Annotated in this window: 54 protein-coding genes and 1 pseudogene (2 of these 55 only partly in view); 23 read left to right on the top strand and 32 right to left on the bottom strand. The window is 68.5% G+C overall.

The features are described from left to right. Positions 1 to 386, top strand: partial view of a LysR family transcriptional regulator gene (locus tag BSY19_RS16760; RefSeq protein WP_069055139.1) — the end only. It extends 574 nt beyond the left edge of the window; only the last 386 of its 960 coding nucleotides appear in the window; its start codon lies off the left edge, out of view; its stop codon occupies positions 384 to 386. A gap of 71 nt (positions 387 to 457) precedes the next feature. Next, complete coding sequence (locus tag BSY19_RS16755) at positions 458 to 718, top strand: hypothetical protein (RefSeq protein ID WP_069055138.1); 261 nt, start codon at positions 458 to 460, stop codon at positions 716 to 718. A 3-nt stretch (positions 719 to 721) separates the two neighbouring features. Here BSY19_RS16755 and BSY19_RS16750 read toward each other — a convergent pair whose 3' ends face one another. Next, positions 722 to 1,417, bottom strand: a complete 696-nt coding sequence (locus BSY19_RS16750) for an alpha/beta fold hydrolase (protein ID WP_069055137.1) — start codon at positions 1,415 to 1,417, stop codon at positions 722 to 724. A 162-nt stretch (positions 1,418 to 1,579) separates the two neighbouring features. Here BSY19_RS16750 and BSY19_RS16745 point away from each other — a divergent pair, with 162 nt between their 5' ends. Further along, positions 1,580 to 3,175, top strand: a complete 1,596-nt coding sequence (locus BSY19_RS16745) for a DEAD/DEAH box helicase (RefSeq protein ID WP_069055136.1) — start codon at positions 1,580 to 1,582, stop codon at positions 3,173 to 3,175. A 185-nt stretch (positions 3,176 to 3,360) separates the two neighbouring features. Continuing rightward, positions 3,361 to 4,419, top strand: a complete 1,059-nt coding sequence (locus BSY19_RS16740; RefSeq protein WP_069055135.1) for a GGDEF domain-containing protein — start codon at positions 3,361 to 3,363, stop codon at positions 4,417 to 4,419. 24 nt (positions 4,420 to 4,443) lie between these two features. On the opposite strand, the gene BSY19_RS16735 is transcribed toward BSY19_RS16740, so the two are convergent. Further along, positions 4,444 to 4,824 carry a HesB/IscA family protein gene (locus BSY19_RS16735; protein WP_069055134.1) on the bottom strand — a complete coding sequence of 127 codons (381 nt, stop codon included), beginning with the start codon at positions 4,822 to 4,824 and terminating at the stop codon, positions 4,444 to 4,446. 188 nt (positions 4,825 to 5,012) lie between these two features. Here BSY19_RS16735 and BSY19_RS16730 point away from each other — a divergent pair, with 188 nt between their 5' ends. Then, complete coding sequence (locus tag BSY19_RS16730; RefSeq protein WP_069055133.1) at positions 5,013 to 6,089, top strand: malate/lactate/ureidoglycolate dehydrogenase; 1,077 nt, start codon at positions 5,013 to 5,015, stop codon at positions 6,087 to 6,089. Positions 6,090 to 6,107: 18 nt separating this feature from the next. Beyond that, positions 6,108 to 6,470 (top strand): MmcQ/YjbR family DNA-binding protein, encoded by a 363-nt coding sequence (locus BSY19_RS16725; protein ID WP_069055132.1) that lies wholly within the window; start codon positions 6,108 to 6,110, stop codon positions 6,468 to 6,470. Positions 6,471 to 6,574: 104 nt separating this feature from the next. On the opposite strand, the gene BSY19_RS16720 is transcribed toward BSY19_RS16725, so the two are convergent. Beyond that, positions 6,575 to 7,462, bottom strand: coding sequence for a PhzF family phenazine biosynthesis protein (locus BSY19_RS16720; protein WP_069055131.1), 888 nt, complete (start codon positions 7,460 to 7,462; stop codon positions 6,575 to 6,577). A gap of 171 nt (positions 7,463 to 7,633) precedes the next feature. On the opposite strand from BSY19_RS16720, the gene BSY19_RS16715 reads away from it, so the two are divergent. After that, positions 7,634 to 7,978, top strand: coding sequence for a hypothetical protein (locus tag BSY19_RS16715; RefSeq protein ID WP_069055130.1), 345 nt, complete (start codon positions 7,634 to 7,636; stop codon positions 7,976 to 7,978). 12 nt (positions 7,979 to 7,990) lie between these two features. Here the strand turns inward: BSY19_RS16715 and BSY19_RS16710 are convergent, their stop codons facing one another. The 7 genes from BSY19_RS16710 to BSY19_RS16680 form a co-directional block, all read right to left on the bottom strand. Next, complete coding sequence (locus BSY19_RS16710; RefSeq protein ID WP_236840580.1) at positions 7,991 to 8,329, bottom strand: SUF system Fe-S cluster assembly protein; 339 nt, start codon at positions 8,327 to 8,329, stop codon at positions 7,991 to 7,993. Positions 8,330 to 8,388: 59 nt separating this feature from the next. After that, positions 8,389 to 9,627: an aminotransferase class V-fold PLP-dependent enzyme gene (locus BSY19_RS16705; RefSeq protein ID WP_069055129.1), complete on the bottom strand. Its 1,239-nt coding sequence runs from the start codon at positions 9,625 to 9,627 to the stop codon at positions 8,389 to 8,391. A 4-nt stretch (positions 9,628 to 9,631) separates the two neighbouring features. Continuing rightward, entirely contained in the window at positions 9,632 to 9,856 is a 225-nt protein-coding gene (locus BSY19_RS16700; protein WP_069055128.1) for a tautomerase family protein, read from the bottom strand. Continuing rightward, positions 9,856 to 11,205: a SufB/SufD family protein gene (locus BSY19_RS16695; RefSeq protein WP_069055127.1), complete on the bottom strand. Its 1,350-nt coding sequence runs from the start codon at positions 11,203 to 11,205 to the stop codon at positions 9,856 to 9,858. Before BSY19_RS16695 ends, BSY19_RS16700 begins: the two co-directional genes overlap by 1 nt. Then, positions 11,205 to 11,957 carry a Fe-S cluster assembly ATPase SufC gene (gene sufC, locus BSY19_RS16690; protein ID WP_069055126.1) on the bottom strand — a complete coding sequence of 251 codons (753 nt, stop codon included), beginning with the start codon at positions 11,955 to 11,957 and terminating at the stop codon, positions 11,205 to 11,207. The genes BSY19_RS16695 and sufC overlap by 1 nt, the downstream gene beginning before the upstream one ends. Before the next feature lie 131 nt (positions 11,958 to 12,088). Further along, positions 12,089 to 13,558 (bottom strand): Fe-S cluster assembly protein SufB, encoded by a 1,470-nt coding sequence (gene sufB / locus BSY19_RS16685; RefSeq protein ID WP_069055125.1) that lies wholly within the window; start codon positions 13,556 to 13,558, stop codon positions 12,089 to 12,091. A 60-nt stretch (positions 13,559 to 13,618) separates the two neighbouring features. After that, positions 13,619 to 14,824, bottom strand: coding sequence for a cysteine desulfurase family protein (locus BSY19_RS16680; protein WP_069055124.1), 1,206 nt, complete (start codon positions 14,822 to 14,824; stop codon positions 13,619 to 13,621). Between the two features lie 299 nt (positions 14,825 to 15,123). Between BSY19_RS16680 and BSY19_RS16675 the strand changes: the two genes are divergently transcribed. Beyond that, positions 15,124 to 15,795, top strand: coding sequence for an alpha/beta hydrolase (locus tag BSY19_RS16675; protein ID WP_069055123.1), 672 nt, complete (start codon positions 15,124 to 15,126; stop codon positions 15,793 to 15,795). 138 nt (positions 15,796 to 15,933) lie between these two features. Then, complete coding sequence (gene tyrS / locus BSY19_RS16670; protein WP_069055122.1) at positions 15,934 to 17,184, top strand: tyrosine--tRNA ligase; 1,251 nt, start codon at positions 15,934 to 15,936, stop codon at positions 17,182 to 17,184. 6 nt (positions 17,185 to 17,190) lie between these two features. Here tyrS and BSY19_RS16665 read toward each other — a convergent pair whose 3' ends face one another. Beyond that, entirely contained in the window at positions 17,191 to 20,664 is a 3,474-nt protein-coding gene (locus tag BSY19_RS16665; RefSeq protein ID WP_069055121.1) for a hypothetical protein, read from the bottom strand. Positions 20,665 to 20,874: 210 nt separating this feature from the next. Between BSY19_RS16665 and bcp the strand changes: the two genes are divergently transcribed. The 4 genes from bcp to purN all read left to right on the top strand — a co-directional run bounded on the left by bcp (position 20,875) and on the right by purN (position 24,541). After that, a complete protein-coding gene (gene bcp, locus BSY19_RS16660) occupies positions 20,875 to 21,339 on the top strand; it encodes a thioredoxin-dependent thiol peroxidase (protein ID WP_069055120.1) in 465 nt (154 codons plus the stop codon). An 86-nt stretch (positions 21,340 to 21,425) separates the two neighbouring features. After that, positions 21,426 to 22,733: a M23 family metallopeptidase gene (locus BSY19_RS16655; RefSeq protein ID WP_083247659.1), complete on the top strand. Its 1,308-nt coding sequence runs from the start codon at positions 21,426 to 21,428 to the stop codon at positions 22,731 to 22,733. A 114-nt stretch (positions 22,734 to 22,847) separates the two neighbouring features. After that, positions 22,848 to 23,921: a phosphoribosylformylglycinamidine cyclo-ligase gene (gene purM, locus BSY19_RS16650; protein ID WP_069055118.1), complete on the top strand. Its 1,074-nt coding sequence runs from the start codon at positions 22,848 to 22,850 to the stop codon at positions 23,919 to 23,921. Further along, the gene (purN, locus tag BSY19_RS16645; protein ID WP_083247658.1) at positions 23,918 to 24,541 is read left to right on the top strand and encodes a phosphoribosylglycinamide formyltransferase; all 624 of its coding nucleotides are present in this window, start codon (positions 23,918 to 23,920) and stop codon (positions 24,539 to 24,541) included. The genes purM and purN overlap by 4 nt, the downstream gene beginning before the upstream one ends. On the opposite strand, the gene BSY19_RS16640 is transcribed toward purN, so the two are convergent. Further along, positions 24,469 to 25,257, bottom strand: a complete 789-nt coding sequence (locus BSY19_RS16640) for a helix-turn-helix transcriptional regulator (protein ID WP_069055117.1) — start codon at positions 25,255 to 25,257, stop codon at positions 24,469 to 24,471. The two genes, purN and BSY19_RS16640, sit on opposite strands and share 73 nt — an antisense overlap. A 116-nt stretch (positions 25,258 to 25,373) precedes the next feature. Here BSY19_RS16640 and BSY19_RS16635 point away from each other — a divergent pair, with 116 nt between their 5' ends. Further along, positions 25,374 to 26,096, top strand: a complete 723-nt coding sequence (locus BSY19_RS16635) for a glutathione S-transferase family protein (RefSeq protein WP_069055116.1) — start codon at positions 25,374 to 25,376, stop codon at positions 26,094 to 26,096. On the opposite strand, the gene BSY19_RS16630 is transcribed toward BSY19_RS16635, so the two are convergent. Further along, on the bottom strand, positions 26,080 to 26,442 hold the full coding sequence (locus tag BSY19_RS16630; RefSeq protein WP_069055115.1) for a hypothetical protein: 363 nt from the start codon (positions 26,440 to 26,442) through the stop codon (positions 26,080 to 26,082). The genes BSY19_RS16635 and BSY19_RS16630 overlap by 17 nt on opposite strands. Before the next feature lie 100 nt (positions 26,443 to 26,542). Further along, positions 26,543 to 28,630 carry a molybdopterin-containing oxidoreductase family protein gene (locus tag BSY19_RS16625; protein WP_069055114.1) on the bottom strand — a complete coding sequence of 696 codons (2,088 nt, stop codon included), beginning with the start codon at positions 28,628 to 28,630 and terminating at the stop codon, positions 26,543 to 26,545. Positions 28,631 to 28,814: 184 nt separating this feature from the next. On the opposite strand from BSY19_RS16625, the gene BSY19_RS16620 reads away from it, so the two are divergent. Continuing rightward, positions 28,815 to 29,639, top strand: a complete 825-nt coding sequence (locus BSY19_RS16620) for a MipA/OmpV family protein (protein WP_069055113.1) — start codon at positions 28,815 to 28,817, stop codon at positions 29,637 to 29,639. Between the two features lie 110 nt (positions 29,640 to 29,749). Here the strand turns inward: BSY19_RS16620 and ndk are convergent, their stop codons facing one another. The 3 genes from ndk to BSY19_RS16605 form a co-directional block, all read right to left on the bottom strand. Next, complete coding sequence (ndk, locus tag BSY19_RS16615) at positions 29,750 to 30,172, bottom strand: nucleoside-diphosphate kinase (protein ID WP_069055112.1); 423 nt, start codon at positions 30,170 to 30,172, stop codon at positions 29,750 to 29,752. 103 nt (positions 30,173 to 30,275) lie between these two features. Then, positions 30,276 to 30,668, bottom strand: coding sequence for a hypothetical protein (locus BSY19_RS16610; RefSeq protein WP_069055111.1), 393 nt, complete (start codon positions 30,666 to 30,668; stop codon positions 30,276 to 30,278). A 66-nt stretch (positions 30,669 to 30,734) separates the two neighbouring features. Continuing rightward, positions 30,735 to 31,004 carry an SEL1-like repeat protein gene (locus BSY19_RS16605; protein WP_069055110.1) on the bottom strand — a complete coding sequence of 90 codons (270 nt, stop codon included), beginning with the start codon at positions 31,002 to 31,004 and terminating at the stop codon, positions 30,735 to 30,737. A 354-nt stretch (positions 31,005 to 31,358) separates the two neighbouring features. Here BSY19_RS16605 and BSY19_RS16600 point away from each other — a divergent pair, with 354 nt between their 5' ends. Then, positions 31,359 to 31,757, top strand: a complete 399-nt coding sequence (locus tag BSY19_RS16600) for a DUF2147 domain-containing protein (RefSeq protein WP_069055109.1) — start codon at positions 31,359 to 31,361, stop codon at positions 31,755 to 31,757. A 549-nt stretch (positions 31,758 to 32,306) separates the two neighbouring features. Here BSY19_RS16600 and BSY19_RS16595 read toward each other — a convergent pair. From BSY19_RS16595 to gatB, 5 genes are all read right to left on the bottom strand, one after another. Next, on the bottom strand, positions 32,307 to 33,014 hold the full coding sequence (locus BSY19_RS16595; protein ID WP_069055108.1) for a glutathione S-transferase N-terminal domain-containing protein: 708 nt from the start codon (positions 33,012 to 33,014) through the stop codon (positions 32,307 to 32,309). 130 nt (positions 33,015 to 33,144) lie between these two features. After that, entirely contained in the window at positions 33,145 to 33,636 is a 492-nt protein-coding gene (locus BSY19_RS16590; protein WP_069055107.1) for a GNAT family N-acetyltransferase, read from the bottom strand. A 37-nt stretch (positions 33,637 to 33,673) separates the two neighbouring features. Next, positions 33,674 to 34,828: a zinc-binding dehydrogenase gene (locus tag BSY19_RS16585; RefSeq protein ID WP_069055106.1), complete on the bottom strand. Its 1,155-nt coding sequence runs from the start codon at positions 34,826 to 34,828 to the stop codon at positions 33,674 to 33,676. Between the two features lie 108 nt (positions 34,829 to 34,936). Then, positions 34,937 to 35,443, bottom strand: coding sequence for a GNAT family N-acetyltransferase (locus BSY19_RS16580; protein ID WP_069055105.1), 507 nt, complete (start codon positions 35,441 to 35,443; stop codon positions 34,937 to 34,939). Between the two features lie 156 nt (positions 35,444 to 35,599). Further along, complete coding sequence (gene gatB, locus BSY19_RS16575) at positions 35,600 to 37,081, bottom strand: Asp-tRNA(Asn)/Glu-tRNA(Gln) amidotransferase subunit GatB (RefSeq protein WP_069057184.1); 1,482 nt, start codon at positions 37,079 to 37,081, stop codon at positions 35,600 to 35,602. 228 nt (positions 37,082 to 37,309) lie between these two features. Between gatB and BSY19_RS16570 the strand changes: the two genes are divergently transcribed. The 3 genes and pseudogenes from BSY19_RS16570 (at position 37,310) to BSY19_RS16560 (ending at position 42,490) form a co-directional block, all read left to right on the top strand. After that, positions 37,310 to 38,482 carry an efflux RND transporter periplasmic adaptor subunit gene (locus BSY19_RS16570; protein WP_069055104.1) on the top strand — a complete coding sequence of 391 codons (1,173 nt, stop codon included), beginning with the start codon at positions 37,310 to 37,312 and terminating at the stop codon, positions 38,480 to 38,482. A 68-nt stretch (positions 38,483 to 38,550) separates the two neighbouring features. Next, positions 38,551 to 41,744, top strand: a pseudogene (locus BSY19_RS16565) (efflux RND transporter permease subunit). A 41-nt stretch (positions 41,745 to 41,785) separates the two neighbouring features. Then, positions 41,786 to 42,490: a glycine-rich domain-containing protein gene (locus BSY19_RS16560; protein WP_069055103.1), complete on the top strand. Its 705-nt coding sequence runs from the start codon at positions 41,786 to 41,788 to the stop codon at positions 42,488 to 42,490. Between the two features lie 97 nt (positions 42,491 to 42,587). Here the strand turns inward: BSY19_RS16560 and BSY19_RS16555 are convergent, their stop codons facing one another. The 5 genes from BSY19_RS16555 to BSY19_RS16535 all read right to left on the bottom strand — a co-directional run bounded on the left by BSY19_RS16555 (position 42,588) and on the right by BSY19_RS16535 (position 47,401). Continuing rightward, positions 42,588 to 43,820 carry an HlyD family secretion protein gene (locus BSY19_RS16555; protein WP_069055102.1) on the bottom strand — a complete coding sequence of 411 codons (1,233 nt, stop codon included), beginning with the start codon at positions 43,818 to 43,820 and terminating at the stop codon, positions 42,588 to 42,590. Further along, positions 43,813 to 44,301, bottom strand: a complete 489-nt coding sequence (locus BSY19_RS16550; protein WP_069055101.1) for a hypothetical protein — start codon at positions 44,299 to 44,301, stop codon at positions 43,813 to 43,815. Before BSY19_RS16550 ends, BSY19_RS16555 begins: the two co-directional genes overlap by 8 nt. Before the next feature lie 154 nt (positions 44,302 to 44,455). After that, entirely contained in the window at positions 44,456 to 45,937 is a 1,482-nt protein-coding gene (gatA, locus tag BSY19_RS16545; RefSeq protein WP_069055100.1) for an Asp-tRNA(Asn)/Glu-tRNA(Gln) amidotransferase subunit GatA, read from the bottom strand. Between the two features lie 127 nt (positions 45,938 to 46,064). After that, complete coding sequence (gene gatC / locus BSY19_RS16540) at positions 46,065 to 46,352, bottom strand: Asp-tRNA(Asn)/Glu-tRNA(Gln) amidotransferase subunit GatC (protein ID WP_069055099.1); 288 nt, start codon at positions 46,350 to 46,352, stop codon at positions 46,065 to 46,067. 350 nt (positions 46,353 to 46,702) lie between these two features. Then, a complete protein-coding gene (locus BSY19_RS16535; protein ID WP_069055098.1) occupies positions 46,703 to 47,401 on the bottom strand; it encodes a metal-dependent hydrolase in 699 nt (232 codons plus the stop codon). Positions 47,402 to 47,561: 160 nt separating this feature from the next. Here BSY19_RS16535 and ade point away from each other — a divergent pair, with 160 nt between their 5' ends. From ade to BSY19_RS16520, 3 genes are read left to right on the top strand one after another with little or no spacing between them, the layout of a single operon-like run. Beyond that, positions 47,562 to 49,262 carry an adenine deaminase gene (ade, locus tag BSY19_RS16530; protein WP_069055097.1) on the top strand — a complete coding sequence of 567 codons (1,701 nt, stop codon included), beginning with the start codon at positions 47,562 to 47,564 and terminating at the stop codon, positions 49,260 to 49,262. A 57-nt stretch (positions 49,263 to 49,319) separates the two neighbouring features. Further along, positions 49,320 to 49,598, top strand: coding sequence for a ribbon-helix-helix domain-containing protein (locus tag BSY19_RS16525; RefSeq protein ID WP_069055096.1), 279 nt, complete (start codon positions 49,320 to 49,322; stop codon positions 49,596 to 49,598). Then, on the top strand, positions 49,585 to 49,914 hold the full coding sequence (locus BSY19_RS16520; RefSeq protein ID WP_069055095.1) for a type II toxin-antitoxin system RelE/ParE family toxin: 330 nt from the start codon (positions 49,585 to 49,587) through the stop codon (positions 49,912 to 49,914). The genes BSY19_RS16525 and BSY19_RS16520 overlap by 14 nt, the downstream gene beginning before the upstream one ends. Here the strand turns inward: BSY19_RS16520 and BSY19_RS16515 are convergent. The 5 genes from BSY19_RS16515 to BSY19_RS16495 all read right to left on the bottom strand — a co-directional run bounded on the left by BSY19_RS16515 (position 49,911) and on the right by BSY19_RS16495 (position 54,650). After that, positions 49,911 to 50,894 carry an Ldh family oxidoreductase gene (locus BSY19_RS16515; protein WP_069055094.1) on the bottom strand — a complete coding sequence of 328 codons (984 nt, stop codon included), beginning with the start codon at positions 50,892 to 50,894 and terminating at the stop codon, positions 49,911 to 49,913. The two genes, BSY19_RS16520 and BSY19_RS16515, sit on opposite strands and share 4 nt — an antisense overlap. Then, the gene (locus BSY19_RS16510) at positions 50,891 to 51,820 is read right to left on the bottom strand and encodes a hydroxyacid dehydrogenase (RefSeq protein ID WP_069055093.1); all 930 of its coding nucleotides are present in this window, start codon (positions 51,818 to 51,820) and stop codon (positions 50,891 to 50,893) included. Before BSY19_RS16510 ends, BSY19_RS16515 begins: the two co-directional genes overlap by 4 nt. Positions 51,821 to 51,843: 23 nt before the next feature. After that, complete coding sequence (locus tag BSY19_RS16505) at positions 51,844 to 52,908, bottom strand: YeiH family protein (protein ID WP_236840379.1); 1,065 nt, start codon at positions 52,906 to 52,908, stop codon at positions 51,844 to 51,846. 86 nt (positions 52,909 to 52,994) lie between these two features. After that, positions 52,995 to 54,275 (bottom strand): UxaA family hydrolase, encoded by a 1,281-nt coding sequence (locus BSY19_RS16500; RefSeq protein WP_083247655.1) that lies wholly within the window; start codon positions 54,273 to 54,275, stop codon positions 52,995 to 52,997. Between the two features lie 87 nt (positions 54,276 to 54,362). Continuing rightward, positions 54,363 to 54,650 carry a UxaA family hydrolase gene (locus tag BSY19_RS16495; RefSeq protein WP_069055092.1) on the bottom strand — a complete coding sequence of 96 codons (288 nt, stop codon included), beginning with the start codon at positions 54,648 to 54,650 and terminating at the stop codon, positions 54,363 to 54,365. A gap of 86 nt (positions 54,651 to 54,736) precedes the next feature. On the opposite strand from BSY19_RS16495, the gene BSY19_RS16490 reads away from it, so the two are divergent. Continuing rightward, positions 54,737 to 55,141: the 5' portion of a GntR family transcriptional regulator gene (locus tag BSY19_RS16490; RefSeq protein ID WP_069055091.1), read on the top strand. 360 nt of this gene lie beyond the right edge of the window; the window shows 405 of its 765 coding nt (coding positions 1-405); its start codon is at positions 54,737 to 54,739; its stop codon lies beyond the right edge, outside the window.

Genomic DNA, 55,141 nt, shown 5'->3' with positions numbered 1-55,141 from the left:
CGCCGATCATCTCGGTCAGCCGCGAAACCTCCTCGCGGATCGACGAGCACATCCTCGCCTTCGCGGCCGGCCGGCCGATCGCGGCGCGCGTCGGCGATTCGGCGGCGCGTTACGAGAGCGTGCGCGCCTCTGGCGCCGTCTCTATGGTGCCCTGTTTCATGGGCGATGCGGACGACACGCTGCGACGGCTGGCCCCGCCACCGGACCGGACCGCCGACGAGATCTTCCTCGTCACCCACGAGGTCTCGCGGGAGCGGCCGGCCGTCGCAGCGGTCGCTGCCGCCCTGCGCAAGCTGTTTCGCGAGCAGCGGGCCGCGCTGGCGGGCAGCCTGGCCGAGGCCGACGCGATGGCGATAATCCGACCTGTCGTACCAACGCTTCGCTAACCGTCTTTTTACGGCTGCTGGCGCAAAGTCGGCGCCGTCGGCATCGAAGCGCCGGCGCTGGGGAGGCCTGCATGCGGCTCATCAAACTGTTCTGGCGCAACGAGCGCGGAACGCTGGTCGCCGACCTCGCCAAGGCCGGCGCGGCGATCGCCTTCCTGTCGGTCATCGCCGCCAACGTCATCTCGACCCAGACCGCCCATTTCGACCGCGACCGCCTCGCCCAGGTCGCCGCGGCGGCCTCCGGCGGCCGACCGGCCGACCCGATGACGACCGGTTCGCTGCGCAAGGCGGCGGCCGAGACGAAGCTCGACCCCTGCGTCCTGCCGCGCTGAGGCTCAGCCCAACCAGGCCAGCAAGGCGCGCGTGACGGCCTCCGGCTGCTCCAGCGTCGCGAGATGCCCGCAGCCGGGGAGCGTGATCAGGCGCGCGCCGGCGCCGATGCCCGCCGCGATCTCCCGGGCTTCCGACGGCGGCGTGATCAAATCCTCCTCGCCGACGAGAACCAGCGTCGGAACGCGGATCGCCCCCAGCCCCGGCCGGGAATCCGGACGACCCATGATCGCGCGCTGCTGGCGCACGAAGCCTTCCGCTCCGACCGCCTCAGCCATGGACCGGACGTCCAGGCGCAAGGCCTCGTCCGAGAGGCGCGCGGGTGCGACCAGCCGCTGCCAGAGCAGGGTCGTGACGTTATCGAAGGCGCCCTTCTGCGCCAGCGCGATCATCTGCTCGCGCGGAGCGTTGGTTTCGGGCGTGGCCGGCTTGGCGCTGGTGTCGAGCAGCGCCAGCCGCGTCACGCGCTCCGGGGCGCGGCGCATCACCTCGAAAGCGGCATAGCCGCCCATCGACAGGCCACAGAGGGCAAAGCGCGCGGGCGCGACCGCGAGAAGCCGCTCGGCGATGTCGCCGAGGCTCTCGTCGCGATCATGCTGCGCGACCAGAATCGGGCGCCCCGGCGCCAATGCGGGCCATTGCGGCGCATAGAGGCGGGCGTCGCAACTCAGCCCCGGGATCAGCACGAGCGGTTCGATCATCGGTCATCAGCCTCCTGAGGCGCTAGATTGTTGACTTTGCCGTGCTTTTTCTGCATTGCACACGGGTCCGAAGGCGCGCTGGAACAAGAAGTCGCGCCACCGTCGCGGTCGAGTCGGTCATCCCGCCACGTGTCACCGACCCTTGAAGAAGCGCAACCATCGATGTCATTCGCCGAACTCGGCCTGAGTGAAAAGGTTCTGACTGCCGTCACGACCGCAGGCTACAACACCCCGACCCCGATCCAGGCTCAGGCCATCCCGCATGTGCTGGCCCGCCGTGACGTGCTCGGCATCGCCCAGACCGGCACCGGCAAGACCGCAGCCTTCACGCTGCCGATGCTGACGATCCTCGAGAACGGCCGCGCCCGCGCCCGGATGCCGCGCACGCTGATCCTCGAGCCGACCCGCGAACTCGCCGCCCAGGTCGAGGAAAACTTCACCCGCTACGGCGTCAACCAGAAGCTGTCGGTGGCGCTGCTGATCGGTGGCGTCTCCTTCGGCGACCAGGACGCCAAGATCACGCGCGGCGTCGACGTGCTGATCGCGACTCCGGGCCGGCTGCTCGACCATGTCGAGCGCGGCAAGCTGCTGCTCACCGGCGTCGAGCTGCTCGTCATCGACGAGGCCGACCGCATGCTCGACATGGGCTTCATTCCCGACATCGAGCGTGTCTGCAAGCTGGTGCCGTTCACCCGGCAGACGCTGTTCTTCACCGCGACGATGCCGCCCGAGATCACGCGCATCAGCGAGCAGTTCCTGCACAACCCGGTGCGCGTCGAGGTTTCGCGCCCGGCGACCGCGGCGACCACGATCACGCAGCGGCTGATCGCCTCCAACGGCCAGGATTTCGAGAAGCGCGAGACGCTGCGCAAGCTCATCAACGAAGCCAAGGACCTGCAGAACGCGATCGTCTTCTGCAACCGCAAGCGCGATGTCGCAACGCTTCACAAGTCGCTGCAGAAGCACGGCTTTCCGGCTGTCTCGCTGCATGGCGACATGGACCAGTACGCCCGCATGGCGGCGCTCGAATCCTTCCGGACCGGCGAGATGCCGATCCTGGTCGCCAGCGATGTCGCCGCGCGCGGGCTGGACATTCCCGCTGTCAGCCACGTCTTCAACTACGACGTCCCGACCCATGCGGAGGATTATGTCCACCGCATCGGCCGCACCGGCCGCGCCGGGCGCGAGGGTGCCTCCTTCACCATCGTGACGAAGCATGACGAGAAGCTCGTCGCGGCGATCGAAAAGCTGATGGGCCAGGCGATCTCCTGGGAGGAAGGCCGCGGTCTCGATGCGCTGCCGCCGGGCGCGCCGCGCGAGGATCGACCCGGCCGCGGTGGCCGGGGCGACGAGCGTCGCGGGCGCGGTGGCGAGCGTGGACGCGGCCGTCCCGAGCGCGGCCCGCGGGCAGAGCCGGAAGCGGCCCCTCGCCCGATCCGGGTCGAGCGCCCGGCCTCGGAGGATGATGTCGTGGCACCGCGCCGGCGTGGTGCCGGCGACGGCCCGACACGGACGAAGATCCGCGGCGACGGTGCCGCCGAGGCCCCTGCCCGCGGCAAGCCTCGCGGTGACGCGGCCGTCGCTGCCGCGCGCCCCGAGCGCGCGCCGGAGAGCGTCGCCGCCAAGCCGGTCAAGGCCACGGAGGGCCGGTCTGCGCGCCCCGAGCCGCGCCGCCGCGACGACGATGACGGCCCGAAGGTCAAGGGTTTGGGCGACCATGTTCCCGCGTTTCTGATGCGGCCCGTCCGCGTCGGCTGAGGCGCCCCGGGGCAACGGCATTTTAACCTGCCTCGCCTAAGGTCAACTCGTGGAGGCGGCCGAGGTCGCAATCACGGACGGGCGCATGCCGCCGTTGAGACGGACAGGATGTCCCGCTTCGATTCTCAATCGAGGCTGCCGCGGCTTCGGCCGCGAGCGGGCTCAGCGTTCGGATTGTCGATGGCATGAGCGACCACGCACTGCCCCTCTCTCCATCGGACGACCTCGCCGAACGTGTCGTCGCTGCAATGCGCGAGCATGGTTCGCCGACCTATCCGCGCGCCTTCGAAGTCTGGTACGCCCATCTCAGCGGCGAAATGCCTGCGATCAGCATGGCGATGCAGGCCATCATCACGGGCAGCGAAGGCAAGGTCGGTGTCGCCGACATCGACCAGCTCTATGACCGCTTCATCGGCACCGAGCGGCTGGCGCGCCATGCCGAGCGGACCAGCCTGCAGGTTCTGGGCGAAATCGACGGGCTGATGGCGCTCGTCGACAAGGCGCTGGATTCGAGCGAGCGCTATCATGGGCGCCTCTGCGCCATGTCCGAGGACGTGCCCGCGCCCGCCGACCGCCAGAAGCTGCGCGAATGGGTCGAGGCGCTGGTGATGTCGACCCGCGAGGAGGTCACGCGCAAGACCAAGCTCGAGGCGCAGCTGCGCGACAGCTCCAACGAGATCCGCAATCTCCGCGAGGCGCTGGAGTCGACGCGGGCGGAAGCCCTCACCGATCCGCTGACGGGCCTCGCCAACCGCCGCCATTTCGAGGAGATGCTGCAGAAGTCGATCGATCAGGCGACGCTGCGGCGCGAGCCCTTCGCGCTGGTGATGGCCGATATCGACTTCTTCAAGCAGTTCAACGATGCCCATGGCCACCTCACCGGTGACCAGGTGCTGCGTCTCGTCGCCCGCACCATGAAGGACAAGTTCAAGGACAAGGCGATCATCACCCGCTTCGGCGGCGAGGAGTTCGCCGTCATCCTGCCCGATGCCGATCTCATCGCGGGCAAGTTCGGGGCCGAGACGGTGCGCCAGGCGCTGCTGACGCGCGAACTGGTCAAGCGCTCGACCAACGAGAATCTCGGGCGCATCACGATCTCGCTGGGCGTGGCGAGCTATGCCCGCGGCGACACGGCGGCGTCCCTGACCGAGCGGGCCGACCAGGCGCTAATGGCGGCCAAGCGCACCGGCCGCAACCGCACGGTCACCGAGGACGCGGTCGACTCGGTCAGCCGCGTCGCCTGACGGCGACCGGCCCGACGCGGCCAGTCAATGGGCGGCGGCGTCCGCGCGCGGCTTGATCTCGACCGATTCGCCGCAGCCGCAGGCCGAGACCTGGTTGGGGTTGTTGAAGACGAAGGTCGACGAGAACCGGTCCGTGCGGAAATCCAGCTCGGTGCCGAGCAGGAACAGCACGGCCTTGCCGTCGACGATCACGGTCGCGCCCTTCTCGGTGACGACCTCGTCGCCCTTGGCGGCCTCGCGCGCGACCTCGAAGGTGTATTCCATCCCGGCGCAGCCGCCCTTCTTGACGCCGACGCGCAGGCCCAGCGCCGGCTCGGCACCGTCCGACTGCGCCATGATCTCGCGAATCCGCGCCGCAGCGGCATCCGTGAGCGAAACGACCTTCAGGCCGGGTATCGAAAACATCCGTCGTCCCTCCCCAATCGGGTTCAAGGCCCGATGAAGCAAGATTGCACCGACTTACATAAGGATTGCCGAAGGAAAGGTCGAGGTGTCCAGATGCAGGGCGCCGGCGCAGCCGGGATGTTGCAACCCCCGCCCCGCCATGCACTGTGACGCCTCCTCCCTCGGCATCACCCCGGCGACATCCTCCCATGGCTTACCGCACCCACAGCCCGCAATCGCTGCGCGCCCTCGTCCAGGACATGATCGTCGCCGCCGGCTGGAGCGCGGAGGCCGCGGCCGAGACCGCCGCACATCTGGTGCTGGCCAACCTGAGCGGCCATGACAGCCACGGCGTCGGCATGCTGCCGCTCTATTTCCAGTCGCTCGCGGACGGGAACCTGTCGCCGGCCTCACGGCCACAGGCGCGCCTCGACGCGGCACCCTTCCTGATCATCGACGGCGCGGTGGCGCTCGGCCAACCGACAGCCCGCAACGCCGTCGAGCAGGCGGCCGCGATGGCGAATACCGGCGGTGTCGCGATCCTGAACCTGCTCGACGCCCACCATATCGGCCGCATCGGCCATTATGCCGAGGCCGCGGCCGCGCAGGGGCTGATCTCGCTGTTCTGGGTCAATGTCGCCGGCCGCCCGCCGATCGTCGCGCCGCACGGCGCCAGGGAAGCGCGCTTCGGCACCAATCCGCATGCGATCGGCATTCCCGTCCCGGGCGGTGACCCGATCATCCTGGATTTCGCCACCAGCCGGATGGCGCATGGCAAGGCCCGCGTCGCGCTCAACAAGGGCGTCGCCGTGCCGCCCGGCTTCATCATCGATGGCGAGGGCCGCCCGACGACGGAGCCCCGCCACGTCTTCCCGCATGCGCTCGCGCAGGGCGAGGCGCTGGGCGCGCTGCTGCCCTTCGGCGACCACAAGGGCGCCGGCCTGTCGCTCATCGCCGAACTGCTCTCGGCCGGGCTGATGGGCGCGGCCCGCATCGACCAGAAGCCGGCGAAGAGCTGGATCATCAATTCGCTGTTCGGCATCCTGATCGATCCCGCGAGGCTGGAGCCCGACGAGGCGCTGCGGCGCGAGCGGATCGAGAGCTATCTCGCCTTCGTCCGTGCGGCGAAGCCGCAGGACGAGAGCCAGCCCGTCCTGACGCCGGGCGAGAGCGAGCGTGCAACCCGAATCGCCCGCGCGCGCGACGGCATCCCGCTCGACGATGAGACCTGGTCGCAGATCCGGGCGGCGGCAGCGGCCCATGGGATCGACGCCGAGCGCTACTGACGGGATGGGCCCGCCACCATGACGCTGGACGGCTACAACGCCTTCTGCGCCGGCCTGCCGGCCACCAGCAGCGTCGTGCAATGGGGCGGCGCCCATGTCTGGAAGGTCGGCGGCAAGGTCTTCGCCATCGCCCGCACCGATGACGGCGTCGCGCTCTCTGTGACCTTCAAATGCTCCTGGGCGAGCTTCGACATCCTGAAGGAGCAGCCGGGCCTGCGGCCCGCCCCCTATCTCGCCTCGCGCGGCATGAGCTGGATCCAGCGCCTGACCGACGAGACGATGCCTGACGAGGCGCTGGAGGACTATCTGCGCGAGAGCCACCGGCTGGTCGCGGCGGGGCTGACGAAGCGGGCCAGGGCGGAGCTGGGGCTGACGCCCTGACGCTGTCCGCCGTCATGGCGAGCGAAGCGAAGCCATCCAGGGGCGGCCAAGCTCGACGTCGCCTGGATGGCGTCGTCGGCCGAAGGCCTCCTCGCAACGACGGCTTACAGCAGCGCCTCGCCCCTGAACACCGGCACGCAGGAGCCGCCGACGGTGGCGCGGATGCCGTCGGCCTCGCGTCGCGCGGTGATCTGCAGCAGGCTCGGGCGGCCCATCTCGGCGCCCTGCGTCAGCGTGAAGGTCGCGCTGTCGCAGCCGTCGATCGAGAGCAGCAAGGCTGCCAGCGTCGCGCTGGCGCTGCCGGTGGCCGGGTCCTCCCAGGTGCCGCTGATCGGCGCGAACATGCGGGCGCGGATCGACTGGCCGTCGCGGACATAGAGGAACAGCGACAGGCGCCCTTCCAGACCGGGCGTGGCGTCACGCAGGGCGCGGAACTGGGTGAGGTCGGGCGTGGCGCGCGCCAGCGCCTCGGGCGCCACCTCCGCCAGGACGAAAAAGACGCCGACCGAGGCGCGGATCGGCTTGTGCCTGCTGACGAGGACGTCCTCGGGCTTCAACCCAGCGCAGGCCGCGATCGCCTCGGCCGGCAGCGCGACGCCGGTCGAAAGCGGCTGCGGCGCGGCGATGGTGGCGCCGGTGATCTCGCCGGCGGCGTCGCTGGCCACCTTGACCGTGACGAGGCCGGCGATCTCCTCGAAGCGCAGCACGCCGCCGCTGTCGCGGCCATGGCGGGCCAGCACGAACGCGGTGCCGACATTGGGATGGCCGGCGAAGGGCATCTCGTGGGTGCGGGTGAAGATGCGGACGCGCGCCGTGTTGGCCGGGTCCGCCGGCGGCAGCACGAAGGTCGTCTCGCTGTAGTTCATCTCGGCGGCGAGCGACTGCATCTCGGCGTCCGACAGCCCGCGCGCATCGGTGAAGACCGCGAGCTGGTTGCCGCCGAAGCGGGTCTCCGTGAAGACGTCGACGGTCTCGTAGGCGTAGCGGCGCATGGTCGTCTCCCCGCCGCGACAGACGCGGCCCTGGCGCGCTTGATGCCACCGATCGCGCCGCCGCGATAATCAAGCTCGCAGATGCGTTCGATCACCGCCGCTGATCGCGCCGGCGGAACAGACCCCCTCGCCCGCCGGTTGCTCTCCCGACAGTCAAGAGGGATTAGCGCCATGAGCCATCACGACCGGACCAATCACGCCAAAACCCAGCACCATCCTGGCCCCGATACGCCGCGGCGTCCGGGCCAGCCCGGCGAGCAGGACCAGCACCGTCCGGGGCCGAGCCCGGATTCGCCCCATCAGACGGGGCCGCACGCGCCCTATGACTCCGATTCCGGCGCGGTTGCCGAGCGCATCCGGCAGGATGCGGCCGGGCAGTATGGAAATGGGGATCCGGAGCCCAACGAAGACGGGCTCAGCAGCGCGAACCCGGTCGTCCTGTCCGGCGATGGCGACGCGACGAGCGGAAACGGCCATGGCCGCGAGCGGGATGGGTCCAGGACGAGGCAGGCGTGAGGGCGCCCGGCCTCACCACATGTCGAGCGCGACCCTCGCCTCGTCGGACATGCGCGACTGGTCCCAGGGCGGGTCGAAGGTCATGTTGACGCTGACGCCGGAGACGCCGTTGACGGTCGAGACCGCGTTCTCGACCCAGCCGGGCATCTCGCCGGCAACGGGGCAGCCCGGGGCGGTCAGGGTCATGTCGATGGCGACATGGCGGTCATCGGCGATGTCGACGCGGTAGATCAGCCCGAGTTCGTAGATGTCGGAGGGGATTTCGGGATCGTAGACCGTCTTGAGCGCGGCGATGATGTCGTCGGTCAGACGGTCGATCTCCTCCGGCGGCAAGGCCGTGCCGGCGCCCATGGTCGGCGCGTTCGGCTTGATGTCGTCTGCGACGGTGTCGGTCATGATCGCAATCCTACTCAGGCAAACAGGCTTTCGGCCTTTTGCAGGGCTTCGACGAGCCTGTCGACCTCGTCCATCGTGTTGTAGAGGCCAAACGAGGCCCGGCAGGTCGACGTCACCCCATATCGGGCCATCAGCGGCATGGTGCAATGGGTGCCGGCGCGCACCGCGACGCCGGCCCGGTCGATCACCGTCGCGACGTCATGGGCATGGGCGCCCTTCATCTCGAAGGCGACGATCGCGCCCTTCTGCTTCGCCTTGCCGAAGATGCGGATCGAGTTCATCTCGCCGAGACGCTGCATGGCGTAGGCGCCGAGCCTGGCCTCGTGCGCGGCGATGTTCTCGCGGCCGAGCGCCATCATGTAGTCGAGCGCGGCGCCCAGGCCCACCGCCTCGATGATGGCCGGCGTGCCGGCCTCGAAGCGGTGCGGCGGATCGTTGTAGGTGACCGTGTCTTCGGTGACGGTGACGATCATCTCGCCGCCGCCTTCATAGGGCGGCAGCTTCTCGAGCCATTCGCGCTTGCCCCACAGGATGCCGGAGCCGGTCGGCCCATAGGTCTTGTGGCCGGTGAAGCAGTAGAAGTCGCAGCCCAGCGCCTGGACGTCGACCGGAAGATGCACCGCGCTCTGGCTGCCGTCGACCACCAGCGGGATGCCGTGCGAGCGGCAGATCGCGGCGATCTCGGGAATCGGCAGGATGGTGCCGATCGCGTTCGACATATGCGTCAGGGAGACCACCTTGGTCCGGGCCGAGATCAGCTTCTCGAATTCCTCGACGAGGAAGTTGCCGTCCTCGTCGACCGGCGCCCATTTGATCACGGCACCATGGCGCTCGCGCCAGTAGTGCCAGGGCACGATGTTGGAGTGGTGCTCCAGGATCGAGAGGATGATCTCGTCGCCCTCGCCGAGCTGGAGATGGCGCCCGAGCGAGGAGGCGATGGTGTTGAGCGCGCCGGTCGAAGAGCGCGCGAACACGATCTCCTCCAGATGGGCGGCGTTGAGGAAGCGGCGCGCGCTTTCGCGAGCCGCCTCATAGGCTTCCGTCGAGGCATTGGCGAGATAGTGCAGCCCGCGATGGACGTTGGCATAGTCCTCGCGCATCAGCTTCGACATCGCCTCGATCACGACCTCCGGCTTCTGGGCGGAGGCCGCGTTGTCGAGATAGACGAGCGGTTTGCCGTAGACCTCGCGCGCCAGGATCGGGAAATCCCGGCGGATCGCTTCGATGTCGTAGGGCTTCACCGGCGCGTTCATGTTCTCAAGCCTTTCCAAGCGAGGCAGGGGCCTTGTCTAAAGCTGTCTTGTCGGCGACCAGTTCGCCGCCATGGCCCCAATCCTCGCGCTCGATCTCCTGGATCACGATATGGGTGTTCTGCGGGTTCTTTCCCAGCACGCGCACAAGCGTGTCGGTGAAGGCCTTGACGATCTCGGCCTTCTGGGCCCGCGTCGCGCCCTTGGTGATCTGCAGATTGACGTAGGGCATCAGACCGCACTCACCACGGAGGAGGCTTCGCGCGCGCCGAGCCAGGCCTCGATCTCGGTCATGACCATCTCGCGCAGCGCCTCGTCCTGCACGAACTCGACCGCCTCGCCGGCGAAGGCCTGCAGCACCAGCGCCTCGGCTTGCGGCCGCGGCAGGCCGCGCGCCATCAGGTAGAAGAGCTGCTCGCCGTCGATCTGGGCGACGGTGGCGCCGTGGCCGCAGACGACGTCATCGGCGAAGATCTCGAGTTCGGGCTTGTTGAACATGGTCGCGCCGTCGTTCAGCAGCAGCGCGTTGCTCTTCATGTTGCCGTCGGTCTTCTGGGCGTGCTGACGCACGATGACCTTGCCCTGGAAGACGCCGGTGCCCTCGCCGCCGATGATCGACTTGAACATCTCGCGGCTGGTGCCGTGGGGGACCTCATGGTCCATGACCAGCGTCACGTCGGAATGCTCGCTGCCGCCGAGCAGGTTGACGCCGCGCAGGCCGATCTCGGTGTGCTCGCCAGCATAGCGGACGAAATGCTGCTGGCGCAGCGTGCCGGCGTTGCAGACCAGGGCGAAGGATTCGAACTTCGCCTGGCCGCCGACGGTCGCCAGCAGGCTCTGGACCTGCACGGTCTCCGGCCGGTGGCGCGTGATCATGCGGACATGCTGCACGTCGCTCTCGTCGCCGGTCTCGAAGACGATGGCGCCGTTGATCTGGGAGGCGGCGCTGCCGACGCTCTCGCCGATCTCGACGATTGTCGCCTTCGCACCGGCTCCGGCCAGCACGACCGAGCGATGGAAGATCGCGCGCTCCTCCTCGCCCGAGGCGAGGGACAGAATGGTCACCGGCTGCGCCAGTTCCGTGCCGGCGGCGATCTCGATGAAGACGCCGTCGCGCATCAGCGCCGTGTTGAGCATCAGCCCGGCATCGGTGCTGGCCACGCCCGGCCCGGAGAGCACGCGGGCGAGGTCATCGCGACCCGAGACCAGCGCATCCGCCAGGCTGTGGATCGAGAGGCCTTCGGGCAGCCCTTCCAGCGTCGACAGCTCGGGGACGAAGACACCGTCGACGAGGACGAGCCTGACGCCGCCGGCGGGAAGCGCCGCGACGCGGGCACGCACCGCCACGCTGACCGTCGCGCTCTCGGCCAGCGGACGGGCCTCACGCAGCAGGCCGCGCAGATCGGTGTAGCGCCAGGTCTCGAGCCGGCGATGCGGCAGGCCGCGGACCTCGAAGCCGGCGAAGGCATCCTCGCGCAGCTTGCGAACCGGCAGGGCGCCGGGCAGCTCGGCCTTGGCGGCGGCGAACTGGGCGCTCAGCGCCTGCTCGGCCGCCGTCTTCAGCGGGGTGACGACGGACATCACGCCGCCTCCACATAGGCGGCGTAGCCCGACTTCTCGAGCTCGAGCGCCAGTTCCTTGCCGCCCGTCTTCACGATTCGGCCCTTCGACATGACGTGGACCGTGTCGGGGATGATGTGGTCGAGCAGGCGCTGGTAGTGGGTGATGACGAGGAAGCCACGGCTCTTGTCGCGCAGCGCGTTGACGCCGTCCGCGACGATGCGCAGCGCGTCGATGTCGAGGCCGGAATCGGTCTCGTCGAGGATGCACATGGAGGGCGAGAGCAGCGCCATCTGCAGGATTTCCATGCGCTTCTTCTCGCCGCCGGAGAAGCCGACATTGAGCGGCCGGCGCAGCATGTCCTTGGCGATGCCGAGCTTGTCGGCGGCGCCGTTGACGGCCTTGATGAAGTCGGGCGTCAGCAGCTCGGCCTCGCCGCGGGCGCGGCGCTGGGCGTTCATCGCCGCCTTCAGGAAGGTCATGGTGGCGACGCCGGGGATCTCCAGCGGGTACTGGAAGGCTAGGAAGATGCCGGCAGCGGCGCGGGCATCGGCCTCCATCTCCAGCACGTTCTCGCCATTGAGCAGGATCTCGCCGTCGAGGACCTCATAGTCCTCCTTGCCGGCGATGACATAGCTCAGCGTGGACTTGCCGGAGCCATTCGGCCCCATGATGGCGGCGACCTCGCCGTCATTCACGGTGAGGTTGAGGCCGTTGAGGATCTGCTTGTCTTCGTCGGCGATCTTGACGACGAGGTTGCGAATTTCGAGCATGGTTTCGTTCTTTCGTGAGCCCTCATCCTGAGGAGCGCGCAGCGCGTCTCGAAGGATGCTTTCAAGTAACGAACCCATCATCCTTCGAGACGCCGCCTCTGGCGGCTCCTCAGGATGAGGGCTGGTTCAAATCAGCCGACCGAGCCTTCCAGCGAGATCGTGATCAGCTTCTGCGCCTCGACGGCGAACTCCATCGGGAGCTGCTGCAGCACCTCCTTGACGAAGCCGTTGACGATCAGCGCCACCGCCTCCTCCTCGGAGAGGCCGCGCTGCTGGCAGTAGAACATCTGGTCCTCGCCGATCTTCGACGTGGTGGCCTCGTGCTCGAAGACGGCGGTCGCGGTCTTGGCCTCGATATAGGGGATGGTGTGGGCGCCGCACTGGTCGCCGATCAGCAGCGAGTCGCAATTGGTGAAGTTGCGCGCGCCGGTCGCCTTGCGGTGGGCCGAGACCATGCCGCGATAGGTCGAGTCGGATTTCCCGGCCGCGATGCCCTTGGCGATGATCTTCGAGGTCGTGTTCTTGCCGAGATGGATCATCTTGGTGCCGGAATCGACCTGCTGGGCGCCGTTCGACACCGCGATCGAGTAGAACTCGCCACGCGAGCCGTCGCCGCGCAGGATGCAGGACGGGTACTTCCAGGTGATCGCCGAACCGGTCTCGACCTGCGTCCAGGAGATCTTGGAGTTCTTGCCCCGGCAGTCGCCGCGCTTGGTGACGAAGTTGTAGATGCCGCCCTTGCCCTCGGCATCGCCCGGATACCAGTTCTGGACGGTCGAGTACTTGATCTCGGCATCGTCGAGCGCGATCAGCTCGACCACCGCCGCATGGAGCTGGTTCTCGTCGCGCTTGGGCGCCGTGCAGCCTTCGAGATAGCTGACATAGGAGCCCTCGTCGGCGATGATCAGCGTGCGCTCGAACTGGCCGGTGTTCTGCTCGTTGATGCGGAAATAGGTCGACAGCTCCATCGGGCAGCGCACGCCCTTGGGGATGTAGACGAAGGAGCCGTCGGTGAAGACGGCGCAGTTCAGCGTCGCGAAATAGTTGTCGGTCACCGGCACGACGGTGGCGAGGTACTTCTTCACCAGCTCGGGATGCTCGTGGATCGCGTCCGAGATCGAGCAGAAGATCACACCGGCCTGGGCCAGCTCCTTCTTGAAGGTCGTGACCACCGAGACCGAGTCGAACACGGCATCGACCGCGACGCGGTTCTCAGGCGCGACACCGGCCAGGATCTCCTGCTCGCTGAGCGGGATGCCGAGCTTCTTGTAGGTCTCCAGGATCGCCGGATCGACCTCGTCGAGCGACTGCGGCGCCGGGCCCTTGGGGGCGGCGTAGTAGTAGATGTCCTGGTAGTTGATCGGCGGGTACTGCACGCGCGACCAAGCCGGCTCGGTCATCGTCTTCCAGCGACGGAAGGCATCGAGCCGCCATTCGAGCATCCATTCCGGCTCGTTCTTGCGGCCGGAGATGTAGCGGACCGTGTCCTCGGTCAGGCCCTTGGCCGGCTTCTCGACCTCGAGCTCGGTGACGAAGCCGTATTTGTATTCGGTCACGTCGATCGACTTGACCTGATCGATGGTCTCCTGGACCGCTGCCATGTCTGCTCTCCTGTCGCGGGTTCAAGGCCCGCCGGTTTGGTCTTCGTCGTGCGCAACGCGTCAGGCGGCAGCCCGCGCGCTCCGATCAGGGATCGCGGCCAGCGCTTTCGCATAGGCCGCGAGAAAGAGGTCGATGTCGGCCTCGCAGGTGGTCCATCCGAGCGACGCCCGCAAGGCCCCTGCGCTCATGGCGGGGTCGACGCCCATGGCGGTCAGCACATGGGAGCGCCGGACCTTGCCGGAGGAACAGGCCGAGCCGGACGACAGGGCGACGCCCGCGAGGTCGAGCTTGATCAGCGTCGTCTCGGCGCTCAGCCCCGGTGTCGCGAAGGCCGAGGTGTTGGGCAGGCGCGGCGCGGCGCGGCCAAAGAGCGCGGTCTGCGGCGACAGCGCCAGCAGCCCCGCCTCCAGCCGGTCGCGCAGGGTGACAAGGCGCAGGCCTTCGGTGGCGAGCGCCTGCGCGGCGAGGCCGGCGGCGACGCCGAAGCCAACGATGCCGGGCACGTTCTCGGTGCCGGCCCGCCAGCCGCGCTCCTGGCCGCCGCCGCGCAGCAGCTTGTCGGCGAGTTCGAGCGCGCCGGTGCGGAAGACGATGGCGCCGACGCCCTTGGGGCCGCCGAGCTTGTGGGCCGAGAGGGTGAGCACGTCGACGCCGAGCGCCTCGATGTCGACCGCGATCTTGCCGGCGGCCTGGACGGCGTCGCTGTGAACGAGCGCGCCGAAGCGCTTTGCGATCGCCGCGATGGCCGCGAGCGGCTGGATCACGCCGGTCTCGTTGTTGGCGAGGTGGACGGAGACCAACGCCCGCGCGCCCGGATGCTCCGCGGTGAGGCGCTCCAGACGGGCCGTGAGCCAGGCCGTGTCAACGACGCCGTCGGCATCGACGGGAAGCGCCTCGGCCACTTGCGCCGGAAAGCGGTGACCGTCGCGGACGCAAGGATGCTCGGTGGCGCTATGGAGGAGCAGCGAAGCCGGGGTCCGCACGCAGTCGCGCCCGCCGTCGCAGTCCATCAGCGCGGGCGACAGCAGGGTCGCGTTGGCCTCGGTGCCGCCGCCGGTGAAGACAACGTTGGCGGCCTTGGCCCCGACCAGCCCGGCCACCTGCTCGCGCGCACGCTCAACCGCGCTACGCGCCGCTCTGCCCTCGGCATGGACCGAAGACGGATTGCCGGGCAGCTCCAGAGCGCGCACCATCGCCTGCACGACCTCCGGCCGGACCGGGGTCGTGGCGTTGTGATCGAGGTAGGCGCGTGCCGGGAGGGTCACGATCGCGGTTGCTCCAATTCTGCTTCACAGGCCAGCGGGCACGAAATGCTTGAATTCGCACCCCGGCGCCGTGCTATAGCCGCCCGTCCGAACCGGCTCTGGCCGGGATCCTGAGCAGCCATCCGAAGCGGCGACTGCCCATGTTCTCGACTTGTTCACGGCCGTTAGAACCATTCTAAGCGCCTGATGTAGGGCGCGAGCGGCGGCGTCGTCAAGGGCGGCCGGGCCAGAGCGGCGGCATTCCGCCGGCTCCCGGCCCGTTCGAGGCGGCAGCAGCCCAACACAAAGGCGACGAGACGATGCCCGAGGTGATTTTCAACGGCCCGGCCGGCCGGATCGAGGGCCGGTACCAGCCGGCCAAGAAGCGGGGTGCGCCGCTCGCGATCATCCTGCATCCGCACCCGCAGTTCGGCGGGACGATGAACAACCAGATCGTCTACAACCTGTTCTACACCTTCGTGAATCGTGGCTTCTCGGCGCTGCGCTTCAACTTCCGCGGCGTGGGCCGCAGCCAGGGCCATTTCGACCATGGTGCGGGCGAGCTCTCCGACGCTGCCGCCGCGCTCGACTGGATGCAGGCGCTGAACCCCGAGGCCAAGAGCTGCTGGATCACCGGCGTCTCCTTCGGCGCCTGGATCGGCATGCAGCTCCTGATGCGCCGCCCCGAGATCGAGGGCTTCCTCTCGATCGCGGCGATGGCCAACCGCTACGACTTCTCCTTCCTGGCGCCCTGCCCCTCCTCAGGCCTGTTCGTCCATGGATCCGAGGACCGCGTGGCGCCGGTCAAGGAGGTCATGGCGGTGATCGAGAAGGTGAAGACGCAGAAGGGCATCCAGATCGAGCACACGGTCGTGGACGGCGCCAACCACTTCTTCGACGGCAAGGTCGACGTGCTGATGAGCCAGGTCGGCACCTATCTCGACCGCATGGTCGGCCCCGAGATCATCAAGAGCGAACAGGAAAGCGTCTGACGATCCTCTCCGTCATGCTCGCCCATGTGGCGAGCATCCACGTCTTGGGCACGGCGCCCGGCTCCAGAAGACGTGGATGGTCGGGACAAGCCCGACCATGACGGTGGACGAGCTGTCGGCCCCGACGAGAACCCAGCCATGACCACCTACAAGTCCGATTTCCTGCGCGTGCTCGACGAGCGCGGCCTGATCCATCAGGTCTCCGATCCGGAGGGCCTTGACGCGCTCTGCCGGCAGGGCGTGCAGACGGCCTATGTCGGCTATGACGCGACCGCGACGAGCATCCATATCGGCAATCTGATCTCGCTGACGATGCTGTACTGGTTCCAGGAAACCGGGCACCGGCCGATCACGCTGATGGGCGGCGGCACCTCGATGGTCGGCGACCCCTCCTTCCGCGACGACCAGCGCAAGCTGCTCACCGTCGAGGAGATCGCGACCAATATCGAGAGCATCAAGCGGGTCTTCGGCCGCATCCTGCGCTATGGCGACGGCCCGACGGACGCGCTGATGGCCAACAATGCCGACTGGCTCTTGAAGCTGAACTATGTCGAGTTCCTGCGCGAGGTCGGCCGCCACTTCTCGGTCAACCGGATGCTCTCCTTCGACTCGGTGAAGCTGCGGCTCGACCGCGAGCAGTCGCTGTCCTTCCTCGAATTCAACTACATGATCATGCAGGGCTACGACTTCGTCGAGCTCAACCGGCGCCATGGCTGCCGCCTGCAGATGGGCGGCTCGGACCAGTGGGGCAACATCATCAATGGCGTCGACCTCTCGCACCGGATGGGCGGGCCGCAGCTCTACTGCGTGACGACGCCGCTCTTGACCACCGCCTCGGGCGCCAAGATGGGCAAGACCGCCAATGGCGCCGTCTGGCTGAACGCCGATGTCTTCAGCCCCTATGATTTCTGGCAGTATTTCCGCAACACCGAGGACGCCGATGTCGGCCGCTTCCTCAAGGTGTTCACGCGCCTGCCGCTGCCCGAAATCGCGAAGCTCGCCGCGCTCGGCGGCTCGGAGATCAACGAGGCCAAGAAGATCCTGGCGACCGAGATCACCGCCATCGTGCATGGCCGCGAGGCGGCGGAGGCTGCGGCCGAGACGGCGCGCAAGACCTTCGAGCAGGGCGAGACGGCGGCCGACCTGCCGAGCGTCGCGATCGCGCGGGCGGAGCTGGAGCCGGGGCTGGGCGTGCTGAGCGCCTTCGTGAAGGCCGGGCTCGTGCCCTCGACCGGCGAGGCCCGCCGGCAGGTCAAGGCCGGTGGCCTGCGCGTCAACGACGCCGTCGTCACCGACGAGCGCGCCATGCTCGGCACCGCCGACCTCGCGGAGGGCGCGATCAAGCTCTCCTTCGGCAAGAAGAAGCACATCCTGCTGCGGCCGGAGTAGCCGGCCTCAGCGCGTCGGCGGCTGGCCGGGCGGGCTCGGCTGGATCGGCTGCTGGGCCGGCGCGCCGCCGAGCGGGTCGACGAAGCGGCGCAGGATGCCGGGCGCGATCGCCGAGAGCGGGTTGATCGTCATGGTCGGGGCGCTGGCGGCGCCGGCGATCCGGAAATTGACGGCGAAGAGCCCGCCATACTGGCTGCCGCCGCCGAGCAGCGCCCCCACCACCGGCACCTGCGCGAAGGCGTTGTTGAAGGCATAGCCCGGCACGAAGGTGCCGCCGATGTCGACGCGGTCGCGCCCGTAATCGACATTGCCCTGCAGGGTGAAGCCGACCTGCTGGCCCCAGATCACCATGTCGGAGACGTCGAGGCGGCTGGCGGAGCGCGTGAACTCCGCCCGCAGCTTGATGAAGGTGACCTCGCTGACATTGATCGGCAGGGGCGGCGCTGCGTTGTCGGCGCGGTCTCCGGCCAGCCCCTGGGCCGACTGACCGCCGACGACACGGCGCAGAGCCGGCTCGTCGCGGACGACGAAGTTGCGGAACAGCAGCTCGCCGCTCTGGCGCGTTTCGCCAGGGCCGAGATTGAGGATGAGATCGCCGCCAAAGGCCCGGCGGTAGAGATCGACGAAGCGCAGCAGGGCGCCGCCATTCTCCGACTGGACGACGAGGCCGCCGGCCGGCTCGCCGAGCTTCGAACTCTGCCGCGCCGTGACCTCGGCGCGCCCGATCCGGCCCTGGAACGCGACCGTCCGGAGATCGCCGCCGCGCTTCTGCAGCTTGAGCGTGGCGTTGGTGATGGCCTCGTTGTTGAAGCCGGTCAGGATCGGCACGTCGAGGTCGAGATCGAGGTCGCCGCCCTTGCCGGCGGGCTTGCCGGCGCGCGCGGCAGGGCCGGACGCGCTCTGGAGGTCGCGGATGAAGGGGCGCACATCGGCCACGGCGCCGCGGACCACGACCCGCGTCAGGCTGCCCTCGCGCCTGGCGTCGACCTTGAGGTTGTCGCCGGTGGACAGCCGCACCTGCGACAGACCGGCTGCTTCGAAGGCATTCTGCCGGGTCAACTCGACCTTGCCGCGGATCAGCACCGGATTGGAATCGAAGACGAGGTCGTCGAGATCGGGGCCATCGGCATCCGCGAGATAGAGGAAGGACAGCTTCGCGGCCCGTCCGGCCGGCTTGCTCAGCCCGGGGACGACGCCGTCGAGCGCGGCCCTGGTCAGGTCGGCCTCGACGCGCGGCGTCCCGGCCACGCCCTTGCCCAGGGCCTTCGTGACCCGCACCGCGACCGGACCGTTGATTCCTGCCTCGGGCCCGAGCCCGCGCTTCTGCCTCGCCGCATTGTCGAGCGTCAGCGACAGGGTCGCCTCGCCCCTGCCCTTCGGATCCTGGCGGATCTCGACCTGGGCCCGGTCGCCGCCGACGCGGGCGTCGCCCCTGACGGCGAGGCCCGCCTTGTCGAACTGCACCGACAGCGTGCCGCCCTCGAGCTTCTCGGTCCCCAGCAGCGTGTCGGAGGCGACGCCCGAAAGCGTCCCCGTGCTGGTGATCACGATCTCGCCGGGGCGGGGATCGTCGACCAGAGCGAGCGCAACCACGCTCCTGAGATCGGAATGGCCGCGCAGGCTGGCGGGATCGATGTCGCCGGGTGCGAAGTCCTTCAGCGCGGGAAAGGCGAAGAGGGCTGCGAGGGCCTCCATCGATCCGATGGTCCGGAAGGCCGTCCGGGCCCGGGCCCGGGGCATCCATGTCTCGGGAATCTCGAAGCTGCCCTCGCTCATCTGGAGCTGCCGGCCGTTGCCGAGTTCGGCGTTCGCCGACTCGATCGCGAGCTTGACCGTCCGTCCCGTGGCCCGGCCCGTGACATGTCCATCGACCAGGAGCGGCAGGCCGGCGCCGGGCTCGAACCGGACCTGAGAGGCATCGACCGTGACGGTCAGCGCCTCGTCGGGAATGCCGGCACCCTGCAGCAGCCTGGCGTGGTCCTCCGCCGGCAGGTCCATCTCGACCCGCAGCGAGGCGAGCCGCCCGCCGAGGAACTGGCGCGAGAGCGTGCTGTGGACCTCGGGCGAGGTCCAGCGGGGCCAGAGCGCCAGCGCCGCCCGCGGATCGGACTCCGTCGCCAGGATCGAGAAGCGCTGCAGGGGCGACGGACCGACCTGCTGGACCAGCCCCTTGCCCTGCGCATGGATCGCCGGCCCCTGGACCGACATCGAGTCGATCCGCACCTCGTTCTGGCGCGGGTCGATGCGCAGATCGGCACGCGCCATGTCGATGGCGACGGGCGGATCGTTGTCGACGCCGGCAAGCTGCCCCTTCGCCTCGAGCGCAGCGCGCCAGGCGCCGTCCTCGGCGCGGATGCTGCCATGCGCCTCGAGCTGCGTCGGCCCGGCGGAGAGCGCCATCGACCTGACGTCGATGGTCGAGAAATCGCCGCTGCTGGCGACCTCGAAATGCGCCGCATCGACCGCGATCGGCGGCATCGGCCCGTCCGGAAACCGGATCACGCCGGGGAGGACGTCGAGGCGTGCCTCGATCGAGCGCTGGCCGTCGGGCGTCTGGACGAGGCTGGCCTTGCCACGCAGGGGCAGCCCCTCGAGCATCAGGCCGCCCGTGCCGAGCGCCAGCGCGACGACTTCGGCGGGCTCGAAGCGCACGATGTCGAGATCGGCGCGCTGCGTCCCGTCCGGCTTGCTGGTCAGGTCGATGGCCAGCTCCTTCCAGCGCTGGCCGGTGCGGCCCTTGACCGTCAGGCGCGTGCCGCGGTTCTGCGTCCGCATCAGGCGGATCTCGACATCCTCGAAGCCGGCCTTCTGGCGGCCTTCCGGATCGACGAGGGCAAGCCGCGCGCCGTTCATGCCCGCCGTCTCGAGCGCGCCGAGCAGCCCGTCCCCCTTTGCGAGCGTCGATATCGCCGCGATGATGCCGGTGAAGGCGTTCCATTGCGCCGAGTCGGGCAGGGTCGCCGGCAGCGCGGGCTCGGCCGGCGCGGCATCCGCGCTGACGATCAGCGCGCCGTCCTTGTTGACGCCGAGCCGGACATTGACGCCGCGCAGATCGACCGAGGTCAGCCGGATGTCGCCGCGCAGCAGCGCCAGCGGCTCATAGCCGAGGATGGCCTCGGGCGCCCGGATCGCCGCCCCGCTGCTGTGGCGGAAGGAGACCTGCCGGACCCGCAGTTGCGACTGCCCGTCGGTGCGGCTGAGCTCGGCACTCGCCGCCTCGACCGTCCATTCCTTGCCCAGCCGCTCCTCGATCGCCGCGGTGATGCGCCCTTCCAGCCCCGACAGCGGCACGAGGCCCGTGACGAGGAGCGTCGCGGCGGCGCCCGCGAGCGTCAGCAGCGCGACGACGCCGGCCACCGCGATCGTCAGAAGCCCGGCCTTGGCGCGCCGCGTGACCTCGGCGACGTCGCAATCGGCCCCGGCCTGTGCCGCGGCCGCCGCCGAATCGCCTCTCGGCCTGTTCGCGTCCTGGTCCAGCAAGGTCTGTTCGATCCTCTCGGGCGGATGATCCGCCGCGGGTTCCCTGTCGTAGGCGCGTCAGGCCGGCTGATGCGACCCTGTCCGTCGATGCCGCCGGGCCGAGCGATTCGGCAAGACGCACCATTTCCCCGCGTCCTGCCTCATCCTATCATGACGGGCGGGCATGGCTTGCGCCATGCAGCGCGAAGGCGACGAAAGGAAGGCGTTTCGATGGCTCTCAACGAAGGTGACGTGGCCCCGGCGTTCACGCTCATGCGGGACGGGGGCGGCATGGTGTCGCTGGCCGACTTCAAGGGGCAGAAGCTCGTGCTCTATGCCTACCCCAAGGACGACACGCCGGGCTGCACCCAGGAGGCGATCGCCTTCAACGGCTTGCGGGCTGCTTTCGCGGGCGCCGGCACCGTGATCCTCGGCATTTCGCCCGATCCGGTGAAGAGCCACGACAAGTTCAAGGCCAAGCACAAGCTCGACTTCGCGCTCGCCGCCGACGAGGCCCAGCAGGCCCTGCAGGACTACGGCATCTGGGTCGAGAAGAGCATGTATGGCCGCACCTATATGGGCGTCGAGCGCACGACCTTCCTGATCGATGCCGACGGCAAGATCGCGCGGATCTGGCGCAAGGTGAAGGTGGCGGGCCATGCCGAGGAGGTTCTCGCCGCCGCGCAGGGATTGTGAGACGTCCAGGCCTCGATTTGCGAAAGATTAACCTTAACGGGGTCTGATGGCGGTATCGGCAGCGTCACTTTCCGGTCCCGCGTAACATGTCACATTCCGCTTCGTCAGGCCCTGCTCTTCCCGTCTCGGGGCTCGTGACCCACAAGACCTATACGATCCGACGCTCGACCGTTCTTCTGGGCCTCGCCTGGCTCGGACTGACCACGGCGGGCTGCGGGCTCTCGGGCTGGTACGTGCTCAGCAAGGACGATCTGGCGGCCCGGCTGATCGCCCGCGAGACGACGCGGCAATACGCTTATGAGGACAGGATCGCCGCGCTGCGGGCCGATGTCGACCGGCTCGCCAGCCGGGCCCTGCTCGACCAGGACGGGGTCGAGGCGCGGGTCGATGAACTCGCCACACGGCAGGCCGAGCTCGAATCCCGCCAGTCCCTCGTCACGGCGCTGGCCGATACGCTGCAGGCCGGCGGGATCGTGCCGGCATCCAAGGCCGCGCCGCTGCGGCCGCGCCTGATCAAGCCCGAGGAGCCGATCCGCGCCTCGGGCGTCACCAGCTTCGCGCCGATCATGCCGACGAAGCCGACGCCGGCCCCCGATGCTCCGGGCCTGCGGGGCGCGGGCGACACGCAGGATCCCTGGCGGTCCGGCAAGGCCGAGCCGCAGCCGCCGGCCCAGCGGGTCGAAACCGCCCTCACCCGGCTCGACCGGGCGCTGGCCAACACAGCCGGGGCGCAGCTCGCGGCACTGCGCGACATGGACGCGACGCTGCAGGAATCTCAGAAGCGCCTGCGCGGCGCCCTCTCGGAGACAGGCCTCGACACCGACCGGCTCGCAGCGCAGAGCAGCGTCGCCAAGGGCGTCGGCGGCCCGTTCGTGCCGCTGAAGATCGATCCCGCGGCCGGGCCGTTCGAGGCGACGCTGAGCGCGCTGCAGCCTCGCATCGCCTCCGTCATGCGGCTGCGCAGCCTCGCCGAGCAGCTGCCTCTCGCCAAGCCGATGGCCGGCGAGGCCGATTTCTCCTCGAATTTCGGCTACCGGGTTGATCCCTTCACCCGGGCTCCGGCGATGCACACCGGCGTCGACTTCCGGGCCGAGACCGGCTCACCCATCCGCGCCACGGCGCCCGGCAAGGTCATCGCCGCAGAGTATTCCGGCGGCTATGGCAACATGGTCGAGATCGAGCACGCCAACGGCATCACCACGCGCTACGCGCATATGTCGGCGATCCTCGCCTCGGTCGGGCAGAGCGTGACGACCGGCACCGTGATCGGCCGGGTCGGCAGCACCGGCCGCTCGACCGGCCCGCATCTCCACTACGAGACCCGTATCGACGACGAGCCGGTCGACCCGACGCGGTTCCTGCGGGCAGGCGGCCGGCTCGCCGGCCTGCGCTGACCGCGGCACGCCCCGCGTTTTCCGCGGGTTTCCGACGGCGGAGCACCCCGACGGCTTGCAAGGTGCCGCCCGCTTGCCTATCGCTCCCGCGAACGGAAGCGAGGCGATACCCCCATGAGCAAGCCCGGCGCGAACGGACTGACCTATGCGCAGGCCGGTGTCGACATCGACGCCGGCAACGCCATGGTCGACGCCATCAAGCCCCTGGTGCGGGCGACGCGCCGGCCGGGCGCGGATGCCGAGATCGGCGGCTTCGGCGGGCTGTTCGACCTGAAGGCCGCCGGCTTCACCGATCCGATCCTGGTCGCGGCCAATGACGGCGTCGGCACCAAGGTCAAGATTGCGATCGAAAGCGGGCTGCATTCGACGATCGGGATCGATCTCGTCGCGATGTGCGTCAACGACCTGATCGTGCAGGGCGCCGAGCCGCTGCTCTTCCTCGACTACTACGCCACGGGCAAGCTCGACCCGAAGGTCGGCATCGAGATTGTGCGCGGCATCGCCGATGGCTGCCGCCAGGCCGGCTGCGCGCTGATCGGCGGCGAGACCGCCGAGATGCCCGGCATGTATGCCGAGAAGGACTATGACCTCGCCGGCTTCGCCGTTGGCGCGGCCGAGCGCGGGGCGCTGCTGCCGCGGGCCGATCTCCAGCCCGGCGACGTCGTCTTCGGCCTGCCCTCCTCCGGTGTCCATTCCAATGGCTATTCGCTGGTCCGGCGCATCGTCGCCCTCTCCGGTCTTGGCTGGGAGGCGCCCGCCCCCTTCGCGCCCGGCAGCAGCCTGGCCGAGGCGCTGCTGATCCCGACGCGGATCTACGTCAAGCCGCTGCTCCAGGCGATCAAGGCGACCAGCGGCATCAAGGCGCTGGCCCACATCACCGGCGGCGGCTTTCCCGACAACATTCCGCGCGTTCTGCCGGACGGGCTCGGCGTGTCGCTCGACCTCGCCGCCATTCCCGTCCCGCCCGTCTTCGGCTGGCTGGCGAAGGTCGGCGGCGTCGCCGAGCGCGAGATGCTGCGCACCTTCAACTGCGGCATCGGCATGATCGTCGCGGCCGAGGCGGCCAAGGCCGATGAGGTGATGGCGGCCCTGGCGGCGGAGGGCGAGGCTCCAGTCCGGCTCGGCGAGGTCGTGACGGTTGCAGCGGACGAGGAGCAGGTCACTTACCGCGGCAAGCTTTCGCTGTGAGCAAGGCGACGATCCGCCCGCGCGTCGGGATCCTGATCTCGGGGCGTGGCTCCAACATGGTCTCGCTGGTGGAGGCTGCGCGCGCGCCGGGCTATCCCGCGCAGATCGCGCTCGTGCTCTCGAACGTGCCCGGCGCGCCGGGGCTGGAGCGGGCGAGCGGCTTCGGCATCGCCACCGCCACCGTCGACCACCGCGCCTTCGCGCGGGATCGCGAGGCGTTCGAGCGGGCGATGGACGAGGTGCTGCGCGTCCACCAGATCGACCTCGTCGTCCTGGCCGGCTTCATGCGGATCATGACGCCCTGGTTCGTGCAGCGCTGGGCGGGCCGGATGATCAACATCCACCCTTCGCTGCTGCCGCTGTTCAAGGGCACGCACACCCATCGCCAGGCGCTCGAGGCCGGCGCCAGCGAGCATGGTTGCAGCGTGCATTTCGTCGTGCCCGAACTCGATGCCGGTCCGGTGATCGCGCAGGCCAGGGTGCCGGTGCTGCCGGGCGACGACGAGGACAGCCTGGCGGCCCGCGTCCTCGCGCAGGAGCATGGGCTCTATCCGCAGGCGCTCGCCGCAGTCGCCTCCGGCAATGTCGCGCTGGTCGACGGCGTGCTCGTCAGGCGCTGAGCCTGCTCGCGCCGATCCGCCTCCTCCTTGCAGCGCGCTTCCTCCTCCTTCTGCCAGCGCCGGAAGAGATCGGCCCGGCGGGCGGGATAGCGTTCCTCGCGCGCCACGAGATCGGTGATGCGGTCGGTGCGGAAATGGCGGAAGTCCTGGCGCAGCTCGCACCAGGCGATGACGATGCGGACGCGGTCGTAGAAGGTCATGCCGATCGGCCAGATCATGCGCTGCGTGTCCTGCCCGCTCTCGTCGCGGTAGCGGACCTCGAGCTTGCGGCCGAGGCGGATGGCGGCCCGCACGGCGGCGGTGTCGACCTGGTCGGTCGGCGCATCACGGCCATAGCGCGGCGCGAAGAGCGCCCCGTCGAGCAGGATCGGCCGCAGATGCGGTGGCAAAACGGCGGCGACCTTGCTGACGACGTCCTCCGCCGCGCGGGCGAGGACCGGGTCGGCGCGCTCGCCGAGCCAGCGCATCCCGACCAGCACGGCCTCGATCTCGTCCGGGGAGAGCATCAGCGGCGGCAGGTCAAAGCCGGCATCCAGCACATAGCCGATGCCGGCCTCGCCGCGCACCGGCACGCCCTGGCGCACCAGCGCGGCGATGTCGCGGTAGACCGTGCGCACGGAGACGTCGAGCTCGGCAGCCAGCGTCTCGGCTGTCACCGGGCGGCGGCGGCGGCGCAGGCTCTGGATCATGTCGAGCAATCGTTCGGCGCGCTGCATGTCGGTCGTTCCCGCTTGGCCTTCGACGATCGGAGAATGCCCGATGGTGCTGACAAATCCTGTCAGGACTATGTCAGTAGCGTCATCACGTCGTCCTGCGCCATGGGAGGAAGAGCATGATCACGCTGCACCATTTCGGACCGGCCTTCGGCCTGCCCGATCCGAGCCCGTTCTGCATCAAGGCGGAGATCCTGCTGAAGCTCTCGGGCCTGCCCTATCAGGTGCGGGTCGGCGATCTGCGCAGGGCGCCGAAGGGCAAGCTGCCGCTGATCGTCGAGGACGGCATCACGATCTGCGATTCGAGCTTCATCCGTTTCCATCTCGAGGCGCGTCACGGCCTTGATTTCGACGCCGGGCTGGATGCGGAGCGGCGCGGCGTCCAGTGGGCGCTTGAGAAGATGCTGGAAGACCAGATCTACTGGATCATGGTGGCCGAGCGCTGGCTCGACGACGGCAATTTCGCCCGCGGCCCGGCGCAGTTCTTCAAGCCGGTGCCGGCGCCGCTGCGGCCGCTCGTCTGCGCGCTGGTGCGCCGCAAGGTGCGGCGCAACGTCGACGGCCATGGCATCGGCCGCCACAGCCCGGCCGAGCGGCTGCAGCTCTCGGCCCGGGCGCTCGACGCCATGGTGGCGATCCTGGGCGAGCGCCCCTTTTTCGGTGGAGACGCGCCGGTCGGCGGCGATGCCGCGCCCGGTGCCTTCCTGATCGCGGCGCTGGCGCCGCTGTTCGATTCGCCGTTCCGCGCGCTGCTCGAGCAGCGGCCGACGCTCACGGCCTATGCGGGCCGGATGCGTGGGCGCTTCTTCGCGGCGGCGCAGCCGGTCAGATCGGCCGCTTGAGCTTGCAGCGATCGATGAAGCCCAGGCCCTTCTCGCGGGCCGAATCGTTGAAGTAGCCGGTGTCGCGGAAGGCCTGAATCTCGTCCTTGGTCATGGCCTTGATGGTGCCCTTGGCGTAGCAGCTGCACGGCGTATGGACCGCCTCGCGCGTCGTGCCCATCAGGCGCGACTGCGTCACCAGGCAGGCATCGAAGGCGCGCAGCTGGATCATGTAGGGGGTCAGGTTCTTGGCCGTCGGGTCCGGCGGCGGCAGGGCGCTGCCGCCGCTCGCGGCCTGCGCGCCCAGGGTCGCCAGCACAGAGATCCCACCGGCCAGGAAGACCGCACCCATCCGCCGCATCATCATGACTTCGTTCGTCCTTCGAAAGCAGGCGCATCAGTCCCGGGAACGGCCTGCCTGCGCGAGGGATGGTCCATAGCACCGCCGAAAAATCAAGGGTGGGTGGTCACGCCTTTTTGATCCAGACCTTGTTGTCGTGGAAGGCCGCGCCGCCGAAGGGGGCCGGGCCGTCCGCGCCGGTGATCGTGTTGATGCCGCGCCCGTGCTTGTGGGCGGCATTGGGCCAGATCGATTCGGCGATCACGACGCCGCGCACCACACCCTCGAACACAACGGCCGCGAGATGGACGCTGCCGCGGCTGTTGCCGACGATGACCTCGTCGCCGGCGGCGATGCCCAGGCGGGCCGCATCGTCGGGGTGCAGCATGAGCGTCGGGCCGACCTCCTTCTTCACGGAGCTCGGGGTCTCCGTGAAGGTCGAGTTCAGGAAGCTGCGGGCCGGGCTCGTCGCGAGGCGGAAGGGGTGGTCGGCATCGACATTGTCGAGCACGTCCCACTGGTCGGGCAGCACCGGCATCTCCCACCAGGGGCCGACCGGGCCGGCATTGGCGTTGGGGACCTTCGGCCAGTCCGGCTTGAAGCGGAACTTGCGGTCGCGATAGCCGAAGCCGTCGAGATAATGCGCCGTGCGAAACTCCGGCTGCACATCGAGGAATTCGTTCGCGATCAGCTCGTCGAGCGTGCCGCGGCCGCTCTCGCGCATCGTCCAGTCGACGATCTCCCGCGGGGTCATGTCGAAGCCGCGATGCTGCGCGCCCAGGCGCCTGGCCAGGGCGCAGATCACGTCATGGTTCGAGCGGCATTCGCCCGCCGGCTCGACGAGCTTGCCGCCCCACATGATGTGCTGGTGGCCGCCCCCCTGGTAGATGTCGTCATGCTCGAGGAACTGCGTCGCCGGCAGCACGATGTCGGCCATCTGCGCCGTCTCGGTCATGAACTGCTCATGGACGACGGTGAAGAGGTCCTCGCGGGCGAAGCCCCGCTTGACCAGCTCCTGCTCGGGCGCGACCGAAACCGGATTGGTGTTCTGGATGAGGAGTGCCCTGACCGGCCCGCCCTGCCGCAGGGCCTCGGCGTCGCCGGTGAGGATGCGGCCGATCTGCGACTGGTCGAGTTCGCGCACGCTGCGGTCGCGGACGTCGAGCCCCTCGATCAGGCTCTTGCGCCAGTTGTAGATGCCGCTGTTGCTGTGGAAGGCGCCGCCGCCCTCGTATTGCCAGGCTCCGGTCACGGTCGGCACGCAGAGCGCGGCGTGCATCGAGACGGCGCCGTTGCGCTGGCGGGCGAAGCCGTAGCCGAGGCGGAAGAAGCTCTTCTTGCGGGTGCCGACGAGCGCGGCGAATTCCTCGATCTGCGCTACCTCGAGCCCGGTGATCGCCGCCGCCCATTCAGGCGTGCGGCTCTGCAGATGCGCCTCGAGTTCCTCGGGGGCATCGGTATGCGCAGCGAGATAGGCGCGGTCGGCATGGCCGTCGCGGAAGAGGATGTGCATCACCGCGCAGGCGAGCGCCGCGTCGGTGCCCGGCCGCAGCACCAGCGCCAGATCGGCCTGGGCGAGCGTCGCATTGTGGTAGATGTCGATGGCGACGATCTTGGCGCCACGAGTCTTCCGCGCCTTGATGGCGTGATGCATGACGTTGACCTGGGTGTGCACCGCATTGGTGCCCCAGATCACGACGCAGTCGGACTGCGCCATCTCGCGCGGGTCCGGCCCGGCGAGGCGGCCCGTGCCGGCGATGAAGCCGGTCCAGGCCGTGGTGGTGCAGATCGTCGAATACTGGCCGGAATAGCGCTTGGCATGGCGCAGGCGGTTGATGCCATCGCGCATCACCAGGCCCATGGTGCCGGCATAGTAGTAGGGCCAGACGGCGTCCGCCCCGTGCTCCGCTTCGATGGCGAGGAAGCGCTGCGCGATCTCGTCCAGCGCCGCGTCCCAGGAGATGCGCGCGAACTGCCCGGAGCCCTTGGGGCCGGTGCGGCGCAGGGGATGCAGCAGCCGGTCGGGATGGTGGATCCGCTCGGCATAGCGGGCGACCTTCGCGCAGATCACGCCATCGGTGTAGCTCTGCCGCTTGCTGCCGCGGACCCGGCCGATGCTGCGCCCGTCGATGACCTCCACCTCCAGCGAACAGGCCGAGGGGCAGTCATGCGGGCAGGTCGAGGGGTGATGCGCGATGCGTGGCAATTCGGTCATAGCCCCTTCGTAACGCATGGCGAAAAAAAGGAAACCGGCCTCGGCGGTGGCACCCGCGGCGCCAGGCAGGCATGGTTGCCGCAGCCCGCCGCACGCGGCGCATCGTCAACCCGGGGTTAATCCTAATGCTTCATTCTGCGGCTCTCTGGTCATGAGTGGCGCCGTCGCGCCGGAGTTGAGTGCCATGCGTAGCGTTGCGTTCCTGGCGGGCCTCGTCGCCTGCCTCCTGCTGTCCTCGCCCGAACGGGCGGCGGCCCAGTCCCCCGACTACACCACCCTGACCTCGCCGCAATCGGCCCAGAACTGGACGCTGACGCTCGGCGCCGGCCTGCATCGTCAGCCCGACTATCTCGGCTCCAACGACTACGTCTTCCGGCCCAAGCCGATCATCTCGCTTGGCCGCGGGCTGAAGAGCACCTGGTGGTCGGCCGAGGACGACGCGATCTCGATCGGCTTCTTCTCCGGCACCGCCTGGCGCGTCGGCTTCTCCGGCAACCTGCTCTGGGAGCGGAAGTCCAGCGTCAACCCCGCGCTGATCGGCGTGCCCAATGTGAAGTTCGGCGCCGAGGCCGGCGCCTTCGCCGAGTTCTACCCGGCCTCCTGGCTGCGCGCGCGCGTCGATCTGCGCCGTGGCATCGTCGCCCATGACGGGTTGATCGCGGAGGTGAAGCTCGACGCCTTCGCCCGCATCAACGACACCTGGAAGCTCGGCATCGGCCCGCGCATGACCGTCGCCAGCGCCGATTATGTGCGTACCTATTTCGGCTCGATCCCCGGCACCGCCGGCACCGGCGGGCTGCTGCAGCGCTTCAACAGCGGCGTCCTGTCCTACGGCGCGATCGCGCAGGCGACCTACAACTGGTCCGAGCGTTTCCAGACCACGGCCTATGTCGAGTACAAGCATCTGGTCGGCGATGCCGCGAAGTCGCCGATCGTGCGGACCTTCGGCTCGCGCGATTCGATCACGGTCGGCGTGTCCGCGAGCTACGCCTTCGACCTGGGCTTCTGACGGCCGGGGCCAATGATCGCGGCCCGGCCAGCGCCGCGGCGGCACGAAAAAGGGGGCGGGTCGATCACGACCCGCCCCCTTTTCTCATGAAAGCCGATGTGGTCGTCGGATCAGCCGACGATCTCGTTGCCGGAGAAGAACTGGGCGATCTCGACGGCGGCCGCTTCCGGCGCATCCGAGCCATGGGCGGTGTTCTCGCCGACCGATTCGGCGAAGAGCTTGCGGATGGTGCCCTCGGCGGCGTTGGCCGGGTTGGTGGCGCCCATCACCTCACGATACTTGGCGATGGCGTCCTCGCCCTCGAGGACCTGCACGACCACGGGGCCGGAGGTCATGAACTCGACGAGCTCGCCGAAGAAGGGCCGCGCCGAATGGACCGCGTAGAAGGTCTCGGCCTGGGCCTTGGTCATGTGGATGCGCTTCTGCGCGACGATGCGCAGGCCGGCCTTCTCGATGACCGCATTGACCGCGCCGGTGATGTTGCGACGGGTCGCGTCGGGCTTGAGAATGGAGAAGGTACGCTGAACAGCCATCGATGGATCCTCGGGGACGATTTTGGGGCCAGAAACTCTGGGAACGCGGCGCGCTTATAACCGCGCCCTCCCCGCCCCACAAGGCTCGCCGGCCTGCAGCCTTTCAGACGCCGGAACCCGGATGCATCATCGTGCGCGTTTGCCGCAACGACCAGTTGCTGCCGTCGAACTCGTCCTGGAGAGGGACCTCCGCAAGCGTATAGTGGAGTTGCGTGCCTCGCGGGCACCCCAGCGTCGGCAACACGCCTCGCAGCAACTCGAGGATAGCTGGAACGTTGGCCTCATCGTCGGCATCGACATCGACGCCCGAAAACTCGATTTCGCGGTTGCCGTCCTCGTCTGGCACGCCAAGACCGGTGCCGCCGCCGCTCACAACGCCGAGACTGGCTTCGCCAAGGGCTTCGTGCAGGGGCTCCCCATAGCGCTCCTCGCGACCTTCGACGCTCAATCCCCGTGGCAGGAAGACGTAGATGAACGCACTGGCATCCCGATACATGCTCACTGTCCTTGCTCGCCGCCAGCCTAGGAAGAGGTCCCGGCAGGATCAAGAGCGTGACCGGTCTCAGTGGCGGGTCAGGAAGGTCCTCGCCTCACGCAGCGCCTGGGAGACCTGATCGCGCGTCATTTCCAGCGCCAGCTCCTGGCGGTGGGCCGCGGCCCGGCCGCAGCCGCGGGCCTGGGCGACGTTGAACCATTTCTGCGCCGTGACCAGATCGACCGGGATGCCGCGGCCGGAGGCATACATCAGACCCAGCTCGTAATAGGCCTCGGCCGAAGCCTCGCTCGGGACCACCAGCGAGGCCGGGATCGCGCTCATTTCCATGCGTGCCATGACATCCACCCTTGTCTTTCGTTGGCGCCGGCCACCCGTCCAAAGGTCCCGGCTCGTGAGGAGGAGACTGGCGGCGGCGCTTAAAGGGCTCGCTAAAATTCGCGATGAATCGAAGCTCAACAAGGAATGAGCGAGCGGTTAAATCAACGCTCGATTCAGCCTTCCATTCCGAAAAACGTAGTGTTTTCAAAGCGCTTTCCGGCAAATGCGGAAACGCCCGTCAACGGAGGATTCACCCTCCGCTGCGGAAGCCGGCTCGGCGCGTTCGCGACAGGCCCTTGGAAGCGGCCCGGTTCCGGCTTAAGGTTCATATCTGAACCATGCAGCATAGCGTGGTCTGACAGGGAGGTTTTCATGACCATCGGATCGCGTCTTTCGCGTGCGGGGCTGGCCGGATTCGGCGCCCTCGCGCTCAGCCTCGCCTCGGGAGGAGCCGTGCTCGCCCAGGATGTCGCCGGCACCTGGCTGCGCGAGAGCGGCGCCTCGCGGGTGCGCTTCGCCAAATGCGGCGAGGCGATGTGCGGCACGCTGGCCTGGCTCAAGGATACCAATGGCCCGGCTAAGGTCGGCCAGCGCATCTTCTACGACATGAAGCCGTCCGGCGACGGCAAATGGAGCGGCAGCGCCTTCAACCCCGAAGACGGCAAGACCTATTCGGGCACGATGACGCTGGCCGGCGACAAACTGACCACCTCGGGCTGCGTGCTGGGCGGGCTGATCTGCCGCTCGGTGACCTGGAACCGGGCGAACTGAGGCGCGACCTCGACCGATCCGCGACGGCGGACTTATCCCCGCCGCGCCATCCCATGCCTATGCTGCCTGCGCTGCACCCGACCAAGGGGGCTGTCGCGAGGCATCGTGCGGCCGGGTGAAGTTGCGGGTTTCGGGAGGCGTCGCCGTTGCGGGCGACGGCTCCCGGAGGCTGAACGGCCGCAAGCCCCCTAGTCAAGGGACTGATGGCCGCGACGCCCAAAACACCCGCGCGCGGAGCCGGGCGGCGCGAGATCGGCGCTGCATCGACCTCGACATCGACACTCGACATCGGCACGCGGCAAGGACGCGCGCCACCCGGCTCCGCGCATCCCCTTCCGGGGGACTTCGTGCGAAACCCCGCGGCTCAGGCCGGTCGGGGCTTTTTCTGCGCGGTACTCTCCAAGTTCTCTCGGAAACACCACCGTCATCCTGGGCGGCCGCAGGCCGACCGGGATCCATCACAGGGCACCGACCAGCCCGAGGATGGATCCCGGCCTGCGCGGCTGCGCCGCTTGGCCAGGATGACTCACGGAACGGCGTGGATGATGGTCAGCGGGCCTTCTGGCCGAAGAGGATCGCCTTTTCCTCGGGCGTCGAGATGCCGGCCGGGTTGCGCAGGGCCTCGCCGACCTTGAGGCCGCGCTGCACGGCAGGCCGCGCCATCATCGTCTCGATCCAGCGGGCGACATGGGGGAACTGCTTCAGGTCCTGCCCCTGCTTCTCCCAGCCCCGCGCCCACCCGATGCAGGCCATGTCGGCGATCGAGTAGTCGCCGCAGATGTAGTCGCGGCCGTCCAGGCGCTTGTTCAGCACGCCATAGAGGCGGTTGGTCTCGTTGGTGTAGCGGTCGATCGCATAGGGCACCTTCTCGGGCGCATAGAGCCGGAAATGGTGGGTCTGGCCGAGCATCGGCCCGAAGCCGCCCATCTGCCAGAACAGCCATTCGTCGACGGCGACGCGGCCGCGCTCGTCGGCGGGATAGAACTGCCCGGTCTTGCGGCCGAGATACTGCAGGATCGCGCCCGATTCGAAGACCGAGATCGGCTTGCCGTCCGGCCCCTCGGGATCGACGATCGCCGGCATCCGGTTGTTGGGCGAGATGGCGAGGAAGTCCGGCTTGAACTGGTCGCCCTTGCCGATGTTCACCGGCACGATGTGGTAGGGCAGCCCGCACTCCTCGAGCATGATGGTGATCTTCCAGCCGTTCGGGGTCGGCCAGTAATGGAGGTCGATCGGCTTGCTCTGGCTGGCTGGCATGGCGCGGTCCCGGTCCCTGATGCAGAGGAGGAAGCGCGATGTTTAGGCCGCTTCCCGCGTGGGAGAAAGAGCCGGGCTGCCCTGCGCGGGCCGCATCGCCCCTTCGTGATCCCGGCGCTCGCGGCGCCGATCAGAGCTCGATCTTGAAGCCCTCATGGCTCTGGGCGAAGCCGAGGTTCACATAGAAGCGGTGCGCGTCGAGGCGCGACTTGTTGGAGCTGAGCTCGGCCATGCCGGCGCCGTGCTCGCGCGCGAAGGCGAGCGCATGGGCGATCATGATGCGGCCGATGCCATGGCCGCGCCGCTCGGGCGCGACATGGACGCTCTCGAACTTGGCCCGCATCCGGCCCCGCGCCACCAGCCCGGGAATCAGCGTGACCTGGAAGGTGCCGACCACCAGGCCCCCCGCCTCCTCGGCGACGAAGAGCGCGTTGTGGGCGGACGCCTCGATGGCGGCGAAAGCCTCGGCATAGCCGGGGTGGCGCGCCTCCGCGCGGATCGCGTCGGCCGTCATCGTCTGCGTGGCGGCGCCGAGCATGATCAGCTCGGCGATGCGCTCGACGTCCTCGCGTCGGGCGCGGCGGATGGTGACCGCGGTCGCGGTCTGGGTCGAGGTGGTCATGCGGCGTCCCGTCCGGTGGAGGCGAGACGCCGCTCTATCAGACCAGCTCCGGGAACGGAACGATGGTGGACTTCACCGTCTTCATCGCCATCGCATCGGCGACGGCCTGGGTCACGCCGGCCTCGGTGAAGGGGTAGATCGTCTGCATTTCCAGGAAGGGGTACTTGTCGCGGGCGCGGTAGAGCATGTCGACGCCGAGCGGCAGATCATTGCCGGTGAAGGCCCAGGAGCCGAGCACGTTCAGATCCTTGGTGCAGATGCGGTGCCAGTTGGTCTGGATCGAGCCCGCATCGGTGAACTGCCCCATCTCGACATAGGTGCCGCCGTCGCGCAGGAACTCGATGCCCTCGGGCCCGGCCGTGGGATGGCCGGAGCAGTCCATCACGAGATCGGCCCCGAACCCGCCGACGATCTCGCGGACGCGGGCGATGCGCTCGTCCGCCGTGGTGTATTCCTCCAGATTGACCGTCGCCTCCGCGCCGAACTTGCGGGCGAGCGCCAGGCGCGGCTCCTCCGGGGCGCCGACGCAGATGACGCGGCCGGCGCCCATCTCCTGCGCCGCGGCGATCGCCAGGATGCCGATCGGCCCCGAGCCCTGGATCACCACCGTGTCGCCCCAGTTGAAGCCGCCGGCGCGCTTGGCCCGGTTGAAGGCGCGGATGCAGGAGGTCATCGGCTCGGACAGCGCGCCCAGCCGCAGCGACATGTCGTCGGGCAGCTTGTAGACCTTGGTGCCGGGCAGCATCTCGAGGTCGACATAGACATATTCGGCCCAGCCGCCCCAGAGATGCGGCGCCTTGTCGAAGCCGAGATAGCGCCCGTAATAGACCGGGGTCAGGCACTTGTTGGCGCTCTCGGGGTAGTGGACGCAGTAGTGGCAGTGCCCGCAGGGCATCAGCGGCGGGATCATCACCTTGGAGCCGACATCGAGCGGCTTGCCCATGAAGTCCTCGGTGAAATCCGCCCCCTTCTCGACGATGACGCCGCCGATCTCGTGGCCCAGCGTAAAGGGCCAGGGCAGCTTCTTGGGCCAATGACCCTTGAGGATGTGCTGGTCGGTGCCGCAGACGCCGCAGGCGCCGATCTTGATCAGCGCCGCCTTGGCCGGGACTGCCGGCCAGGGCACCTCCTGGATGGTCGGCTTGCCGCCGGGGCCGTCATAGGTCGCGACGCGGATGGGCTGGCGCTGCATGGTCTTCTCTCCCTGAACGTGCCGCTTTGGCGCGGCTTGGGGGAGAGTGAGGCATGGCGGGCGCGGCGCGGCAACCGGCGTGGACGCACAGGCCGGTTGCGGCAGCGGCTATGCGGCGAACAACCGCTTGGCCATCAGCAGGGTGTTGGGGGTGTCGTCACGGCCGTCGAAGCGGGCCTGGCGCTGCAGGAAGAAGCCCATCCGCTCGTAGAAGGTGATCGCCGGCTCGTTCTGGCTCTCGACCTCGAGGCGCGCCACCGGCGCCTGCGGGAAGCAGGCCAGCGTCACCTGCAGCAGGGTGCGGCCGATGCCGACGCCCTGCCAGGCCGGCAGGACATAAAGCCGCGTCAGCAGCGCGGCGCGGTCGCGCTCGGTGCGGGCACTGGCGGTCGCGACGATCTCGCTCCCGACGAGCGCGACCAGGAAGGCGCCGTTCTCGCGGCCGAGCTGGGCGCCCAGGTTCTCCAGGGAATGCCAGGCATTGGTGATCTCGGCGACGCGCTGCCAGCCATAGATGCCGTCATAGGTGGCGTGCCAGGTCTCGACCAGCAGCGCCCGCACCGCCGGCAGATCGGCGGCTTCGGCGTCGCGGATGACGAGATCGGCCGGGGTCATGCCCGGAGTCCCGTCCGCGAGGGACACGCCGCCGTCATCCCGGGCTTGACCCGGGATCCATTCCGGAGCGCTTCGGAACCAGGTTCAGGCATGGATCCCGGATCTCCGCTTCGCTGCGTCCGGGATGACGGCGTGTTGCCAGCGCCGCCCATCCCGTCACTCGATCCCCAGCTTCGCCTTCAGGATCTCGTTCAGTGCCTGCGGGTTGGCCTTGCCGCCCGAGGCCTTCATCGCCTGGCCGACGAACCAGCCCAGCATGGTCGGCTTCGCCTTGACCTGCTCGACCTTGTCGGGATTGGCGGCGATCAGCTCGTCCACCGCCTTCTCGATCGCAGCCGTATCGGTGACCTGCTTCATGCCGCGGGCCTCGACGATCGCGCGCGGGTCGCCGCCCTCGCTCCAGAGGATCTCGAACAAATCCTTGGCGATGCGCCCGGAAATGACGCCCTCGCCGATCAGGTCGACGAGCCCGCCGAGCTGGGCGGCGGAGACCGGCGAGGTCGTGACGTCCTGGCCCTCCTTGTTGAGGCGCCCGAACAGCTCGTTGATGACCCAGTTGGCCGCGGCCTTGCCGTCGCGCCCCTTGGCGACGGCTTCGAAGTAATCCGCCTGCTCGCGCTCGGCGACCAGCACCGAGGCGTCATAGGGCGAGAGCCCGTATTCGGCGATGAAGCGGGCCTTCTTGGCGTCGGGCAGTTCCGGCAGATGCGCCTTCAGCTCGGCGACGAAGGCATCGTCGAATTCGAGCGGCAGCAGGTCGGGATCGGGGAAATAGCGGTAGTCATGCGCCTCTTCCTTCGAGCGCATCGAGCGCGTCTCGGATTTGGCGGGGTCGTAGAGGCGGGTTTCCTGGTCGATCGTGCCGCCATCTTCGAGGATGCCGATCTGGCGGCGCGCCTCGACCTCGACGGCCTGGCCGATGAAGCGGATCGAGTTGACGTTCTTGATCTCGCAGCGCGTGCCGAGCGGGCTGCCGGGCTTGCGGACGGAGACGTTGACGTCGGCACGCAGGTTGCCCTTTTCCATGTCGCCGTCGCAGGTGCCGAGATAGCGCAGGATGGTGCGCAGCTTGGTGACATAGGCGCGCGCCTCGTCGGCCGAGCGCAGATCGGGCTTGGAGACGATCTCCATCAGCGCCACGCCCGAGCGGTTGAGATCGACGAAGCTCATCGTCGGGTGCTGGTCGTGGATCGACTTACCCGCGTCCTGCTCGAGATGCAGCCGCTCGATGCCCACCGTGATCTGCTCGGTCGGCGAGAGATCGACGACGATCTCGCCCTCGCCGATGATCGGGCTCTTGTACTGGCTGATCTGGTAGCCCTGCGGCAGGTCCGGATAGAAATAGTTCTTCCGGTCGAAGACCGAGCGGTTGTTGACCTGCGCGTTGAGGCCGAGCCCGGTGCGCACCGCCTGGCGGACGCATTCGGCGTTGATCACGGGCAGCATGCCGGGCATCGCGGCGTCGACGAGGCTGACATGGGCGTTGGGCTCGGCGCCGAAGGCGGTCGAGGAGCCCGAGAACAGCTTGGCGTTGGAGGTGACCTGGGCATGGATCTCCATGCCGATCACGATCTCCCAGTCGCCGGTCGCACCCTTGATCAGCTTCTTGGGGTCGGCGGGGCGGGCATGCGCGTTCATCATCGGTGTTCCGGCTCGAAAGGGGTCGCCTGACGGTTACGACCTCGGCGCGCGGGCGGCAAGCTTCTGTTGCACTCCCGACACCGGCTGTCGGGATTGTGGCATAGTGTGCCCCAATCTCGCCTTGTGAGGGATGACGGATCTTGACAATCGTCAGTCCGCTCCCCTTGTAGCGGCAAAGGCCGGAAACCCTCAGGTTGTGCCGGCCGCACCATCCGGAGCTCTACCATGTCACATCGCCGCTCGGCGCCGATATCGCTGACCTATTCGGCCGCGTGCCTGCTGGCTTCCGTCGCCTTCGGCCTCGGCGAGGCCCGCGCCCAGGGCGGGCCGCCGCCCGCGCCGCCGGTGCAGGTCTCGGCGCCGCTAGCCCAGCGCGTCACCAACTGGGACGAGTTCACCGGCCGCTTCGAGGCCAGCGAGCAGGTCGAGGTGCGCGCCCGCGTCTCCGGCTTCCTCGACTCGATCCACTTCAAGGACGGCGACCTAGTGAAGAAGGGCGACCTGCTCTTCACCATCGATCCCCGCCCCTACCGGCTCTCGGTCGATGCCGCCCGCGCCGAGGTGGCGCGCGCCAAGGCCCAGGTCGAGCTCGCCCAGAACGAGGTCGAACGCGCCGAGGGCCTGACCCAGAACCGCACCATCACGGCCCGCGACGTCGACCAGCGCCGCGCCAACCTCAACAGCGCCATCGGCTCCCAGCAGGGGGCGGAAGCCAATCTGAAGACAGCCGAGCTCAATCTCGAATGGACCGAGGTGCGCGCGCCGCTGGCGGGCCGCATCTCGAACCGCCGCGTCGACCCGGGCAATCTGATCGCGGGCGGCCAGTCCGGCGCGACGTTGCTGACGACGATCGTCGCGGTCGATCCGATCTACTTCACCTTCGACGCGTCGGAAGCCGATTACCTGCGCTGGCAGCGCCGCGCCAGCGACCTGCGGACGACGGCCTCGCGCGAGGCCGGCATCGTCGCCGAGGTGCGCCTGTCGGACGAGCAGGAGTGGAAGCGCCGCGGCCGGATCGACTTCGTCGACAACACGCTGAACGCACGCTCGGGCACGATCCGCGGCCGCGTCGTGTTCCCCAACGCCGACCAGTTCCTGACGCCGGGCACCTTCGGCCGGCTGCGCGTCTTCGCCGGCGAGGGCGACGCCCTGCTGGTGCCCGACAGCGTGATCGTCTCCGACCAGGCCAGCAAGATCGTCCTGACGGTGGGGCCCGAGAACAAGATCGTGCCCAAGCCGGTTGTTCTGGGCCAGATCACCCGGGGACTGCGCGTCATCCGCACCGGGCTTTCGCCGGAGGACAAGGTCGTCATCGGCGGCTTCGCCAACCCGATGGTGCGCCCCGGCGCGACCGTCACGCCGCAGCCGGGCGAGATCAAGCCCAACGGCAGCAACTGAACCGCGCCTCGAACCAGCCCCGGGCGGCCGCCGGCCGCCTGCCCTGACGCCAGGCCAGGACCCTTTTCATGTTCCGTTTTGCCCATTTCTTCATTGACCGGCCGATCTTCGCCACCGTGCTCTCGGTGCTGCTGACGATCGCCGGCGCCATCGCCCAGCGCGGCCTGCCGATCGCGGAGTATCCCGAGATCGCGCCGCCGACGGTCTCGATCACCGCGACCTATCCCGGCGCCTCGGCCGAGGTCGTCGCCGCCACGGTGGCGACGCCGATCGAGCAGGAGGTCAACGGCGTCGACGACATGCTCTACATCTCGTCGCAGTCGACCGGCGACGGGCGCGTCACGATCAACGTCGTGTTCAAGGCCGGCGTCGACATCGACCAGGCGCAGGTGCTGGTGCAGAACCGCGTCGCCGCCGCCGAGGCCCGGCTGCCGGCGGATGTGCGCGCGCTGGGCATCCAGACGCGCAAGGCCTCGCCCGATCTGATGATGGTCATCAACATGATCTCGCCGGACGGCTCGCGCGACGCCCAGTACGTCTCCAACTACGCGACGCTCTATGTGAAGGACGTGCTGACCCGTATCGACGGCGTCGGCAACGTCCAGGTCTTCGGCGCGCGCGACTTCTCGATGCGCATCTGGCTCGACCCGGCCAAGGTCGCCTCGCGCAACCTGACCGCGGGCGACGTCGTCGCGGCGCTGCGCGCGGCCAACGTCCAGGTCGCGGCCGGCGCCATCAACCAGCCGCCGGCGACGCAGGGCGGCGCCTTCCAGCTCTCGGTCAACACGCTCGGTCGTCTCACCGACATCGCCGAATTCGAGAACATCGTCGTGCGATCGGACGCCAATGGCGGCACGATCCGCATCCGCGATATCGCGCGCGTCGAGCTCGGCTCGCAGGATTACACCACCAACGCCTATCTCGATAACAAGAACGCGGTGGCCATCGGCATCTTCCAGCGTCCGGGCTCGAACGCGCTCGCGACCGCCGAGACGCTGATCAAGACCATGAACGACATGGCCAAGCAGTTCCCCTCCGGCGTCGAGCACCGCATCATCTACAACCCGACCGAGTTCATCGGCGAATCGGTCAGCGCGGTCATCCACACGCTGGTGGAAGCCGTGGCGCTCGTCGTCGTGGTCGTCATCCTGTTCCTGCAGACCTGGCGCGCGGCGATCATCCCGATCATCGCGATCCCCGTCTCGCTCGTCGGCACGTTTCTGGTGATGAGCGCGGTCGGCATTTCCTTCAACACGATCTCGCTGCTCGCGCTGGTGCTCGCCATCGGCATCGTCGTCGACGACGCGATCGTCGTGGTGGAAAATGTCGAGCGCTATCTCGCCGAGGGGATGAGCGCCAAGGAGGCCGCGCACAAGACCATGGACGAGGTCGGTGGCGCGCTGCTCGCCATCGCGCTCGTGCTCTGCGCCGTGTTCATCCCGACCGCCTTCATCAGCGGGCTGCAGGGCACCTTCTACCAGCAGTTCGCCGTGACCATCGCGGCCTCGACGGCGATCTCCTGCTTCGTCTCGCTGACGCTGTCGCCGGCGATGGCGGCGCTGCTGCTGAAGCCGCACGGCCATGACGAGGGCCAGAAGCACGGCTTCCTCTACACGATCGGCGCCCCCGTCCGCGGCTTCTTCCGCTACTTCAACGCCGGCTTCGACTGGCTCTCGCGCAACTACGGCGCGCTGACCTCGCGGCTGATCCGCTTTGCCGTGCTGCTGCTCGTCTTCTATGCCGGGCTGATCGCTCTGACGGTCAATCGGCTGTCGGTGACGCCGACCGGCCTCGTGCCGCAGCTCGACCGCGGCTATTTCATCGTCGCCTTCCAGCTGCCGCCCGGCTCGTCGCTGCCGCGCACCGATGCGGTCATCCGCAAGGCGACCGACGTCGTGCTGTCGCGACCGGGCGTCGCCCATGCGGTCGCCTTCGCCGGGCTCGACGGCGCCACCTTCACGATCGCGCCCAATACCGGCGTCATCTTCGTGACCCTGTCGTCGTTCGATGAGCGCCAGAAGCTCAAGCTGACCTCGGACGGCATCCTCGCCGACCTGCGCCGGCAGATGTTCGCGATCAACGAGGCCTTCGCCCTGGTGATCCCGCCCCGGCCGTGCCGGGCATCGGCACCGGCGGCGGCCTCAAGGGCTATGTCCAGGACCGTTCGGGCCGCGGCCTGCCTGCGCTCGAGGGCGCGACCTGGGTCGTCGCCGGCTCGGCGGCGCAGGTGCCGGGTATCCAGCAGCCCTTCACCCTGTTCTCGACCAAGACGCCGCAGGTCTTCGCCGACATCGACCGCACCAAGGCCGAGATGCTGGGCGTGCCCATCACCCGCGTCTTCGAGACGCTCTCGGTCTTCATGGGCTCGGCCTATATCAACGACTTCAACCTGCTCGGGCGCACCTACCGGGTGACGGCGCAGGCCGACAATCCGTTCCGGCTCGATCTGAGCGACGTCGCCAACCTGAAGACCCGCAACACCGACGGCGAGATGGTGCCGATCGGCTCGGTCGCCTCCTTCTCGGACACGACCGGCGCCTATCGCGTGCCGCGCTACAACCTCTATCCGGCCGCCGAGGTGCAGCTCTCGATGGCGCGCGGTTTCTCGACCGGACAGGGCATCGCGGCGATCGAGAAGATCGCGGCCGAGCGCCTGCCCTCGGGCTTCGGCTTCGAATGGACCGAGATCGCGCTGCAGGAGAAGCTCGCGGGCAACACCGCCATCATCGCCTTCGGGCTGGCGGTCGTCTTCGTCTTCCTGCTGCTGGCGGCGCTGTACGAGAGCTGGATGCTGCCGCTCGCGGTCATCCTGATCGTGCCGATGTGCATTCTCGCAGCGATGTTCGGGGTCAACTATGCCGGGCTCGACCGCAACATCCTCGTCGATATCGGCCTCGTCGTGCTGGTCGGCCTCGCCGCCAAGAATGCGATCCTGATCGTCGAATTCGCCAAGCAGGCGGAGGACGAGGGCATGAACCGGCGCGATGCGGCGATCGCGGCGGCGCGGACCCGGTTGCGGCCGATCCTGATGACCTCGCTCGCCTTCATCCTCGGCGTGCTGCCGCTGACGATCTCGACCGGCGCCGGCGCGGAGATGCGCCAGGCGATGGGTGTGGCGGTGTTTTCCGGCATGCTCGGCGTGACGATCTTCGGGCTGATCTTCACCCCGGTTTTCTATGTCGTCGTCCGCTGGCTGGCGGATCTGCGCAAGACAAAGCGCACAGAACCGCCGCATGGGGATGCATCCGCCGCTCACCCGTGATCAGATCGCCCCCGTCCCGGATTCCACCGCGACGGGGGCAGATGATGGTTCCATGGATACTCGGCCTGGTCGCGATACCGCTGGCGACCCTCCTGATAGCCGGCGCCCTGTTCTGGCCGAGCTATCGCCGCCTGCAGCGCGCCGAGTTCATCAGAACCTATGAATGGCCGCCTGGGCTGCTCGACAAGCTCGCCGGCCATCATCGCGGCTTCACCCGCAAGGACAGCGCGCTGGTCGCACAGGGCCTGCGGCAGTTCTTCCTGGCCTATCTCAACAGCGGCCGCGCCTATGTCGCGATGCCCTCGCAAGTCGCCGACGACCTTTGGCACGAGTTCATCCTCTACACCCGAGCCTATCAGGCGTTCTGCCAGGAGGCCTTCGGCGGATTCCTCCACCACACGCCGGCCGTCGCCCTCGCGCCGGGGCGCAAACGGGACAATGCCGGGCTTCGTCGGGTCTGGCTGCAGTGCTGCCGGCTCGACGGCATCAACCCGGTCAAGCCGACACGCCTCCCGCTGCTGTTTGCGCTCGACACCAAGCTGAACATCCCCGGCGGCTATCGCTACGAGCCCGATTGCGCGCAGCTTCGCCGCCACGGCGACGCCGGCACGCAATGCGGCGGAGATTTCTCCAGTTCGTCCTATGACGGCGGAACGGACGGGATGGGCGATAGCGGCCGTTCCGACAGCGGATCAAGCGATGGCGGCGGTGACGGCGGTAGCTGCGGTGGAGGCGGCGGGGATTAGCGTTCGGTGATCCCGAGCGGACAAACGGCCGTCATCCCGGGATGACGGCGTGGTTGTCCTCACCCAACCCCATCAGGCACCCTGGGCCACGCCCCTGTCAGTGCCCGCTGAGCACCAGCATCTTGACCGGCAGCAGCAGCGCCTGGATGCGCAGCATCACGGCGTGGACGACGCCTGTGGCGTCGACGACGTGCAGCGCCAGGCTCTTGAAGGTGCCGACCTTGCCCGAAGCGATCAGCTCGTGATTGCTGGAATAGGCGTTTGCGACACAGCTCGAGCCGGGGAAGACGCCGTCCAGCCCGCCCTCGTAGAGCGGCTCGAGGAAGACGAGCACGGTGCCCGGCCGCTGGATCTGCTGGGCGTCCATGAGCTGGTCGCCGGTCCGGAACTGTCCCGCCGCGATGAATTCCTGCACGTCGGTGATGACCATCGGAATGATCGTCCACGGCTTCGAGATGCAGGCGACCTCCGCGGCCATGCCGACCTTGAGCACCTGCGCCTCGAGCTGGCTGAAGCCGGCCTGCAGCGCCTTGCGGCCGGCGGTGGCGGGGATCAGGACGCCGGCCGAGCGCATGAAGGGATTGACGAGGTCGCCGACCTGCAGGGCGAACTGCTCGATGTGGCCGGCGACACCGGCGCGCACCACGGTCTTGGCCAGATCGACCTCGGCCTGGGCGAGCGCGGCCTCGGCGCTCGCCTTCTCGGCCGGCAGCAGCGCGGCGATGCGCGCCTGGGCGGCCTCGCGCGAGGCGGTGGCGGCCGCAACCGTCGCCTCGCGCCCCTGGACGACGTTCTCGAGCCGCTCGATCTCGCGGGCGGCGACGATGTCGTCATTGCGGCGCTTGAGCTCCTGCTTCGTCCGCAGTTCGTCGAGGGCGAGCTGGAGCGAGCTGCGCGCCTCCTGGATCTTGGCCTCGTTGGCGAGGATGTCGACCTTGGCCACGGCGAGTGCCGCCTCGACCTCGCCGACCTTGCGGCGGGCCGTCTCGACCGCAGCCTGCTGCTTGGCATCGTCGAGCCGGAAGATCGGCTCGCCCTGGCCGACCTTGCCGCCCTGGCGGACATAGATCTCGGCGACGCGCCCGCCGCTCTCGGGCACGATCGGCACGGTGCGGAAGAACAGCGTCGCGTTGGTGGTCGAGGGATGGTTGTAGAAGATCACCGTGATCAGCGAGACGGTGAGCATCAGGCAGCCGATGATGCCCCAGCGCAGCTCGAACCAGACCGAATACAGCGTGATCTCGTGGCCGAAGCGCTTTCCCTGGCCATAGCGGCGGTAGAGATAGTCCGGCAGGATCGTCAGAAGCGAGCAGATCAGGATCTCAACCATGGGCCGGCGCCTCCTGCTGGGCGGTGCGCACGGCGGCGGCAGGCTGGCTCGTGGTGGCGGGTGACGCGGTTGCTGCAGGCGGCGGATCGCCTGCGCCCTTCGCGGCTGGCGCGGGCTCGTCCTCGTCCCGCTCGGGCGGGATGCCCGCGATCTTGTCGAGCGCCCCGGCCATGCGGCGCAGCGGGTTCCAGACGTCGGGAATCTCGATCAGGGCGAGCAGCAGGCCCGCAACCCAGAACAGGTGGATATGGGTGAACAGCGCCAGCAGCCCGAGCACCGCGACGATCTCGAACTGCAGCTTGTGCGCCTTGTGCGCCATCCGCTCCGGCAGCGTGTGCAGGCGCAGGAACAGCAGCCCGAAGCCCAGCACCGAGCCGATGATGATGACGGCCGCCAGGACCATCATCGCGTCGGTCTCGTTCGGCGCGGTGATGAAGGGTGGCAGGTGGTGCGGAGCGGCGGGATGGAGCGGTGCGGCCAAGGGGGGGTCTCCAGGCAAGAGCGCTGGAGCTCGTCCGTCACGGCCTCACGGCAGCGGCATCCCTGCCACAGCCCTGGCTTTGACACGCTCCCCCCAACGTTATCCGATCTGACTCAGATTGCGCCGGGCTGTCAAATGACCGTTTCGCGTCGGTTCAGGCCCACCAGCGCCCGGAGACCGGGAAACGGCCCGCCGCCTGCTCGATCACCTCCCCCAGCGCAAACAGCGTCTCCTCGTCGAAGGGGCGGCCGATCAGCTGCAGGCCGAGCGGCAGGCCCTGGCTGTCCAGCCCCGCCGGCACGGCGAGGCCGGGCAGGCCGGCCATGTTCACCGTCACCGTGAAGATGTCGTTGAGATACATCTCGACGGGATCGGCCGAGCCCTTCTCGCCGATGCCGAACGCCGCGGATGGCGTGGCCGGAGTCAAAACAGCGTCGATGCCGGCCGCATAGGCCTCGTCGAAGTCGCGCTTGATCAGGGTCCGGACCTTCTGGGCGCGGACATAATAGGCGTCGTAATAGCCGGCCGAGAGGACATAGGTGCCGATCATGATGCGGCGCTTGACCTCGGTGCCGAAGCCGGCCGCGCGGGTCTTCTCGTACATCTCGACGATGTCCTTGCCCTGCTCACGCAGGCCGTAGCGGACGCCGTCATAGCGGGCGAGGTTGGACGAGGCTTCGGCCGGGGCGACGATGTAATAGGCCGGGAGCGCGTATTTGGTGTGGGGCAGCGAGATCTCGACGATCTCGGCGCCGGCGCTCTTGAGCCAGTCGATGCCCTGCTGCCAGAGCGCGTCGATCTCGGCGTTGAGCCCGTCCAGCCGGTACTCCCGGGGGATGCCGATCTTCATGCCCTTCACGGACCGGCCGACCGCCTTCTCGTAGTCTGGCACGGCGGCGTCGACGCAGGTGGTGTCCTTGGGATCATGGCCGGCCATGGAGCGCAGCATCACGGCGCAGTCGCGCACGCTCTTGCCGATCGGCCCGGCCTGATCGAGCGAGGAGGCGAAGGCGACGATGCCCCAGCGCGAGCAGCGGCCATAGGTCGGCTTGATGCCGACCGTGCCGGTGAAGGCGGCGGGCTGGCGGATCGAGCCGCCGGTATCGGTCGCGGTCGCCGCAAGGCAGAGATCGGCCGCAACCGCGGCGGCCGAACCGCCGGAGGAGCCGCCGGGCACCAGCGGAGTCTCGGAGCCGGTCCGCCGCCAGGGATTGACGACGTTGCCGAAGGCCGAGGTCTCGTTCGACGAGCCCATGGCGAATTCGTCGTTGTTCAGCTTGCCGAGCATGACGGCGCCGTCGCGCCAGAGCTGGCCCGAGACGGTCGATTCATAGGGCGGCACGAAATTGCCGAGGATCTTCGAGCAGGCGGTGGTGCGCACCCCTTCCGTCGCGAAGAGATCCTTGATGCCGAGCGGCAGGCCTTCGAGCGGGCCGGCCTCGCCCTTCGCCAGCTTCGCGTCGGAGGCGGCCGCCTGCTTCAGCGCGTGCTCGGGCGTCTCCAGCACATAGGCGTTGAGCGCGCGTGCCTTTTCGACAGCCGCGATATGGGCCTGCGTCAGCTCGGTGGAGGAGAAGCTCTTGGCCTTCAGCCCGTCGCGGGCTTCGGTCAGGGTCAGGCGGGTGAGATCGGTCACGGGCAGTATCCGGATTCAGTGAAGGCAGTGGAACCGTCATGGCGAGGAGCGCAGCGACGAAGCCATCCAGGAGCAGCAGCGCTCGACGTCCTCTGGATTGCTTTGCTGACGCTCGCAATGACGGGCGTCACTCGATGACCTTGGGCACCATGAAGTAGTCGTCGTCGGCGGCCGGGGCATTCGCGACGATCTTGGCCGCGATCTCGCCGTCGGTCACCACGTCCTGCCGCTGCTTCATCGCCATCGGCGTGACCGAGGTCAGCGGCTCGACACCCTCGACATCGACCTCGTTGAGCTGCTCGACGAAGCCGAGGATCGCGTTGAGCTCGCCTTGCAGCTTGGGCAGATCGGCCTCCGGAACGGCGATGCGCGCCAGATGCGCGACGCGTTTGACGGTGGCGAGATCGACCGACATGGCGGACTCCTGAGACGGGGCGGCGCGGGCGCCGATGATTGTCAGGGCTATAAGCGCAGCCGCGGGCACCCGCAACAGAAGCCCGTGATTTACCCGAAGCGACGGCGAGAACCCCTCTCCTGCTTCGAAGTCGGGTCTACCCGACTTCGACACTCAAAGTACTGATCTCGGGCAAGCCCGAGATCAGTGAGAGGGGCAGGGGTGAGGTGTAGGCCCTTTGACCCGTGAAGCGGCAACCTGACGGCGGCAACGGTCAGGTCTCGGCCCAAGCGTCCAACGGCCGACCCCTCACCCTGCCCTCTCCCTACGGGAGAGGGTTCCCCGCGGTTTTGCTGGCCGTGTCGTCGCCCTCAGACCGTGAACGCCTCGCCCTTCGTCGGCACCAGCGCCTGGATGCCGCTGCCCGCGAGTCCTGCGACGAAGGCGTCGGCATTGGCGTCGATCAGCGGGAAGGTGCCGTAATGGCAGGGAATCGCCAGCTTCGGCTTGACGAAGCGCGTCATCGCCAGCGCCGCGACCTTGCCGCCCATGGTGAAGCGGTCGCCGACCGGGCAGATGCAGGCCTCGACACCGTGGATCTCGCTGATCAGGGCCATGTCGGAGAAGATGTCGGTGTCGCCCATGTGCCAGAGCGTCTTCTCTCCCTTCGCCTTGATGATCGCGCCATTGGCGTTGCCGAGCGGCACGGAGACCCCGGCCTCGCCCATGCCGGCCGAGTGATCGGCGCGGACCCAGGTCACGCTGAAGGCACCGAGATCGATCGTGCCGCCGGTGTTGACCGGCTGGAAGCTCTTGAGGCCTTTCGACGCCAGATGCATGGCGAGGTCGTAATTGGTGATGACCGTGGCGCCCGTGCTCTGCGCGATGGCCAGCGTGTCGCCGACATGATCGCCATGGCCATGGGTGACAACGATATGGGTCACGCCCGTCGAGACGGCCGCGACGTCGCCCGCGAAGACCGGGTTCCCTGTGAAGAACGGGTCGATCAGGATGACCGCACCGTCGATCTCGGCGCGGAAGGCGGAATGGCCGTACCAGGTCAGTTTCATGCGAAGGCTCCTGCGAGGCGATCAGGCGAGATGGGCGATCGGATATAGATCATCGCCGTCGTGATTGGGATGACATCACGGTGCCAGAATGGTGGCGCAATCGACAAGCGATCGTCAGCCGTGCACCCTCCCCGCCCTGAATGATGCTGGACAGCAACCCATGACCGATGCCGCCACCCTCGCCCGCCGGATCGCCCAGGGACGCGGCGACGAGCCTGCCGACCTCGTGATCCGGGGCGCGAGGCTGCTCGATCTGGTGACGGGCGCGCTGGTGGAATCCGACATCGCGCTCTGCGGCGATACGATCGTCGGCACCCATGGCCGCTACGAGGGCAAGGTCGAGCATGACGCCACCGGGCTGATCGCGGTGCCGGGCTTCATCGACACGCATCTGCATGTCGAATCCTCGCTGGTGACGCCGCTCGAATTCGAGCGCTGCGTGCTGCCCCATGGCGTCACCACCGCGATCTGCGACCCCCACGAGATCGCCAATGTGCTCGGCGTCGACGGCATCGCCTATTTCCTGCGCTGCGCCGAGGCGATGCGGATGGATCTGCGCGTCAACCTGTCGAGCTGCGTGCCGGCGACGCATCTGGAGACGGCTGGCGCGCGGCTGGAGGCCGGCGACCTGACACCGATGATGGACCACCCGAAGGTGATCGGGCTGGCGGAGTTCATGAACTTTCCGGGCGTGATCCATCGCGATCCCGGTTGCCTGGCCAAGCTCGAGGCCTTCTCCGGCCGCCCCATCGACGGCCATGCGCCGCTGGTCCGCGGGATGGACCTCAACGCCTATCTCGCCGCCGGCATCCGCACCGACCACGAGACGACGACCGCAGACGAGGCGCGCGAAAAGCTCGCCAAGGGCATGGCGATCCTGATCCGCGAGGGCTCGGTCTCGAAGGATCTGCTGCAGCTGATCCCGCTGATCTCGCGCGACGCCTCGCCGTTTCTGGCCTTCTGCACGGATGACCGCAACCCGCTCGACATCGCCGAGGAAGGCCATCTCGACTTCATGATCCGCACCGCCATCGCCCGCGGCGCGGATGTGCTTGCGACCTACCGCATCGCCTCGCTCTCGGCGGCGCGGCTCTACGGCCTGTTCGACCGCGGCTTCATCGGCCCGGGCAAGCGCGCCGACATCGTGCTGGTCGAGGATCTCGCCGCCTGCTCGGTGAAGCGGGTCTTCGCTGGTGGACGGCTGGTCGAGGATAGGCTCTTCGCCGACCGCGTGCCGGTGGCGCCGGTCGGGCTCGGCAGCGTGAAGAGCCGTGCGCTCACGGAGAGCGACTTCCGGGCAGTGGCCCGGGAGGGCGAGACGCCCGTGATCGGCGTCGTGCCCGGCCGCATCATCACCGAGCGGCTGGCGCTGCGGCTGCCCGCCCGCGATGGCGAGGCCCTGCCCGATCTAGCGCAGGACGCGGTCAAGGTCACGGTGATCGAGCGCCACGGACAGAGCGGCGGCATCGCGACGGGCTTCGTCCATGGCTTCGGGATGAAGCGCGGCGCGATCGCCTCCTCCGTCGGCCATGACAGCCATAATCTCTGCGTGGTCGGCGTCGACGCCGCCTCGATGGCCGCCGCCGCCAACCGGCTGATCGCCATCGGCGGTGGCTTTGCGGTCGCCGATGGCGGGGAGGTGACGGCGGAACTGGCGCTGCCGGTGGCGGGGCTGATGAGCGACCAGCCCTTCGAGACCGTGCGGCACAGGCTCGAGGATCTGCGCGCGGCCGCCAAGGCGCTCGGCGTCGCGCTGGCCGAGCCCTTCCTGCAGGTCGCCTTCCTGACGCTGCCGGTGATCCCGCATCTCAAGATCACCGACAAGGGGCTGGTCGATGTCGATGCGTTCGACTTCGTCTGACTGTCGCGACAGCGGCTCGGATGCTAGAATTGCGAGACGTGACAGAGGAGGTCCACGATGGATGATCCGAACACGACGCTGACGGTCACGCTCGGCGATCTCGCCGGGAAGGTCGAGGAACGGGTCCGCTCGGGCGAGTATGGGTCGCCGAGCGAGGTCGTGCGGGCCGGGTTGGAGGCGCTCGCCCGCGAGGAACGGGCGTTCGAAGCCGAACTGAAGGCGAAGGTCGAGGAGGCGCTGGCGGATCCGCGGCCGTCGATTCCGGCTGCGGAGGTGTTTGCGCGGTTGCGGTCCCGCCTCGACGAGCGCGAGGCCCGCGAGGGTGAAACGGTATAAGATCGCCTTCTCGCCACTCGCCGAAGCCGATATCGAAGCGATCGTCGACTGGATCGCCGATCAATCCGGGACTCGCACGGCCCGTGGCTTTGTCGACCGTATCGAGCGCCGCATCGAGTCGTTGCGACACTTTCCGGTTCGCGGGACCCTGAGACATGATCTGGTGCCGGGGTTGCGCCTCATCGGCCTGGAACAGCGGGTCACGATCGCATTCCGGGTCGGTGATACCGAAGTCACCATTGAACGCGTCCTTTACGGCGGACGCGATGTCGAGCGTGCGTTTCCTAAACCGACCGAGACGGAGCCGGACACCTAGTCCGTGCCCAGCAGTTCCTCCGGCATCTCAATCCCTTCCGCCCGCGCCTTCGCCCGCAGCGTCAGGCGGCGCACTCCCGGCAGTCGCGTTCCCTCCTGCGCCTCGATGGCGTGGACCAGCGCGCGCATGCGCTCGTCGAACCAGTTGCCGCCCATGGCGTGCGGGTCGATGGCGAGGATGAGCTGTCCCGTATCGGGCGGACCGCCTTCGGTGTCGAGGAAGGAGGAGGCCTGGAAGCCGAAATGCGCGCCCACCAGAGCCGCGGCGAGGATCTCGACCATCATCGCCAGCGTCGCGCCCTTTGCGTCGCCCAGCGGCACCATGGTGCCGGCGAGCGCAGCCGCGGCATCCGTCGTCGGCTTGCCGTGGACGTCGAGCGCCCAGCCCTCGGGGATGGCCTGCCCCTTCTGCTTGGCGGCGACGATCGGGCCGCGCGCGACCTTGGACAGCGCCATGTCGATGACGACCGGCTCCCGCCCGGCGAGCGGCGCGGCAAAGGCGATCGGGTTGGTGCCGAAGACCGGCTTGGAGCCGCCCCAGGGCGCGATCGCGCCCGGCGTGTTGGCAAACAGCAGCGCGACGAGGCCCTGCTCGGCGAGGCGCTCGACATGCAGGCCGGCGGCACCGCAATGGTTCGAGCGGCGGATCGGTGCCGCCACGATGCCCTGGTCACGGGCGAGATCGGGGATTTCGGCGATGGCGAGGTCGATCGCCGGATAGGCGAAGCCGTGCCCGGCATCGATGGCCAGCACGCCGGGCTTCGGCCGGCTCGCCTTGGGCACGACCTGCCCGTCGATCTTGCCGGCTTTCAGCATGGCGAGATAGGTCGGCACGCGCGACAGGCCGTGGCCTTTCAGCCCGTCGGCCTCGGCCATCACCAGCGCCCAGGCGACGGAGGCCGCATTGGCCGGCGAGGCGCCGGCAGCAGCGAAGAGGTCGGTCAGGCGGGCCTCGGCCCGCTCGAAGGAGACGCGGGTCACAGCCGTCCCTCCAGCGCCGCCATGACGCGCTCGGCCACCAGCCCGGAGACGCGGCCGTTGGATTCGACCGTGTTGCCGGCGATATGGGGCGTCAGGATCAGGTTGGGGACATCGGCGAAGAGCTTGCCGGCGCCGCGCAGGGGCTCCTCGGCGAAGACGTCGATCGCCGCGCCGCCGAGTTTGCCGGCCTTCAGCGCCGCGACCAGCGCGGCCTCGTCCATGATGCCGCCGCGGGCGGCGTTGATCAGGATGGCGTCGGGCTTCATCCGGGCGAGCGCGTCCTTGCCGATCAGACCCTTGGTCTCGGGCGTCAGCGGCAGATGGATGCTGACGACGTCGGAATTCGCCAGCAGCGCATCGAGATCGAGCCGCTCGGCGTTAGCCCAGGCCGGATGGTCGGCCGGGACATAGGGGTCAAAGGCCGAAACCGTCATGCCGAGCAAACGGCCATGGGCGGCGGTGTCGCGGGCGATGGCGCCGAAGCCGACGAGGCCGAGCCGCTTGCCGGCGATCTCGCGGCCGATCAGCTTGGTCTTCGGGAACTCGCCGGCCACCATTGCAGCATTGGCGAAATAGGCGCCGCGCAGCAGCATCATGGCGCTGCCGATGACGTATTCGACGACGGAGAGGCTGTTGGCTCCCGTCGCCGGGAAGACCTTGATGCCGCGCGCCTCGCAGGCCTCCATGTCGATGTTGTCGAGGCCGACGCCGAGCCGGCCGACGACCTTCAGCGCCTTGGCAGCCTCGATAACCGGGCCCCTGACATTGGTCTGGTTGCGCACGATCAGGGCGGGCACGTCGGCGACGAGCTTCGCCAGTTCATCGGGCTTGCCGAAGAGTTCGGGGTCGTGATGGACGTCGTAGCGGGCCTTCAGCGCCGCGACCGCCGCCTCGTCCATGAATTCCGTGATGACGATGTCGGTCATGGCAGGCCCTTCCGGTGATGGCGTCAGCCGAGCGCGAGCAGGCTGCCGGTGACGATGACGAGGATGACGAGGCTCGTGCCGGTGACGAGCACCAGATGGCGCCAGCCGAGCCGCGCCATCGCGCCGAGCGAGGTGCCGAGCCCGAGCGCGGCGATCGCGACGAGCAGGCCCCAGGTCGAGACGGTCAGCAGGAGCGTGCGGATCGGCGGATAGACGCCGGCCAGGGCCGGCTGCACCGCGAGCACGCTGTTCACCAGGCACAGCACGAGGAACATGATCGCGAAGACCGGGACCGGCACCTTGGCCTTGCCGGCGACGTCTCCCGCCCGCTTCGCATCGTCATGGACGAGCCACCAGCCAACGATCAGCACGGCGGGCAGCAGCAGGAAGACGCGGAACAGCTTGACGATGATCGCGGCGTTGGCGGCCTCGACCGAGACCGCCTGCCCCGCGCCGACGACCTGCGCCACGTCATGGATGGTGGCGCCCAGCATGATGCCGGTTTGCGACGGCGTGAAGCCGAGCCAGACGCAGATCAGCGGATAGGCCAGCATCGCCACCGTCGAGAGCGCGTTCATCGCGATGACGGTGAAGGCGACGTCGGCGGCCTTGCTCTTGTAGTCCGGCACGACGGTCGCGGTGGCGAGGGCCGCCGAGGCGCCGCAGACGGCGGTGGCGACGCCGCCGAGCGCGCCCATGCCGGTCTCGCGGCCGAGCCAGCGCGCCAGCAGGAAGCCGGAAAGGATGGTGGCGGCCATCGCAACGATGACGAGGAGAGCCGTGGTCAGGCCGAGCGCGATGATGTCGCCCAGCGCGACGCGCAGGCCCAGAAGCCCGATCGCCCAGCGCAGCATCTTCTTGACGCAGAAGGTCATGCCGGCCTGGAAGCGCGGCGCGTTGGCCAGAGGATGCAGAACCATGCCGATGATCAGGGCGATCACCACGGCAGGGATGCCGAAACGGCCGCCGGCGGCGGATTTCACCAGTGGTTCGGCGATGTAGGCGGCGACCGCGACCGCGGCGGACAGCACGATGCCGTCGAGGAGCGGACGCCAGGCACTGACGCGGATCGTGGTCGCAAGGGACAAGACGGAAGGCTCCCGAAATCCAGGCCGGAGCGGAACGGGGTCGCCGGGGCACCGCGTGCGGCGGTGCCCCGGCGACCGGCTGCGGCTCAGGCCGAGCGGTATAGCTTGGTCATCGAGAACTCGCGATGGCCCAGAGCCTCGGCTGCCGTGAGGCGGCCATTCGCCGTGCGCACGATGTTCTCGATCAGGGCGTCGCCCGCCTGCGGGATCGTCATGTCGCGGCGCAGGATGCCGGAGACGTCGACGTCGATATGCTCCGGCATGGTGCGCATCGTCTTGGGGTTGCCGGTGATCTTAATGACCGGGACGATCGGATTGCCGATGACGTTGCCCTGCCCGGTCGGGAAGGTGTGCACGACATAGCCGCCCGCCGCCATCAGGGTCACGCATTCGGCCGCGGCCGAAGAGGTGTCCATGTAGTAGAGGCCCGGCCCCTTGGTCGGCGCCTGCGCTGGCTCGAGGATGTCGATGTATTTGCACTCCCGGCCGATCTTCTCGAGGTTGCCGAGCGCCTTCTCCTCGATCGTGGTCAGTCCGCCGGCGATGTTGCCCTTGGTCGGCTGCGAGTCGGAGAGATCGTCGGTCTTGTGGGCCTCGATCACGTCGTCCTGATAGGCCTTCCACATCTTGTACCAGCGCTCGCCGACCTCGGGCGTTGCCGCACGGGCCTTGCAGAGATGCTCGGCGCCGGTGATCTCGGAGGTCTCGCCGAAGACGCCGTAGACGCCGCGCGGGATCCACTTGTCGTACATGTTGCCCACCGTCGGGCAGGAGGAGAGGCCCGTCGTGGTGTCGGACTCACCGCACTTGGTCGAGACCCAGAGCTCCTCGATACCGCATTTCACGCGCTGCAGCTCGGTCGCCCACTGGACGAATTCCTTGGCGACGTAGGAGGCGCGGGCGATGGTCGAGATGTCGCCATGGCCCTCGATGCCGAAGCCGACCACGGGCTTGCCGGTCTTGGCGATGCCGTCGACGACACGCTTGGTCCAGCCGTCCTCGATGCCGACGACGACCACGGCGGCGACGTTGGGGTTGGAGCCCGTGCCGATCAGGGTGCGGAAGTGGAGCTCGAGATCCTCGCCGAACTGCAGGCGGCCATAGGCGTGGGGGATCGCCAGCGTGCCCTTGACGTTGTTGGCAACGGCCTCGCAGGCGGCGTTGGAGAGATCGTCGAGCGGCAGCAGCAGGACGTGGTTGCGCACGCCGACGCGGCCGTTCTCGCGGCGCCAGCCGAAGAAGGAATCGAGGTTGCGGCCGGTCGGGCGGCGGACGACGGGGGTCTTGAACTCGGGCGCCTCGATCTTGCGACCCTTGATGCGGGCGAGCTTGCCTTTGACGAGATCGAAGTTGGCGACGATCGACATGGGGCGTTTCCTCTTGTGCTGGGCGGGCTCGACCTGGCCGGGAGCCCTGTTCTGGTCGGGATCAGTCTGAAATCGGCAGTGCCGCGCTCACCAGCGCTTGGTCTTGGCGTTGTGGACGTGGAGATGCTCGCCCTGCTTCACGTCGGCACGGGCCTGGCCGATGTCCTGGCCGTATTTCCAGATCGTCTCGCCCTTCTTGATGTCCTTGAGCGCGACCTTGTGACCGATCGGGATGTCCATCTTCGCGGTCAGGCGGAAGTCGGAATTGTCGTGGGTGATCACGCACAGCATGTCCGTGCCGGCCTTCAGGCCTTCGACGACGACGACGCCGACGGTGTCCTTCTTCTCGTGGACCAGGAGGTGGGGCTTGCTCATGGGATTTCCTCGCTGCGCTCTTTCGCCCGGCTCCCGCCTGCAATTCAGGACTCGACCGGCCTCGCGACAAGTCTTATATAAGACAGATGACTGAGCACAAGCTCGAAATTGCAGCGCCGGCCGAGACGGCAGGCGGAGCCGAAATCCTGGGATTTCGGCCGCTTTACCGTCAGGTGAAGGCGAATTTCGTGCGGCGACTCGTCGAGGGCGTCTGGGCCCCCGGCACGGCGCTGCCGAGCGAAGGCCAGCTCGCGAGCGAGATCGGCGTCAGCCAGGGCACCGTCCGCAAGGCGCTGGACGAGCTCGCCGCCGAGAACCTGCTGGTGCGCCGCCAGGGCCGCGGCACCTTCGTCGCCGAGCATGACGAGCAGCGCATCCTGTTCCAGTTCTTCAAGCTGGTGCCCGATGACGGCGTGGCGCGTTTCCCCGACAGCACCGTGCTGTCCTGCGCGATCGCCGCCGTCGACGCAGACGAGCAGGCCGCCCTGGAG

Origin of the sequence: Bosea sp. RAC05 (assembly GCF_001713455.1) — a bacterium.
Classification (GTDB): Bacteria; Pseudomonadota; Alphaproteobacteria; order Rhizobiales; family Beijerinckiaceae; genus Allobosea.
This window is presented reverse-complemented; position numbering and strand designations above follow the sequence as displayed.

What these genes read in the sequence shown, in the direction of transcription:
- BSY19_RS16640 (WP_069055117.1), bottom strand. Translation starts at nt 25,257, where the DNA reads ATGCAGCGCGCCGAACGATTGCTCGACATGATCCAGAGCCTGCGCCGC.
- BSY19_RS16495 (WP_069055092.1), bottom strand. Translation starts at nt 54,650, where the DNA reads ATGAGCAAGCCCCACCTCCTGGTCCACGAGAAGAAGGACACCGTCGGC.
- BSY19_RS16715 (WP_069055130.1), top strand. Translation starts at nt 7,634, where the DNA reads ATGAGCCATCACGACCGGACCAATCACGCCAAAACCCAGCACCATCCT.
- BSY19_RS16585 (WP_069055106.1), bottom strand. Translation starts at nt 34,828, where the DNA reads ATGCAGCGCCAGCCCATCCGCGTCGCGACCTATGACGGCCCCGGCGGC.
- BSY19_RS16695 (WP_069055127.1), bottom strand. Translation starts at nt 11,205, where the DNA reads ATGTCCGTCGTCACCCCGCTGAAGACGGCGGCCGAGCAGGCGCTGAGC.
- BSY19_RS16735 (WP_069055134.1), bottom strand. Translation starts at nt 4,824, where the DNA reads ATGTTTTCGATACCCGGCCTGAAGGTCGTTTCGCTCACGGATGCCGCT.
- BSY19_RS16510 (WP_069055093.1), bottom strand. Translation starts at nt 51,820, where the DNA reads ATGACCGACATCGTCATCACGGAATTCATGGACGAGGCGGCGGTCGCG.
- BSY19_RS16710 (WP_236840580.1), bottom strand. Translation starts at nt 8,329, where the DNA reads ATGGGCGCCGGCACGGCCTTGCCGCCGGAGGAGATCGACCGTCTGACC.
- BSY19_RS16580 (WP_069055105.1), bottom strand. Translation starts at nt 35,443, where the DNA reads ATGACCCCGGCCGATCTCGTCATCCGCGACGCCGAAGCCGCCGATCTG.
- BSY19_RS16525 (WP_069055096.1), top strand. Translation starts at nt 49,320, where the DNA reads ATGGATGATCCGAACACGACGCTGACGGTCACGCTCGGCGATCTCGCC.
- BSY19_RS16705 (WP_069055129.1), bottom strand. Translation starts at nt 9,627, where the DNA reads ATGAACGCGCCGGTGAAGCCCTACGACATCGAAGCGATCCGCCGGGAT.
- BSY19_RS16595 (WP_069055108.1), bottom strand. Translation starts at nt 33,014, where the DNA reads ATGCCAGCCAGCCAGAGCAAGCCGATCGACCTCCATTACTGGCCGACC.
- gatC (WP_069055099.1), bottom strand. Translation starts at nt 46,352, where the DNA reads ATGTCGGTCGATCTCGCCACCGTCAAACGCGTCGCGCATCTGGCGCGC.
- BSY19_RS16635 (WP_069055116.1), top strand. Translation starts at nt 25,374, where the DNA reads ATGATCACGCTGCACCATTTCGGACCGGCCTTCGGCCTGCCCGATCCG.
- BSY19_RS16720 (WP_069055131.1), bottom strand. Translation starts at nt 7,462, where the DNA reads ATGCGCCGCTACGCCTACGAGACCGTCGACGTCTTCACGGAGACCCGC.
- BSY19_RS16560 (WP_069055103.1), top strand. Translation starts at nt 41,786, where the DNA reads ATGATGGTTCCATGGATACTCGGCCTGGTCGCGATACCGCTGGCGACC.
- BSY19_RS16630 (WP_069055115.1), bottom strand. Translation starts at nt 26,442, where the DNA reads ATGATGATGCGGCGGATGGGTGCGGTCTTCCTGGCCGGTGGGATCTCT.
- ndk (WP_069055112.1), bottom strand. Translation starts at nt 30,172, where the DNA reads ATGGCTGTTCAGCGTACCTTCTCCATTCTCAAGCCCGACGCGACCCGT.
- BSY19_RS16555 (WP_069055102.1), bottom strand. Translation starts at nt 43,820, where the DNA reads ATGGTTGAGATCCTGATCTGCTCGCTTCTGACGATCCTGCCGGACTAT.
- ade (WP_069055097.1), top strand. Translation starts at nt 47,562, where the DNA reads ATGACCGATGCCGCCACCCTCGCCCGCCGGATCGCCCAGGGACGCGGC.
- BSY19_RS16535 (WP_069055098.1), bottom strand. Translation starts at nt 47,401, where the DNA reads ATGAAACTGACCTGGTACGGCCATTCCGCCTTCCGCGCCGAGATCGAC.
- BSY19_RS16500 (WP_083247655.1), bottom strand. Translation starts at nt 54,275, where the DNA reads ATGTCGATCGTCGCCAACTTCGATCTCGTCAAAGGCAAGCTCGCCCGC.
- purM (WP_069055118.1), top strand. Translation starts at nt 22,848, where the DNA reads ATGAGCAAGCCCGGCGCGAACGGACTGACCTATGCGCAGGCCGGTGTC.
- BSY19_RS16590 (WP_069055107.1), bottom strand. Translation starts at nt 33,636, where the DNA reads ATGACCACCTCGACCCAGACCGCGACCGCGGTCACCATCCGCCGCGCC.
- BSY19_RS16610 (WP_069055111.1), bottom strand. Translation starts at nt 30,668, where the DNA reads ATGTATCGGGATGCCAGTGCGTTCATCTACGTCTTCCTGCCACGGGGA.
- tyrS (WP_069055122.1), top strand. Translation starts at nt 15,934, where the DNA reads ATGACCACCTACAAGTCCGATTTCCTGCGCGTGCTCGACGAGCGCGGC.
- sufC (WP_069055126.1), bottom strand. Translation starts at nt 11,957, where the DNA reads ATGCTCGAAATTCGCAACCTCGTCGTCAAGATCGCCGACGAAGACAAG.
- BSY19_RS16700 (WP_069055128.1), bottom strand. Translation starts at nt 9,856, where the DNA reads ATGCCCTACGTCAATCTGCAGATCACCAAGGGCGCGACGCGGGCCCAG.
- BSY19_RS16620 (WP_069055113.1), top strand. Translation starts at nt 28,815, where the DNA reads ATGCGTAGCGTTGCGTTCCTGGCGGGCCTCGTCGCCTGCCTCCTGCTG.
- BSY19_RS16730 (WP_069055133.1), top strand. Translation starts at nt 5,013, where the DNA reads ATGGCTTACCGCACCCACAGCCCGCAATCGCTGCGCGCCCTCGTCCAG.
- BSY19_RS16605 (WP_069055110.1), bottom strand. Translation starts at nt 31,004, where the DNA reads ATGGCACGCATGGAAATGAGCGCGATCCCGGCCTCGCTGGTGGTCCCG.
- BSY19_RS16725 (WP_069055132.1), top strand. Translation starts at nt 6,108, where the DNA reads ATGACGCTGGACGGCTACAACGCCTTCTGCGCCGGCCTGCCGGCCACC.
- BSY19_RS16740 (WP_069055135.1), top strand. Translation starts at nt 3,361, where the DNA reads ATGAGCGACCACGCACTGCCCCTCTCTCCATCGGACGACCTCGCCGAA.
- gatB (WP_069057184.1), bottom strand. Translation starts at nt 37,081, where the DNA reads ATGAACGCGCATGCCCGCCCCGCCGACCCCAAGAAGCTGATCAAGGGT.
- BSY19_RS16750 (WP_069055137.1), bottom strand. Translation starts at nt 1,417, where the DNA reads ATGATCGAACCGCTCGTGCTGATCCCGGGGCTGAGTTGCGACGCCCGC.
- BSY19_RS16600 (WP_069055109.1), top strand. Translation starts at nt 31,359, where the DNA reads ATGACCATCGGATCGCGTCTTTCGCGTGCGGGGCTGGCCGGATTCGGC.
- BSY19_RS16625 (WP_069055114.1), bottom strand. Translation starts at nt 28,630, where the DNA reads ATGACCGAATTGCCACGCATCGCGCATCACCCCTCGACCTGCCCGCAT.
- BSY19_RS16755 (WP_069055138.1), top strand. Translation starts at nt 458, where the DNA reads ATGCGGCTCATCAAACTGTTCTGGCGCAACGAGCGCGGAACGCTGGTC.
- BSY19_RS16655 (WP_083247659.1), top strand. Translation starts at nt 21,426, where the DNA reads ATGTCACATTCCGCTTCGTCAGGCCCTGCTCTTCCCGTCTCGGGGCTC.
- BSY19_RS16745 (WP_069055136.1), top strand. Translation starts at nt 1,580, where the DNA reads ATGTCATTCGCCGAACTCGGCCTGAGTGAAAAGGTTCTGACTGCCGTC.
- BSY19_RS16570 (WP_069055104.1), top strand. Translation starts at nt 37,310, where the DNA reads ATGTCACATCGCCGCTCGGCGCCGATATCGCTGACCTATTCGGCCGCG.
- bcp (WP_069055120.1), top strand. Translation starts at nt 20,875, where the DNA reads ATGGCTCTCAACGAAGGTGACGTGGCCCCGGCGTTCACGCTCATGCGG.
- sufB (WP_069055125.1), bottom strand. Translation starts at nt 13,558, where the DNA reads ATGGCAGCGGTCCAGGAGACCATCGATCAGGTCAAGTCGATCGACGTG.
- BSY19_RS16675 (WP_069055123.1), top strand. Translation starts at nt 15,124, where the DNA reads ATGCCCGAGGTGATTTTCAACGGCCCGGCCGGCCGGATCGAGGGCCGG.